Here is a 55,681-nt window from a genome sequence, read left to right as displayed (position 1 = left end):
TTTATAAGAGACTGGATATAGGGACACTCAACGTCCCTATATCCACACACCCCCGGTGGTAGCAAAGGTCCCTTGCTCCCCCACCGCCCGCGGTCCGGTCCGTGAGGGCCTCCTTACCTACCCTCAAGGTAGTGAAGGAGGCCCTCACGGACTCTGGGTCCCTCAAGGGGCCCTTCACGGACCACCGCAGCGCCAGCCGGCAGACCCAGCGGGCACGCACGACCAACGCAACCCAAGCCCTACTTGGCCCACTTAGGCCGAGGCGGAGGCACGTAGTCCGCGAAGCCGTCCAGAAGCACCGAAGCGTCCGAGTCGATCGAGAGCATGTCCCGGTACCCAGCCGACAGAAAGCCCTCCGACACCATGTGGTCGGCGAACTTCAGCAGCGGCGCGTAGTACCCGCCGACGTCGACGAGCCCGATCGGCTTCTCGTGCAGCCCGAGCTGCGCCCACGTCCACACCTCGAACAGCTCCTCCAGCGTCCCCGCGCCGCCGGGCAGCGCGAGGAAGCCGTCGGACAGCGCCGCCATCTTCGCCTTCCGCTGGTGCATGTCGGCGACGACGTGCAGTTCGGTCAGGCCGGCGTGCGCGATCTCGACGGAGCCCAGCGCCTCCGGGATCACGCCGATCACCTCGCCGCCCGCGGCCAGCGCCGCGTCCGCGACGACGCCCATGGTCCCGACCGAGGCCCCGCCGTAGACCAGCCCGATGCCCCGCGACGCCAGCAGCGTGCCCAGGGCACGAGCTTCCTCGGCGTACCGCGGGTCGAAGCCCATCGACGAGCCGCAGAACACGCAGATCCGGCGCGGCGCCGCCATCAGTGGGTGTCCTCCCATGCCTGGTACGACTCCTGCACGACGCGCACGGCGTCGTCGATGTCGTCGGTGACGTGCAGCAGGTCGAGGTCCTTCTCGCCGATCTTGCCCTCGGCGAGCAGCGTCTTGGCGATCCAGTCGTACAGGCCGCCCCAGTAGTCGCTGCCGAACAGCACGACCGGGAACTTCGTGACCTTCTTCGTCTGCACCAGGGTGAGCGCCTCGAACAGCTCGTCGAGCGTGCCGAAGCCGCCGGGCAGGCAGATGAACGCCTGCGAGTACTTGATGAACATGGTCTTGCGGGCGAAGAAGTACCGGAAGTTGACGCCCAGGTCGACCCACGGGTTCAGGCCCTGCTCGAACGGCAACTCGATGCCGAGGCCGACCGAGAACCCGCCCGCCTCGTTGGCGCCGCGGTTCACCGCCTCCATCGCGCCGGGGCCGCCGCCGGTCATCACCGCGAAGCCCGCGTTCGCGAGCGCGCCGCCGATCTTGCGCCCGAGTTCGTACTCCGGGTGGTCCCGCTTGGTCCGCGCCGAACCGAACACCGTCACCGCGCGCGGCACCTCGGCCAGCGCGCCGAAGCCCTCGACGAACTCCGCCTGGATCCGCAGCACGCGCCACGGGTCGGTGTGCACCCAGTCGCTCGGACCCCGCGAGTCCAGCAGGCGCTGGTCGGTGGTGCTGCCCTGGTCGCGGCGATCCCGCCGCAGCACGACCGGGCCCTTGTGGCGCTCGATCGGACGTTCCGGGTACTGGCCGTCGGGGAACTCGCTTGTCTCACTCACCCCGCCAAGACTACGACGTCGTCACCGTCCGGAGCGGCGGCATCGCCGCGAACAGGAGTTGTCGGGTACGCGAACGCGGGGCCCGCCGGGAAGCGGGCCCCGCGAACACGGGTCAGGAACGTCCGGTCAGCGCGAACGCGAGCATGGCCGTCGAGGTGAAGTCGATGGCGGGCTCGTTGCTCGGCCAGGACGCCAGGTCGTCGGCGTAGCGGGACTCGGGGGTGTCGAAGGCTTCGAAGGGCTTCTTGCACTCCTTCGACCCGGGCGGGAGCTCCATGTGCTCGAAGTTCTCCGCTCCGTTGGGCCCGTTCACGACGGCGCCGTAGAGCAGTTTCTCCTCTCCGGCGAGGTTCGCCGCCTGGTGGTGCGGACACCGCGGGTACGTGGTGCCGACCCCGACGACCAGCGAGATGCCCCAGGCGTTCGCGCCGAGGGTGAAGTTCCGCTGCTGCGCACCGAACGCCGCGTACCGACGGTCACCGGTCAGGTCCGCGTACAGCCGCTCGGTCGCGGCGAATCCGAAGCTCTTGCTTGCCGCGTCGAATTCCTTCACCGAGACGGCGGTCCGGAAAGGACTCTGAGCCGCGCTCGCGACACCCTCGTCGAGCTGACGCCGCAGATCGCCGATCAGCTCCTTCAGGCCCAGCGCCGTACCTGGGACACCGTGCCGCAGGAGCTTCGCCAGTTCGGCGTGCGCCAGCGCGCTGGTGTCGTACAGGTTGAGCGTGCTCTTCTCTTCGACGTCGATGTAGGCCTTCGCCCAGTGGGCCGCCTGCCGCGTCCACTCGGCCGACCGCGGGTCTCGCAGGGCCTTGGCGGCCAGTGCGAGCTGCGTCGCGCCGAGTTCCATGTCGTCCCGCCACGACGATTCCGGGTAGTACGCGTGCGGGAAGGCGGTGACCAGTTCACCGACGTTCTCGGTCTTGGCCTGCGCGAAAACCGAGGCGGCCTCGGCGAAGTACTTCCTTGCCAGCGAAGGGTTCCGCTTCGCCTCGACCTGCGCGCCGAGCGCGAACGCGGCGGCCACGCGGCCGGCGAGGTTCGGGCTGAGCGCGGAACCGCCGGGGTTCGCCGGGAAGACCGGCCGGTGCTTCACGAAGTACTTGGGGTCGCCGGGTTTCACGTCGAGCGGGTCGTCGTCGTGCGGGTTCCGCCAGACGTCGTGGTCGCCGAGGAAGCCGAACTTGTCGCTGCCCGTGCCGATACCGACCTGGGCGTAGAGCGTCTTGCCGTTCTGGTCCCACATCTTGTCGAGCCAGTCGAGGCCGAGCTTGACCTCCTTGGCCAGTGCCGGGTCATAGCCCTCGCGGAGCACGTAACCCATCTCCGCCAGCGAGTACGCCGTGTTCGACGTGAACTTGACGAAGTCGCCCGCGTCGACCCAGCCGCCCTCGACGTCGATCGGCCCGCCCGCCGGTTTCAGCGGTTCGGTGATCTCGTCGCCGAATTCGCCGCCGAACGCAGGCCATTCGTAGATCGTGGCCTGTTTGTCCGCGAGATGCGAGGGTTTGCGGTCGAGACGGCCGGGGATGATGTCGTCGCCGTCGCGCTGCGCCTGGAAGAACTCGTTGGTGGCGCGGACGAGCGGGCTGAAGAGCCGGTGCTTGGTGTCCACCCGGAACGTCGGCGACGTCGCCTTGGTCTCGCCGGTGACCTCGATCCGGTACTTGCCCGGCAGCCAGACCTTCGACAGGTCCAGCTGGTACACCGCCGGGTACTTCGCGTTCCACGCGCCGAGCGACTGCCCGGTCCGTCCACGATGGACGGTCCGGCCGCGTTCGTCGATCACCGAGAACGAACCCGGCGCGCTGGAGAGGAGATAGGCGTGCTTGGTCTCGGTGATGCCGTAGCCGACCTGATCGACCCGGACCTCACCTTGTACCGCCGCCGCGGCCGAAACCGCCGGAACCGTCAAACCCCCGAGGACCAGTGCCGAAACCGCGGCCACCGCCCGGGACCAGGAACTCACCATCATCGGCGCCCCGCTCGTGATTTAGTTAAGAAAGTTTCCTTTTTATTGCGCAAGACGCTAGCGCGCGGGACGCCACCAGTCAATATGTCCGTTTCGGTCGAAAGTCACCGGATCCAGGCGTTGCCGGCGGGAAATCGTCTACCGTGGTCGGGGTGCCGTCCAAGCCGAACGGGGCAGAACCACTCGGCGCGCGGATCCGGCGGTTGCGCCGGGCACGCGGGCTGACCCAGCGCGAACTGGCCGAGCCCCGCTACGACCGCGGCTTCCTCGCCAAGGTCGAGTCGGGCGGCCGCCTGCCCTCGGACGACGTGCTCTCCCATCTCGCGCGACGGCTCGGCCTCACTCCGGACGAACTCCGCTTCGACCGGCCGCCGGGAGCGGCCGAAGAACTCACCGACGCGCTCGAAACCGCGTACCGCGAGTTGCAGAAGGGCGGACTCGAAACCGCCGAGCACGAATTCGCCCGCGTGGAGCGGCGCGCGGCCGAGTACCGGCTGCCGGACGTCGAATGCCACGCCCGCTTCTATCTCGGTGAAGTCCAGTGGCAGCGCTACGACATCCCGTTGGCGGACAAGGGTTTCGCGCACGCCATGGAGCTCGCCGACGCCGCTTCGCCCCGGTTGCGCGCGATGATCGTCAACCGGCTGGCCGCCTGCCGCGCCCTCTCGGGCGATCTGGGCGCGTCGGTCGCGCTCGTCGAAACGGCGCTCGCCGAGCTTCGCTCCACCGGAGCCGGCGATCCGGATGCCGAACTGGCGTTGCTGACCGCGTTGATCCACCCGCTCATCGAAATGGGCGCGCTGCGCCGGGCGCGACGGGCCGCCGAAGAAGGCCGTCGCGTCCTTCCTTCCGCTCACCGCAAGGACATCTCCGCGCGCTACCACCGGCAGGCGGCGCAACTGTGGCAGGAGATCGGCCTGGTCGACCGCGCGGAAAAGGACCTTTCGCGGGCACTGAGGCTGTTCACCTCGATCGGCTACGACCGTGACGCCGCCCGGTGCCGCTGGGCCCGCGGTTTCCTGTGGCGACGGCTGGGGAAACTCGATGAGGCGCACGCCGAGCTACGGCTCGCCCGCGATCTTCTCGCCGAGGCAGGCTCACAGGAGGGTGTACTCGGCGCGACCATCGAACTCGCCGACGTCCGCCGTCGCCAAGGGGCGCTCGACGAGGCGGCCGAACTCGCCGAGGGGATCCGGCCGCTTCTGGATCGATCCCCCGATATCGAGGCGAGGGCCGAGGTTCTCCGGTTACTGGGACTCATCGCCCGCGCGCGTGGCGACCTGACCGAGGCGACCGCACTACTCGAAGAAGCCGCCACGGCACAGGAAAAGGCCGAACTGCGCGGCGCGCTCGTCGCCACCGCACTGCATTTGGGCGACACACTGCGCGCCCGCGGATTAATCGAAAAAGCGGCGGAGGCCTATCGGCGCGGCGTGCGCGCGGCCGCTATGTCCGATTCCGGGCCGGCGGACTGAAAACCATACGAAAGTCGCCATATATCGCATATGGCGGGAAAACTCTTACTACACAGGCATTTCATTCCTCGCATGTGGATCTTCACCAGGTCCGCTAGGCCATCCGGCCCATTGACGGCCTTGTGAGCGGCTCCTTTACTCGAACGTGTCCATCGGGATAACTCCAGTTATCCGAATGGGCACGCTCCCCGTCCCCCGCCGTGCACCCGCACCGGTCTGATTCCCCGCCGCGCCACTGGCCGTACGGGTACACGGTCCTGCCCATGGAAGGTTCACATGACCGTTCAGCGAGGGCTCAGAACAGGGTTGGCGGCCGTCGCCGGCCTTGCCCTGAGCATGACGTTCCCGGTGACCCCGGCGAACGCGACCACCGCCACCATCCAGCCCGCGAGCCCCGACGCCGTGGCCGCGAGCGCGGCCGACCGGGCCGCCGCGGCCGGGGTGGACCACTTGCGGAGGGGAGCCGATGAGGACTTCCGCCGCGTCGGGCTGACCCAGGGTGGCGGAGGACTCTTCTACGCCGCTTACGAACGAACCTACCGTGGCCTGCCGGTCGTCGGCGGGGACGCGGTGGTGGTGGCCGACGGCGCCGGGCGCGTCCGCGGCACCAGCGCCGCGGAGACCGCGGCGATCTCGGTCGGCACGAAGGCCAAGATCTCCGCGGCGAAGGCGACGGAGGTCGCGCGCGGCCAGCTGTCCAAAGTAGACAGTGTGGTCGCGCCGAAGCTCGTCGTGCTGGCGGGGAACTCCCCCAAGCTCGCCTACGAGGTCGTCGTCGCCGGCACCAAGGCGGCGAACCCGAGCAACCTGCACGTGTTCGTGGACGGCGTCACCGGCGCGGTGCTCGAAACCCGCGACGACGTCAAGATGTCCAACTTCCCCGCCGCCGCACCGAAGGCGACGTCGAACGAACTCGGCACGCTGGGCGCCGGGAACAGCTACTACGTCGGCAACGTCACCATCGACACGACGAACTCCGGCGGCACGTACACGATGCGCGACCCGCAGCGCAGCAACATCAGCTGTGCCCGCCAGAACGGCTCGCCCTACAGCGGACCGGACGACAACTGGGGCAACGGTTCCGGCACCGATCTGGAAACCGCCTGTGTCGACGCGCTCTTCGGCGTGCAGACCGAGTGGAAGATGCTGGGCGAATGGCTCGGCCGCAACGGCATCAACGGCAACGGCGGTGGCTTCCCCGCCTACGTCGGCCTCAACCAGGCCAACGCCTACTGGAACGGTTCCTCGACCACCTACGGCCGCTCGTCGGACAGCCAGCGCCAGGCCACCCCGATGGACGTCGTCGCGCACGAGTACGGCCACGCCATCTTCCAGACCACGCCGGGCGGCGCGGGCAGTGGCAACGAGAACGGCGGGCTCAACGAGTCCACCGGTGACATCTTCGGTGCCATCACCGAGCACTACGCCAACAACGCCAAGGACGTCCCCGACTACGACGTCGGCGAGGGCGTGAACCTGGTCGGCCGCGGGCCGATCCGCTACATGAATCAGCCGAGCCGGATCTCCGGCAACCCCGACTGCTACTCGTCGTCCATCCCGAACACCGAGGTGCACGCCGCCGCCGGCCCGCAGAACCACTGGTTCTACCTGCTGGCCGAGGGCACCGCGCCGGTCGGCAAGCCGGCCAGCCCGACCTGCAACAACACCTCGATCACCGGGATCGGCATCCAGAAGGCCGCGAAGATCTTCTACAACGGCCTGCTGAAGAAGACCTCCAGCTGGAACCACAAGGCCGCCCGCAAGGCGACCCTCGAAGCGGCGCTCGCGCTGTACCCGGGTTCCTGCACCGAGTTCAACACCACCAAGGCGGCGTGGAACGCCATCAGCGTCACCGCCGCGACCGGTGAACCGACCTCGTGCACCCCGCAGGGCAACGACTTCTCGGTCGGCGTCGACCCGGCGGCCGGTTCGGTCAAGCCGGGCGAGTCGGCCACCGTCACGGTGAACACCGCGACCACCAACGGTACGGCGCAGACGGTTTCGCTGACCGCGAGCGGCCTTCCCACCGGGGCGACCGCGACGTTCAACCCGGCCTCGGTGCAGTCGGGCGCCTCCTCGACGCTCACCATCGCGACGTCGGCGAGCACCCCTGACGGCACCAGCACCATCACGGTGACCGGCACGGCGGCCAGCGGCACGCACACCGCGCAGTACAAGCTGACCGTCGGCACCGGCGGTGACGTGCGGACGTACCGCAACGACACCGACTACGCGCTGAACGACTACGGCACGGTGAACAGCCCGATCACCTCCACCGCCACCGGTAACGCGGTGTCCCCGGTGAAGGTGACGGTCACCGGGACGCACACCTGCTCCGAGGACCTCCGCATCAGCCTGAAGGCCCCCGACGGCAGCACGTACTCGGTCAAGCCCACCGGCTCCCTGCCCTGCACCGACCTGGGCACGCGGAACTACTCGGTGAACGTGACCAACGAAGTCGCGGCGGGCACCTGGACCCTCGTGGTCTACGACGCCTACTCGCAGGACACCGGCACGCTCGACAGCTGGTCCATCACGGTCTAGCGCCTCCCGCGCGTGAAGGACTCCTTCCCTCGGCTCGGCCGGGGGAAGGAGTCCTTCACACACTCCTCTCGAAAGGAACCCGGCATGAAGTGGGGAAAGCGAATAGGAGCGGCCGTCGTCGGCATGGCCGCCGTACTGGGGGTCGTCACCGCGCCCGCGCAGGCGACCACGACCGCCGCACCGGACATCTCGCTCGCCAACGTCAAGGCGCATCTGAGCGCGTTGCAGACGATCGCCAACCAGAACGGCGGCAACCGCGCCTCCGGACGGCCGGGCTACCCGGCTTCGGTGTCCTATGTGGCACAGAAACTGCGCGACGCGGGCTACAACGTCACGTTGCAGACCTGCACGAGCTGCGCGGGATCGAACCAGAACGTCATCGCGGAATGGCCGCAGGGTGACGCGAGCCAGGTCATCATGCTCGGCGCGCACCTCGACAGCGTCAGCGCCGGCCCCGGTATCAACGACAACGGCTCGGGTTCGGCCTCGATCCTCGAAGTCGCGCTGACGCTGGCCCGCGAGAACCCGGCGATGGCCAAACGCGTCCGCTTCGGCTGGTGGGCCGACGAGGAGTCCGGTCTGCGCGGTTCCAGGTTCTACGTCAACAGCCTGCCGCAGACCGAGCGCACGAAGATCAAGACATACCTGAACTTCGACATGATCGGCTCCGACAACTGGGGCTACTTCGTCTACGACGACGTGGCTTCGGTCAAGGCGGTGTTCGACGAGTACTTCCGGACGATCGGCATCCAGACCGAGGGCGACACCGAAGGCGACGGCCGTTCGGACCACGCGTCGTTCAAGAGCGCGGGCATCCCGGTCGGCGGCCTCGCGACCGGCGCCGGCTACACGAAGAGTGCCGCACAGCAACAGAAATGGGGCGGCACCGCCGGGCGGCCGTTCGACAGCTGCTATCACCGCGCGTGCGACACGCTGTCGAACATCCCGGACACCCCGCTGGAGAAGAACAGCGACGCGATCGCGTACGCACTGTGGAAGCTCGCCGTCGGCACGTCGACGGGCCCCGACTTCTCGCTCGGGCTCTCGCCGTCGTCCGGCACCGTCCAAGCTGGACAGTCGACCACCGTCACGGTCAACACCGCGACGACTTCCGGTGCGGCACAAGCGGTCTCGTTGAGCGCCAGCGGCCTTCCCGCCGGGGCGACCGCGACGTTCAACCCCGCTTCGGTGCAGTCCGGCGGCTCCTCGACGCTCACCATCGCGACGTCGGCGAGCACTCCCAACGGCACCAGCACGATCACCGTGACCGGTGACGGGACCTCGGTGGACCGCACGGCGCAGTACACGCTCACCGTCGGCGACGTCAGCGTGCGCACGTTCACCAACGGCACCGACTTCACGCTGAACGACTACGCGACGGTCAACAGCCCGATCACGTCCACCGCGACGGGTGCGGCGACCTCGCCGGTGAAGGTGTCGGTCACCGGGACGCACACCTGCTCCGAGGACCTCCGCATCAGCCTGAAGGCCCCGGACGGCAGCACGTACTCGGTCAAGCCCACGGGCTCGCTTCCGTGCACCGATCTGGGCACGCGGAACTACTCGGTCCCGGTGACCAACGAGGCCGCTTCCGGCACTTGGACACTCGTGGTCTACGACGCGTACTCGCAGGACACCGGCACGCTCGACAGCTGGACCATCACCGTCTGACCATCCGAATGGCGAGGGCCATCTCACGAGGACACCCGGCCTCGTGGGATGGCCCTCGTGCGTGGGGGAGAATTTCGGACAACTCTTCGATATCTGGTCTAGACCACCCGATCGTCGGTAGCGTGGCCGGTGCGCCGCGACCTATGTTGAGCCGAACGGCCGCTTCCTGTTCGTTCAAACCGCTTTCGAGATGGGAGCTGGGTATGTTCGGTCGCGTCTCACGGCTGCTCGCAATCACCGGCGCGGCGGTACTCGCCGTCACCACACTCGTCGCCTTGGGCTCGGCGCACGCGTCTCCCGACGCCGAGGTCTGCGCGGTCAAATCGAAGCCCGCGGGCAAGGTCCTGCAGGGCTATTGGGAGAACTGGGACGGCGCTTCGAACGGCGTCCATCCGCCGATGGGCTGGATCCCGATCACCGACGCCCGGATCAAGGCCAATGGGTACAACGTGATCAACGCTGCCTTTCCGGTCATCCTGTCCGACGGAACGGCCAAATGGGAGGACGGGATGGACGCGACTGTGAAGGTCGCGACCCCGTCCGAAATGTGCGCCGCGAAGGACGCGGGCGCGACGATCCTGATGTCGATCGGTGGCGCCACCGCGGGAATCGATCTGAATTCGGCCACCGTGGCGGACAAATTCGTCGCCACCATCGTGCCGATCCTGAAGAAGTACAACTTCGACGGGATCGACATCGACATCGAGACCGGCCTCACCGGCAGCGGGAACATCAACACGCTTTCCGCGTCGCAGAAGAACCTCATCCGCATCATCGACGGCGTCCTCGCCGCGATGCCGCCGAACTTCGGGCTCACCATGGCGCCCGAGACCGCGTATGTCACCGGCGGCAGCGTCGTCTACGGCTCGATCTGGGGCGCGTACCTGCCGATCATCAAGAAGTACGCGGACAACGGCAGGCTGTGGTGGCTGAACATGCAGTACTACAACGGGAGCATGTACGGCTGTTCCGGCGATTCGTACCAGGCCGGGACGGTCCAGGGCTTCGTCGCGCAGACCAACTGCCTCGACAAGGGCCTGGTGATCCAGGGCCAGACGATCCGCGTCCCCTACGACAAGCAGGCCCCTGGCCTGCCGGCGCAGGCGGGCGCGGGCGGCGGCTACATGTCGCCGAGCCTGGTTTCCCAGGCGTACCGCAGCATCCCTTCGCTCAAGGGCCTGATGACCTGGTCGATCAACTGGGACGGTTCGCGGAACTGGACCTTCGGCCAGAACGTGAAATCCCTGCAGGGCCGCTGATCCGTCGTGTCGTCCGCCTGATCACGCGAGTTACGCCCCCAATCACGCGAGTTCGCCCTCCAATCACGCGAGTCCCGAGTTTCGTCACGCGGGCCTCACCGTGCGGAACCGCCGAACTCGCGTGATCAGAGGCGGAACTCGCGTGATTGAGGGCGGAACTCACGATTCGCCGCGCGGGATCGGGTCGTCATACTCCCCCGAAGGCCCGGAGTACTGCTTTCCGTCGGGGTAGGGCCACGGGTTCGGGGCGCAGCCGTGCAGGCCCAGCGTCTGCTGCTGCATCACCGGCGCGAGGGCGCCCGGCACCGGGCATCGCTCGTGCCCGCGGCCGAGCCGGTGCCCGACCTCGTGCGTGACCATGTACTGCCGATAGACCGCCAGCGGAGCGCCATAGCCGGGGACGCCGTGCGCCCAGCGCGCGACGTTGAGCACGACGCTGTTCCCGTTGCGGCACGAGGTGTAGCCGTCCGGCCTGCCGCACAGGACGTCGCGCGTCTTCGGCGTCGCGAGATAGATCGTGAAATCGACGGGACCGTCCGGCCCGGCGCGCTGCAGGCGCCACCGTCCGCCGCCGGTCCACCCGCGCGGGTCGGCCAAAGTGGACTCCACCGCCTTGACGAAACCGTCCGAGCTCACGCCGACGATGTCGGCTTCGACGGCGAGGCGATACCGCAGCAGTCTCCCGGCGGACCCGGCGATCTGACCTTCACCGGTCGGGAACACCCACTGGCCGGATCCCGCCTCCGGGAAGGTGATCTCGGCGGACGGTGGCGCCAGCACGGGCTTCGGCGTCGAGGGGACGGTGACCGGCACCGGCGTCTCCGGTGCCGCACTCGGAGGAGCGACCGAATGGTCTTCGCAACCGGCCAACGCCAAGACGCAGACGACGAGGGCCAGTGCCCGGCGCGCGGTCATCGATCCTCCCGGAGGTCTTCGGTCACATCCAGGGGTACGAGCAGGGGCAGGGAGAAGTTGTGGGATCGCGCGCGCAACCTTTCGGCGCGCTCGCCCGTATCGTTCTCGGTCATGGGCGAGGAGGTCGGCGGACGGCTGCGGCGGCTGCGCGCCGAACGCGGCCTCACCCAGCGCGAACTCGCCGAACCGCACTACACCGCCGCGTACGTCTCGTCCGTCGAGACAGGCGCGCGGACGCCGTCCGGCGACGCGCTGCGCCATTTCGCCGCCCGGCTCGGAGTGGACACCGGTGAACTGCTGGGCGTTTCCTCGCCGCGCGACGACGTCCGGCTCGACCTGGACATCGCGGCGGCCGCGGTGGATTTCCTGGCGGGGAACGGTTCGGCGCCGAAGATGCGGCGGCTGGCGCGGCGGGCCGAGAAGATCGGCCGCGACCGGCAGGCCGGGCTCGCCTGGCTGTGGCTCGCACGATTCGCGCGAGGCGACACTCTGCCGCGCCTGGTGGCCGCGGCCGAAACCGCGCTCGCCGCCGACACCCCGTCGTACCGGGGGTTGGCCGCCGCGCTGCGGGCGAACGTCTTGGTCGGCCGCGGCGAGCCGCATCACGCGATGCACCTGCTCCGGACTGCGCTCGACACGAGCCTCGACCGTCATCCGCATCCGGTGCTCCTGCTGACCCTGCACGCGTACCTCGCCGACGGGCAGCTTCGCCTCGGCGAGACCGCCCTGGCCGCGCATCACGCGGGAGAGGCACTGCGGCTGGCTCGCGGCGATGAGGAGCTCCTGGCCGAACTCGCCGAGAACCAGCGACGGCTGGCCGAGGCGTATCTCGGTGAAGGACGGGTGGCCGACGCCGTCGCCGCCGTCTCGGCGTTGCACGACCTGCTCCACGAACGCGCCCTGCGGCCGGTGCTGGCCCGTTGTCTGTTCGCGCGGGCGCTGGTCCGGCGTGCCGACGACCTCGAAGGCGCTCTCGCGGACCTTCGCGCGTCACGTGCGGCCGCGCCCGATCACGCCGTCACGCTGGAACTCGCCGACGTCTGCCGTGAATTCGGTCGTCTCGACGATGCCGCCGGTCTACTCTCCGAAGCGGCTGAAGCCATCCCCGCGGACTCGCCGCTCTCCGCGTCCCTCGTGTTCCAGCAGGGGTCGCTGGCGCTGGCTCGCGGAGACCTCGAAGCAGCCGAAGCAGGCTTCGCGCACGCCATCGATGTAGCGGCCCGTCGCGACGCTCGCGGCGTCTTGGCCGCTTCGATCGACAAGGCGGGAGAGCTGCTTCGCGATCAGGGGCGCTTCGAAGAGGCCGCGGACCTACTGCGGCGTGGACTGCTCCTTCTCGGAGCCGAGGAGGACGTTTCCCAGTGACCGAAGTGGACTTGGAAGACATCGGCGCCCGTTTGGCCGACCGCTTCGGCGCCGACGCCGAAGGGTGGCTCGCCGGCGTTCCCGCCCTCGCCCGGCGCCTGGCCTCCCGATGGGACTTCGAGCCCGGCGAGCTGTTCGAGAGCGGAGCCTCGTCCGTCGTCCTGCGCTGCCGGTGGTCCGACGGGACACCGGCGGTGCTCAAACTCAGCCCGGACGGGCCGCTGCTGACCAAACAGCTCGAAATGCTGCGGGTGTTCGCGCCATCGGGCCGGGTGCCCGCCGTCCTCGCCGCCGACGCGGACGCCGGCGCGATGGTGCTGGAGGAGATCCGGCCGGGCACCGAAGCCGGGCACCTGCCGCCGTCGACCCTGCCGGGACGCTGGGGAGAGCTGCTCGCCGCCCTGCACGCGGTCGCCCCGCCCGAAGGCTGGCCGTGGAGCCTGCGCGGGCGGTTCGAGGAGTCCTTCGACCGGATCGGCCGTCGCATCACCGAACCGGCCATCGCCGTCAGGGTCGGCCCGGCCACCTGGCGGCGGGCGATCGAGCGCTGCGAGAGGTTGCTGGCCACGCAGGCCGGCGTCGTGCTGCTCCACGGCGACCTGCATCCCGGCAACGTCCTGGACGGCGGCCCGCGCGGCCTGATCGCGATCGACCCGAAGGCGTGCGTGGGCGATCCTTGCTTCGACGCCGTCGACTACGTGGTGGGCGGCGCCGGACGCGAGGGAGTCGCAGCCCGGTGCCAGGTGGTGGCGACCGCGTGCGGGCTCGATGGCGACAGGCTGTACGCCTGGAGCCGCGTGATCGCCCCCATGTTCGCCATCTCGCACCTCACGTATGGCGGCCCGGAGCAGGCTCTCGACGAGTACCTCGCCCTGGCTAGCTGAGGAACGCGCGCAGCACCGAAGCGACCTGCCGGATCTCGCCCGCCCGCACGTTCTCCTGGCGGGTGTGCGCCAGCGTCGGGTCGCCGGGCCCGAAGTTCACCGCAGGGATCCCAAGGGCCGCGAAGCGCGCGACGTCGGTCCAGCCCAGCTTCGCGACCGCCTTGCCGCCGGCCGCGGCGACCAGCTCGGCCGCCGCGGGAGCGCTCAGCCCGGGCAACGCCCCTGGCGACAAGTCGACAACCTTGACGTCGTGGCCCTCGAAGACCTCGCGAAGGTGCGCCTCTGCTTCTTCCGGAGAGCGGTCGGGCGCGAAGCGGTGGTTGATCGTGAGCACGGCCTCGTCCGGCACGACGTTGCCCGCGACACCGCCGCCGATCTTCGTGGCCTGGAGTCCTTCGCGGTAGGTCAGGCCGTCGATGTCGACCACGCGCGGCGTGTACTCGGCCAGCCTGCGCAGCGGTTCGGCGAGACCGTGGATCGCGTTGACGCCCATCCAGCCGCGCGCGGTGTGCGCACGGGCGCCTTCGACGCGGATCTCGATCCGCATCGTGCCCTGGCAACCGCCCTCGATCCCGCCGTTCGACGGCTCACCGAGGATCGCGAGGTCGGCCCGCAGCCACTCGGGCAGCTCGCGCTCGATGCGGCCGAGACCGTTCTTCGTCGCTTCGATCTCTTCGCAGTCGTAGAACACGAAGGTGACGTCGTGCTTCGGCTCCCGGAGGGCGGCGGCGAGATGCAGGAAGACGGCGTCGCCGCTCTTCATGTCGACGGTGCCCAGTCCGTGCAGGATCTCGTCGTCACCGGTCCCCTCGCGGCGCACGGGCATGTTCTCGTTGACCGGAACCGTGTCGAGATGGCCGGCCAGCAGCACCCGCGACGGACGGCCGAGGTTCGTGCGGGCGAGGACCGCGTCACCGTTGCGGATCACCTCGAGATGCGGTGCCTGCGCCAGGAGCGCGGCCTGCACTGTGTCCGCGATGACCTTCTCCTCCTCGGAGACGCTGAAGATGTCCACCAGTGCGGCGGTGAGGTCGACGGGGTCGGTGTGCAGATCGAGCGAAGGCATGCCCGCACCGTACCGCCGAGGGCTCGGGGCTACCGTGAAGGAGTGCGCACCAAAGCGATCCTGCTCGCCCTTCTCCTGGTACTCAGCGGCTGTGGATCGAACGAGGTCCCCGTCACGGTGAAACCCACCCGCGGCGAGGGACCGGACGTGCTGCCGATCAAGCTCAAGGCGTTGAGCACCGACCAGTGCTATCTGGCGCCGGGGACCGAATCGCCCAAGGGCTGCCAGAAGTACGTGACCGAGCTCTTCAGCGCCGCGGGCACCATCCGCAAACGCCGCCCGGACCTGTCGCCGCACGCCGACGCGCTGGAGCGCCCGATCGCCGCCTTCCGCACCGCGAACTGCCAGGACCAGGCGGCTCCCGGCGACCCGTGCGGCCAGGCGCTCGGCGACATGGCGACGGCGCTGACCAGTGTGAAGAGCCTCGTCGGCGGCTGAGGAGGGTCACTGGGTTACCGTTCAGGACGTGAGCGAGCAGACCCCTGATCCCGAAACGACCGGCGCCACCGGCGTCGGACTGGCCACCGTCACGACCGACGGCACGGTGCTGGACACCTGGTTCCCGCTGCCCAAGCTGATCGACGGCGCCGAAGACAAGGCCGGCACGGTGCGGCTGACCGCCGAGGAGGCTTCCGAGGCCCTCGGCGAGGCCGCCGCCGCCCAGCTCGGCCCGGACACCGACCGCGGTGTCGAGGTCGTCGCGGTCCGCACGACCATCGCCCGCCTCGCCGACGCCCCCGGTGACACGCACGACGTCTACCTGCGCCTCCACCTGCTGTCGCACCGCCTGGTCCGGCCGCACGGCGCGAACCTCGACGGCATCTTCGGGCTGCTGGCGAACGTCGTGTGGACCAACCACGGGCCGTGCCCCGTCGAGGGCTTCGAGGCGACCCGGCTGCGGCTGCGGGCGCGCGGCAACGTCACCGTCTACGGCGTGGACAAGTTCCCGCGGATGGTGGACTACGTCGTGCCGACCGGCGTCCGCATCGCCGACGCCGACCGCGCCCGCCTCGGCGCGCACCTGGCCAACGGCACCACGGTCATGCACGAGGGCTTCATCAACTTCAACGCCGGTACGCTCGGCGCCTCGATGGTCGAAGGCCGGATCTCGGCGGGCGTCGTGGTCGGTGACGGCTCCGACGTCGGCGGCGGCGCGTCGATCATGGGCACGCTGTCCGGCGGCGGCAAGGAGACCATCTCGATCGGCGAGCGCTGCCTGATCGGCGCGAACGGTGGCGTCGGCATCTCGCTCGGCGACGACTCGGTCGTCGAGGCGGGCCTGTACGTCACGGCCGGCACGAAGGTGACCTTCGAGGGCAAGGTCGTGAAGGCGCTGGAGCTGTCCGGCATCTCGGGCGCGGTGTTCCGGCGGAACTCCGGGACCGGCGCCGTCGAGGTCGTCGCGCGCACCGGCGTCGGCATCGAGCTGAACGCGGCCCTGCACGCCAACTGACCTGCGAAAAAGGAGCAAGGGACCTTTGCTACCGCGGGGCGTGAGCGGCGGGTGTGTGGGAATAGAGACGTTGAGCGTCCCTATTTCCACACACCCTTCACCCCGCGTAGCGACGCTGACCGACCGTGTGGATTTTGGTGCGTTGGATGACCCGAAAGCCACACGGTCACCGTCGGCGGCCGCTTCGCGCGGGAGCAAGGGACCTTTGCTACCACCTGGGTAGCCCGGGATGTCGCGAAAGCCACTTTCGCGACGTCTGATGTCCCGAAAGTGGCTTTCGCGACATCCTCGGCCGGTCGCCCGAAGCCCTGAACGACAGCAAGGGACCTTTGCTACCACTCTCCCCCGGAGGGCGGTAGCAAAGGTCCCTTGCTTCTCTCACGGCCTGGACCACCTTGTCGGTTCACCTAGAATTCATCTTGTGACAGCCGAGACCCTGCCGCGCAAGAACGTCCCTTCGACCACTCCTGCCGCGCTCGGGCTCGGCGACCGTCCCGCGAAAGCGGGGCCGGGCGATCCGGCGGCCACCCATGTCCGGGTCAAACTCGACGTCGAGATCCGCGCCCTTCTGGCGCACGAACCGGGCACCAAATCCGGTGCCGACCCTGAAGACCTCCACCAGATGCGGGTCGCGCTGCGCCGCATGCGGAGTGTCCTCAAGCTCTCGGGCCGCCTTGTCGGCCCGGACGCCGAACCGGTGCGCGCCGAACTCGGCTGGCTCGGCCAGTCCCTCGGCGACGTCCGCGACTACGACGTCCTGATCGGGCACCTCCGCGAGGTCGTCGCCGAATTCGAGGTGCGCGACCAGCCTGCAGCGCGCCGTCTGGTCTCGAAGTTCGTCACCGAACGCGGTGTCGCGAAGCGTCGGCTCACCCGTGCGCTCGCCAGCCCCCGGTACGCCTCGATGCTGCAGGACATCGGCCGTCTCGCCCGGCAACCGGCCACCGGAGAAACCGCCGCCGAAAGTCCCCAGACCTCCGCCGATCTCGTCGCCGGTCTCGCGAAGCCGCATCGAAAGCTCGCGAAGGCCGTGAAGGCGCTTCCCGCCGATCCCCCGGACGACGACCTTCACGCGCTTCGCATCTACGGCAAGAAACTTCGCTACGCCGCCGAGATGGCCAAGCCCGCGGCGAAGAAGAAGCAGGCAGAACGGATCCAGCGGCTGATCAAGGCCACGAAGAACTTCCAGACCGTCCTCGGGGATCACCAGGACGCCTGTGTCGCCGCTGACCGGATGCGCGGCGTGGTCGCCTCCGTCGACTCCGAGGTCGCGTTCATCGCGGGCCGGGTCGCGGAGAAGGAACTGCAGCGCCGTGCCGAGGTCCGCGCCGTGTGGCGCGACGTCTGGGCGGAGGTCGACGCGGCCGCTCAGGCGGTGAGCTCGCGGATATAGCCGTCCGGACGGATCTCCACCTGCCGCCCGTTCTCGGCTTCGTACGCGGCGAAGGCATGCCCGCCGACGTCCTCGAAGTCCACATCGGACAGTGCGCTCCCCGCGGGCAGGATCCGCCGCGCGCCTTCGGGTGCCGGGCCGTCGCCGAACACCAGCAGCGTCGCCTGCGGGCCGCGCAGCAGCTCGAACAGCCGGACGGATTTGCCGTTCGCGTCCTTCAACGGTGCGTCCGGGGCGCGGTCGCCGGGCCTGATCCGGCCGGTCGCCGCGGGCGCGAGCGGGCCGCCGCGGTAGCCGATGTCGAGCTGACGCGTGTTCTCGCCGCGCTCGTGCGCGTCTTCCGCGCCTTCCTTGTACTTCTCGAGGATCTCGGTGCTGATCTTCAGCACCCGCGCGGCGACCCCGCGACGCTCGGGCTCGTAGCTGTCGAGCAGCTCCGGTGAGCCGTCGGCGAGTTTCCAGCCCAGGTTGTACGCGTCCTGGACGCCGGTGTTGAGCCCCTGCCCACCGGTCGGCGGGTGGACGTGCGCCGCGTCGCCGGCGAGGAACACCCGACCGTCACGGAACCGCTCGGCGAGCCGGATATTGGGCCGCCACACCGTCGACCAGGCGAGATCGTGCAGCCGGACCCCTCCGCCCGACAGCTCGTCGAGCCGGGACTGCAACGTGCCGAGCGACGCCTCGACCTCCTCCTCGCCCAGCGGCGCGGCGAACTGGAAGTGCGGCACCCCCGGCAGCGGCGTGAGCACGATCCCCGACATCGGATCCTCGGGCTTCGCGAACCAGTGCCCGTACGCGCGATCGAGCCCCTCGGCCTGGACGTCCCCCAGCAGCATGCGGACCGATTCGTCGGTGGTGCCCTCGAACGCGATCCCGAGCGCCTTGCGCACGAAGCTCTTCCCCCCGTCCGCGCCGACGAGATAGCCGACCCGGACGCGCTCGCCCGGCAGCTCGGCGGTCACCCCGCCGGCGTCCTGCTCGAAACCGAGCAGCGGGGTGCCGAGTTCGACCTGGACGCCGAATTCGGCGAGCCGCTCACGAAGGATCCCCTCGGTCCGTGACTGGCCGAGGAAGAAGCCGTTCGGATACGGCACGTCCGGGGTCGGCTCGGCGAGCTCGGCCATCATCCGCTCGCCAACGACCTCGCCGCCCAGATGGATCTTCATCGCCACGGGCGGCTGCCCGGCGGCCAGCACCGCGTCCAGTACGCCGAGGTCCTCGAAGACCTCCAGCGTGCGCGGCTGCAGGCCGTCGCCGCGCGAACCCTCGAAGAACGTCTCGGCCTTCTCCACGATCCGCACGCCGACGCCGCGGCGCGCGAGGTCGATGGCCAGCGTGAGCCCGGTCGGCCCGGCTCCCGCGATCAGCACCTCGGTCATCTCTCCTCCAGTGAATTTCAATTCAGTGAATCTGGATTCAGTTTGACCGTTGCTAGCCTTCCGTGTCAAGGAGGTGGCGATGAGCCGCAAGGAGAAGGCGGCGGAGACCGAGGCCGCGCTCAAAGAGGCGGCGAAGCGCGTTTTCGCGGCGAAGGGGTACCTGAACACCAAGATCACCGACATAACGGCGGAGGCCGGACGCGCGGCGGGATCGTTCTACAACCACTTCGCGAGCAAGGAAGAACTCCTCGAAGCGCTACTCGAAGACCTCGCGGCGGAGAGCGACGTCAACGCGACCTCACCGGAGCACATACCCGATTTCACCGACCCGCAAGCCGTGCGCTGGCATGTCTGCGAGTACTGGAACTTCCACCGCGACAACGCCCCGACGATGCTCGCGCTGCGCCAGGCCGCGATGGTCAGCGACGAGTTCGCCCGCACCTATGCGCGCTTCGGCGCCGCTCAAGCGGCGGACCTCCTCGACCACCTCGGGTACATCACCGCGGCGGGTATGGAACTCCCTGCGTCGGAGCAGGTCACGCTCGCCATGATGGCCGAACTGGTCAACGGTTTCGCGCACACGTGGCTGCTCGACCCGTCGGCGATCTCCGAAGAAGAAGCCGTCGAGGCGCTGACGCGATTCGTCTACCGGGGTTTCACCGGTCGCGACGTTCGCTGAATCAGGAAGCCAGCCGCTCCACGGCCGCGTCGATCCGCTCGTCCGTCGCCGTCAAGGCGATCCTGACGTGGTTCCCCCCGGCCGGCCCGTAGAACGTGCCCGGACCGGCGAGGATGCCGCGTTCGGCGAGCCAGTCGACCGTGTCGAGCGCGGGTTCACCGCGCGTGGACCAGAGATACAGCCCCGCCTCGGAATGCGAGATCTCGAAACCGCTGTCCAGCAACGCCTTCCGCAGCACCAGCCGACGGCGCGCGTAGCGTTCCCGTTGCACGGCAAGCGCTTCGTCGTCCTTCAGCGCGGCGACCATGGCCTCCTGCACCGGCCGCGGCACGATCAGCCCGGAATGCTTGCGGATCTCCAGCAGGCCGGCGACGAGCTTCGGGTCACCGGTGACGAATCCGGCGCGATAGCTCGCGAGGTTCGCGGACTTCGACAGCGAATGGACGGCCAGCAGACCGTCGAGGGAGCCGCCGTGCACGTCCGGGTGCAGGATCGACACGGGCTCGCTTTCCCAGCCCAGCGCCAGATAACACTCGTCGGAGACCACGACGACATCGCGTTCGCGCGCCCATTCGACGACCTTGCGCAGGTGGTCGACACCGAGCACCCGCCCGGTCGGATTGGACGGCGAGTTGATCCACAGCATCGAGGGCCGCTGCGGGCCGAGCGCGAACGTGCTGTCCGCGCGCAGCAGGGAAGCACCCGCCAGCAGCACGCCGACCTCGTAGGTCGGGTACGCCACCTCGGGGATGACGATGAGATCGCCGGGGCCGAACCCCAGCTGCCGCGGCAGCGAAGCGACCAGTTCCTTCGAACCGATCGTCGGCAGTACGGCGGTCTCGGGAACGCCCTCGATGCCGTGCCGCCGCGAAAGCGCGTCGATCGCGGCGGCCCTGAGCTCGGGGATCCCGTGCGTAGTCGGGTACCCCGGGATCTCCGACACGGACGCGAGCGCCGCGCGGATGCTCTCGGGGACCGGATCCACCGGCGTGCCGATCGACAGGTCGACGATGCCGCCGGGATGCGCCTGGGCCTTCGCCTTGACTTCGGCGAGGGAGTCCCAGGGAAAATCGGGAAGAGCGACCCGGCTCATTCGCCCTGCGGGGGAAGAGCCTTGATGAAGGCGGGGTCGTGGCTGGTCTTGCCGACCTTGGAGGCGCCACCGGGCGAGCCGAGCTCGTCGAAGAAGTCGACGTTGGCCTTGGTGTAGTCGTTCCACTCGTCGGGGACGTCGTCCTCGTAGTAGATCGCCTCGACGGGGCAGACCGGCTCGCAGGCACCGCAGTCGACGCATTCGTCCGGGTGGATGTACAGCATGCGGTCACCCTCGTAGATGCAGTCCACGGGGCACTCGTCGATACACGCCTTGTCGAGCACGTCGACGCAGGGCTCGGCGATCACGTAGGTCACTGCGCACTCCTGCTTTATCTCTGCTTCACCAGTCTGCAACGGACATTACGCGCCCACGGGCGCGACCGGCCCGCTTAGGCCACCCTTATCCATACCCCGGGTATGGGCTTTCAGCGGTCTTTCCGGCGCGGCGGCGGAGTGGCTCTGCTGTCCCCGGTGATGACGAACTTCGGCGCGGCGGGCTTCGCCGCCACTGTGTCCGTCTCGCCCTTCTCGACGGCCTTTTCCGCGCCCAACGCCCGGTTGAAGCCGTCAGAGATCTCGCGGACCAGGTCTTCGTTGTGCCTGTCGTCCTTGCGCGCGATGCTCATCGGGGTCCCTCCACTGCCTTCCTTGGCACAATCTAACCGTGAACAGTGCGGAAATGCTCGAGCTCACCTGTAGCCAGGCTTGGACTCCCCTGCTGGAGAGCCGGATCGGCGACTGGAGGCTCCGCTGGGCGGACGGGTTCACCGCACGGGCCAACAGTGCCCTGGCGATCGGTAACCCGGGAAAACCGCTGCCAGACGCCCTGCGGGCGGTCTGTGACTTCGCCCACGATCATGCCATCCCGGCGGTCGTTCAGGTGATCCAGAACACGTCTCTCGAAGACGAACTCGCCGCCTCCGGCTGGGTCCACTATGTGGAACACAAGCCCGCGCACGAGGTCCGCCTGCTCACCGGGCCGCTCTCGCGCGGGACCTCGGCGGGAGCGGTGATCCTCGACGAGCCGACGTCCGGATGGTGGGAGATGACGGCGGGCAGCGCGGACCCGCCGGAGGCACCGCGGCACGTCCTCGGCACCGGCAAGGTCGGCTTCGGGATCGTGGAGCTGGACGGCGTCACGGCAGGCGCGGTGCGCGGAGCGGTCGTCGGCGAGTGGCTGCACATCGCCCGTTTGGAGGTACGGCCGGAGTTCCGGCGGCGCGGGCTGGCCAGGGGGCTGATGAACGCCGTGGGCGCCTGGGGCGCCGATCAGGGCGCGACCGGGATGCTCCTGCAGGTCGCGATGGCGAACTCCGGCGCGCTGAAGCTGTACGAGAGCCTGGGCTGTACGGAGCACCACAGGTACCGCTACTGGGCCCCGGGACCCGGCGCGTGCGAGGATCGCCCGTCGTGAAGGTCGTCATTTTGGTCGGCGGAGTGGGCGGGGCCCGCTTCCTGCTGGGGGTCAAACAAGCACTGGGTCTGCCCGCGAGGGGTTCCGCGCCGGAGTCGCCGCACGAGGTGACCGCGCTGGTGAACACCGGGGACGACGTGTGGATGCACGGTCTGCGCATCTGCCCGGACCTGGACACCTGCATGTACACCCTCGGCGGGGGGATCGACACCGAGCGCGGCTGGGGTCACGCCGGCGAGACCTGGACGGTCAAGGAGGAGCTCGCCGCCTATGGCGCCGAGCCGACCTGGTTCGGCTTGGGCGACAAGGACATCGCGACGCATCTCATCCGTTCGCGGATGCTGCGCGCGGGCTATCCGCTGTCCCAGGTCACCGAGGCGTTGTGCGATCGCTGGCAGCCGGGCGTGCGCCTGCTGCCGATGTCGGACGACCGCGTCGAAACGCATGTCGTGATCGACGATCCGGAAGACCCGGACCAGCGCAAGGCGATCCACTTCCAGGAGTGGTGGGTGCGCTATCGCGCCGAGCCGAAGGCGCATTCGATCATCGCCGTCGGTGCCGACGAGGCGAAGCCGGCACCGGGCGTGCTCGACGCCATCTCGGCCGCCGACATCGTGCTGTTCGCGCCGTCGAATCCGGTGGTCTCGGTGGGCACGACGCTCGGCGTCCCGGGAATCCGTGACGCGCTGCGGAAGACGCGCGCCAAGGTCGTCGGGGTCTCGCCGATCATCGGCGGGAAGGCGTTGCGCGGTATGGCCGACGCGTGCCTGAGCGCGATCGGCGTGGAGACCTCCGCCGAGGCCGTGGGGCGGCATTACGGTTCCCGCAAGGAATCTCCGGAGGGTGTGCTCGACGGCTGGCTGGTCGCCGAGGGCGAAACCGTCGACGTGCCGGGTGTCGCGGTCCGCGACGTGCCCCTGCTGATGTCCGATGTGGACGCGACCGCGGCGATGGTGCGCGCGGCCTTCGATCTGGCGGGAGTTTCCGTTGACTGACCACGCTTCGGCGAAGATCGAGATCCTGCCGGTCGAAGGCCTGCCGGAGTTCCGGCGCGGCGACGATCTGACCGGCGCGATCGTCGAGGCGGCCCCGTGGCTTCGCTCGGGTGACGTCCTGGTCGTGACGAGCAAGATCGTCTCCAAGACCGAGGGCATGCTCATCCGCGTCCCGTCCGATCCTGAGGAGCGTGACGCCGCCCGGCGCAAGCTCGTCGAGGAGGAGTCCGTCCGCGTGATCGCACGGATCAACCGGACGGTGATCACCGAGAACAAACTCGGCATCGTGCAGGCGGCGTCCGGCGTGGACGCCTCGAACGTGGCCTCCGGTGAGGTCGCGCTGCTGCCGTCGGATCCGGACGCTTCCGCGCTCGCGCTGCGGAACGGGCTGCGCGAACGGCTCGGCGTCGAGGTCGCCGTCATCGTCACCGACACGATGGGCCGTGCGTGGCGGGTCGGGCAGACCGACGCCGCGATCGGCGCCTCCGGCCTGCGGGTGCTGCATTCGTACGCGGGCGAGGTCGACGGCCAGGGCAACGAACTCGCCGTCACCGAAGTGGCGATCGCCGACGAACTCGCCGCCGCCGCGGATCTGGTCAAGGGCAAGCTCGGCGGGACACCGGTCGCCGTCGTGCGCGGCCTCCAGCTCACCGACGACGGCTCGACGGCTCGCAAACTGCTCCGGCCGGTCGAGGAGGACCTGTTCCGCCTCGGCACCAACGAATCCATCGCGCAGGGCCGCCGGGAGGCCGTGCTGGCGCGGCGTTCGATCCGGTCGTTCACCGGCGAGCCGGTCGATCCCGAGGTGCTGCGCCGCGCGGTCGGGACCGCGCTGACGGCCCCCGCGCCGCATCACACGAAGCCGGTCCGGTTCGTGTGGCTGCGCGAGGAAGGCTTGCGCCGCAAGCTTCTCGACGCGATGAAGGCGTCGTGGCAGGCCGATCTCGAAGGCGACGACTTCACCGCCGAACAGGTCGCGAAACGGCTCAGCCGCGGCGACATCCTGTACAACGCGCCCGAGGTCGTGGTGCCGTTCCTCGTCGCCGAAGGCGCGCACACCTACCGCGACGACCGCCGGAACGCCTGTGAGCACACGATGTTCACCGTCGCGGGCGGAGCGGCCGTGCAAGGCCTGCTGGTCGCGCTCGCCGCCGAAGATCTCGGCTCGTGCTGGATCGGGTCGACGATCTTCGCCGCGGACATCGTGCGCGACGTCCTCGGCCTGGACGAGCGCTGGGAACCGCTCGGCGCGGTCGCGATCGGGCATCCCGCCGCGCTCCCGCCCGCTCGAGGCCCCGTCGAACCCGGTGAAGGACTTCTCGAACTGTGACCCTGCACGACGACGTCGTGTCCACATTGTCCGGTTGGCGACCGGCGGACGCGGCCCAGGAATCCTTGCGCCAGGCCTATCTCGGTTTCCTCGCCGCACGAGACGACGTCTGCCGCCGCGAATGCGCGGCCGGGCACATCACCGCGTCGGCCGTCCTTCTCGACGCCGACGCGGAGAACGTGCTCCTCACCCTGCATCCGCGGGTCGGCCGCTGGTTGCAGCTCGGCGGTCATTGCGAACCCGGCGACGCGACGCTCGCGGACGCCGCTCTTCGTGAGGCACGCGAAGAATCCGGCATCGACGACCTCGTGATCGACCCGGCTCCGGTACATCTCGACGTTCACCCGATCACGTGTTCGCTCGGCGTGCCGACCCGGCATTTCGACGTGCGATTCGTGGTGCGCGCACCACGCGGAGCGCAACCGGTCCAAAGCGACGAATCGGACGATCTTCGTTGGTGGCCGGTGGATTCCCTGCCGAACGGGTCGGAAGATCTCGCCGAACTGATGGAAGCCGCCGTGCCCGCGGCGTCCGGCCGTTAGGGTGTCGGCTGACGTTCTTAAGGGGGAATGATGCTGACGACGCTGACGCCATACCTGGACCGGGTCCGGGTCCACAGCAGCGGTGACGGTGACGGCTTCGGCTGGTTTCTGCTGATCTTGGCGATCATCGTCGTCATCATCGTGATCGTGGTGATCATCGTGAAGGTCAACCAGGCGAAGAAGCCACCGATGACCTTCCCGCAGAACCCGAACTTCGGCGGTGGCGGCCCGGCTCCGGGCTTCCCGCCGCCTCCGCCGCCCGCCGGTGGCCCCGCTCCGCAGGGCAACTGGCAGCAGCCTGGTTTCCCGCCGCCGCCTCAGCCCGGCTTCGGCCAGGCGCCCGGCTTCCCGCCGCCCCCGACCCCGGCCCCGGCGGGTTTCGCGCCGCCGCCCGGCGCTCCGGCACCCAGCCCGTTCGGCGCTCCCGGCATGCCTCAGCCCGGTTTCCCACCGCCTCCGCCGCAGGCCGGGCCGCCGATCGACGCGGACGCGGATCGAACGCAGGTCGTCTCCCCGCACCAACAGGCCGCCGCCGACCGCACGCAGGTGGTCTCCCCCGCGAACGCCGACCGCACGCAGGTCGTGTCGCCCGCGAACGCCGACCGGACCCAGGTCGTCTCCCCGGCGGGCGGCGACGCCACCCAGGTCGTCCCCGACAGCGACCGGACACAGGTAGTGCCGCCTCGTCAGTAGCCCTTGCGTTTGTATCAGTGATTGTGCCATCATGGCGATACGATCACTGATACAAGGGGGCGCTGTGGTGATTCTCAACGAATCCCAGCAGCTTCAGCTGACCAGGCTGAAGCTGCGGGGCAGGATCAAGAGACAGACGATCTGGGTGGCCGTGGCTCTGCTCGGAGCCACCTGGGGCGTTTGGTTCTTCCTGAGTCAGGAGTTCTTTCTCGGCACCTCGGGTGGAGCTCCCACGCTCATGTCACGCCACAAGGCGGACTGGCCGAGGATTTCCGAATCGGGCGCGCTCGTCGCGATCCTGATGACCTTCGTCGTCCTGGCCGGTCTCGTCTGGTGGACCACGCTCCGGATACGCAAAGCCGAACAGCGGCTGGCGCGGTCGGTGCCCCGCCGGATCGCGCACGGAAAGCGGCTCGGCGTATTCGAGGTGGCCGGCCCCGGGACGGTCACGCTGTGGCTGGTCAGCTCCGTCGGCGGCATCGGTCTCGGCCTTGCCGTCGGCTTCCTCGCCGAATCCACCGAGAAGCAGCTGATCGGCTTCACCTACGTGGCGGGAATCGCCGTCCTCGGCGCCTTGTCCTTCGCGCTGGCCCGGCAGGTGATCAAGCAGCCCAGCCTCGCCGACGACGAGATCTCCCTGCGCACGGACGACATGCTCCGCAAGAAGGACACGCAACTGACCCTCATGCCCGCCGGGGTCTACCTGGGTCTTCCCTTGACCTCCGCGATACCGGAGTTCGCCAAATGGCTGTGGGCCTACTTACTGGGAAGCGTCGCGATCAGCCTTCTGGCTACGCTCGTGGTCCGGCTTCGCAGGACATCGCTGAGCTCCTCTCCACCGGGGAAGGCGGTGTTCTGATCAAGTCTGCGAACCGAGAACCAGGAGCACCGAAGTGATCATCAGCGTCGACACCAACTCGCCGATCCCTCCCTACGAGCAGGTTCGTTCGGCGTTCGCCGCCCAGATCAAGGATCGGACGCTGCCGGTCGGCACGAAACTTCCGACGGTGCGCAAACTCGCCGAAGACCTCGGCATCGCCCCCAACACGGTCGCCAAGGCCTACCGCGAACTCGAGGAAGCGGGCCTGATCGAAACCCGCGGCCGGGCGGGCACCTTCGTCGGCGACTCCGGCGACCAGAACCGGAAACTGGCGCAGAAGGCCGCCGCCGAATACGCCGCGATCACCCGCAAACTCGGGCTGACCCAAGGGGAGGCGGTCGCCATCGTGAACGCCGCGTTGGCCGCGAACGTCACGGCTTACCGCACGCGGCTCCAGGAACGCCCCGCGCATTGAGTCCGGCCGGCCGGCATTACCCTCCGAACGAACAAGAGGGGGTGTGCCGTGGTCGGGATCTTTCAACTGGTGGTCATCGTCGCTGTGCTCGCGGGCGTGGGTGTCGGTGTCTTCTTCCTGATCAAGACGCTCAACAAGCCGAAACCGCCGCCCTATCCGCCCCAGCCGCCGTACCCGCCGCAGTACCCGCCGGGCGGCCCTCAAGGCCCGTACCCGCCGCAGCAGCACCCGGGCGGGCCCCCGCGGCAACGGCCGCCGGGCTGGTGACCGGACCGCGGGTTAGTCTCTCGGCATGGTCTTCCTCTTGGTGCTGGTGGTCGGCGTCCTGATCCTGGCCGGGGTCGGTGTCGGGATCTACTTCCTGGTTAAGTCGAACAGCAAACCGCAGCCGCCCGCTCTTCCGTACCACCAGTACCCGCAGCAGCAGCCGCAGTACCCGAGCCAGCAGCAGCCGTACCCGCCGCAGGGCTGGGGCAACTGAGTCACATCGCCCGGTAGTCGCGGAGTTCGATCTTCGGCCCGAACCTCGGCCGCCGGAATCCCGCCGTCGACAGGTAGCGCACCGCGCGCTGCCGCTGCGGCGAATACGGCGCCAGCACTTCGGACATCCCGACGTCGTCGAGTTTCGTGCCGACGAGCGCGTGCCCGACCATCGACGGGATGTTGTAGTCGCCGAAGCTCACCGCGTCCGGGTCGCCCCAGGCGCGCTGCGCGATCTCCGCCGCGGTCCACACGCCGATACCGGGCACCTTCCGCAGCCAGGCCCGGCCTTCGACACCCTTCAGTTCGACGGCCTTCTCCAGCCGCGGCGCGACGCGCGCCGCCGCGATCAGTGTCGTCCGCCGTTTCAGGTCCACCCCGGCGCGATGCCATTTCCAGTCCACAATGGATCGGATGGCGACGGGCGTCGGCGGCACGCGCAGCCGGGACGGCCCCGGACCCGGCGCCTGCTCGCCGAACCAGCGGCACAATTCGCCCCACGACCGCAGCGCCTCCGCACTGGTCACCTTCTGTTCCAGCACGGCGAGCACCAGCGCGTCCCACACCCGGCCGGTCGAGCCGAGGCGCAGTCCCGGGTTCCGCCGCCGGGCCGAGGCGACGACGTCGTGGTGCGCGACGAATCCGGAGTCGTCGTCGAATGCGCCGAGCATCGCCGGGACACCTTCGAGCAGCCTGTCCGAGCCCGGGCCCCAGGCCTCCGCCTCGATCTCGCCGTCCGCGCGGCGCAGCAGCGCGAGCGTCCCCGCGCCGTCCGCGGTGTTCGCGGCCAGCCAGGTGACCCCGCCCTCGGTCCGGACGACGTTGGGCGAACGCGACCCACGGCTCAGCGGGCCCAGAACGGTGTCCAGGTCCAGCTCGAAGGCAGGACGGAAGCGCACACACGGAAACTACCCGGCGCTCGGCTAGGGTGGGCGGGCCACCCGAAACCGTAAGCCTACGGAGGACACCGACGATGACCGAGCGACCGGCGAAGGCCTCGATCGTCAGCGGGTACTTCAACCCGCTCCACCAGGGCCATCTCGACCTGTTCGAAGCCGCTCAGGCACGGTCCGGCTACCTGATCGTCATCGTCAACAACGATCACCAGCAGGTCCTCAAGAAGGGCAGGGTGATCCAGGTCGAGGACGTCCGGGCCAGGATCGTCCGCGCGCTGCGCATCGTCGACGACGTGTACATCGCCGTCGAGCAGGGGCCGGGCATCAACGAGTCGTTCGACCTGATCCGTGCGGCGTACCCGGACACGGAGCTCGAGTTCTGCAATGGCGGGGACCGGCGCAACGTCGACGAGCTCCCCGCCGACGAGGTCGAGGCTGGGGCCCGCAACAACATCTCGATGATCTACGGCATCGGCGGCACGGACAAGGCCGATTCCAGCACCCGGATCCTTTCGGACATGGAAGCCTGACACCGACATTTGTCGGAAGACGTTTGCGGGTCTGCTGACGGCAGCCGCCCCTAGGGCCTACCCTAGACAACACACAGTCGGCCCTGAACCCAGAGGGCCCCAGGTCAGTCGGGAGGCCTAGGGGAATGGACCCCCGTGCTCGGGCGGACGCCTTGCTCGCACGCGCAAGCGCGCGTGGAGCCTTCGTCGTGACACCGGACAACGCGACGTCTCCGATGGACTCCGCGAACACTCAGCAGATCCCCCGGTCGGTGGTCGCCGAGATCGACCGTTCGTCGGACCCGGACACGACCACTCAGCTACCGGCTTCGCTGATCGCGGAGAACGACCACCCGCTCGCGGGGCCCGAACCGACGACGCGGCTGGACCTGCCGGCGGTGCGGGGCGAAGGCTCGACCCAGCCGCAGCCGTACCCGCGGCGTCCCGGCACCCCTCAGCAGACCAGACCGCTGCCGCAGGCGACGACCCCGCTCACCCGGCGGCCGCCCGCCGCGCCGGTGCAGAGCCCGCTGATCGAGCAGCCGGAGCCGGAGACCGTCGAGAACGAGGTCGGCGGCTTGGTGCCGACGGTGAAGCAGAACCCTTCAGGACGTTCGAACCTCTCGCGCCGTCTGGACGGCATCTAGCCCCTCACGTGCCATGAAAGGTCCTCTACTCGCGAAATTTGCGAGTAGAGGACCTTTCATGGCATCACGGGATGGCATCTCAGGCGGTTTGGATCACCCGATCGATCTCCTTGATCGCCGCACCCCCGCCGTACGTGGCGTTGGACAGCATCACGACGTCCAGCCCTTCGGCCGGATAGTGCCGCATGAGCGAGCAGACTCCGACGTTCCCGCCGTCCTTGTAGTAGTGCCGCACCGAACCGTCCGGCGCCAGCACGAATTCGAGGCCGAAGCCGTACCAAACGCCGCTGCTGTGGAGCACCTGCGGCGTGAGGAACTCCTTCGTGCGCTCAGGGCTCAAGAGCCGTTCTTCGCGGATCGCCCGCAGAAGCCGCACGAGGTCGCCGACGGTGCAGTACGCGCCTCCGTCGGGTGAACCGATCGGCGGGTAGCTGAAGATGTTCTGCTTCCAGCCGGTGATCCGCTCGCCGTCGAGGATCGGGTCCCAGCCTTCGGCGACCCTGGGCTGCGGATCACTCCGGTCGAAGAACCCCGAATCGGTCATTCCCGCGCGGTCGAGCACGGTCTCCCGGACGTGGTCGCGATACGCGCTTCCGGTGATCTCCTCGATCACCAGCCCGGCGAGGACGTATCCCGAATTGCAGTACCGGCAGCCCTCGCCCGGCGCGAAATTCGGTGCCCGGTAAGCGAAATTGGGCAGATGATCCCGCGTCTCGACCACCGAGTACACCGGCTTGTCGACCCACAACGCCTCGTAACTCTCGCCAGCCTCCTCGTCGGCGTCGTCGGCGATCCCGGACGTGTGCGTGAGCAGGTGCCGCGTCGTCGCCCCGGCCGCGATCACCGTGCCTTCGAGGTCGATGATCTCGCCGATCGGGCGGTCGAGGTCCAACCGGCCCTCGTCGGCCAGCCGCAGCGCGGCGATCGCGGTGACGACCTTGGTGATCGACGCGGTGTCGTACCGCACGTCCGGCGCGTTCGGCACCGACCAGCGGCGGCTGGCCAGGCCGTAGCCGCTTTCTAACAGCGTCTCGTCACCCCGCCGGATGAGCACGACCCCGGAGAAGCGGTCCTCCCCGGCTCGTTCCGTCAGCCAGGTGTCCAGTGCGGCGAAGTCCATGCACCGACGGTAACGACGACGAAGAGCCCGGTCGCGTGAATTCCGGTGGCCGGAACGGCTACTTCCGGCGCGTTTCGAGCTTGAGGCGCAGCGCGAGACCGGCCTTCACCGCGAGCATGACCGGCTTCCACAGGAGACCGCGGTGACGGTCCGCGAGGTAGCGATACGCACTGTCGTGATGCGCGCGCAGCATTTTCGCCGAAGCCTGCGAAGTCGAGTGTCCGCCGATGTGCATGACACTGGCCGAAGGCGCGTACACGTTCAGCCAGCCGGCGCGGGCCAGCCGGTCGCCGAGGTCGACGTCCTCGAAGTACATGAAGTAGCGCGTGTCGAACCCGTCGACCGAGTCGAAGGCCTCGCGACGGAACAGCTGGCAGGACCCGGAAAGCCAGCCCGCCGTGCGCTCGACCGGGGTGCCGGTCTCCTGCCGGTACTGCCGCGTCCACGGATTGCCCGGCCAGATCTTGCCGAACGCCGCGTGCCCGATCCCGCGGCCGAACGACGGCAGCAGCCGGGCCGACGGATACACCGTGCCGTCGAGATCGTGGATGAGCGGGCCGAACGCGCCACCGCGAGGCCAGCGCTCGGCCACCTCGAGCAACGCGTCGAGCGAGCCGGGCTCCCATTCGAGGTCCGGGTTCACCACGACGACCCAGCCGTAGCTGTCGTCGAGTTCCGCGACACCCCGGTTGGCCGCGGTGCCGTAACCGACGTTCTCGCCGATGCTGAGCAGCTTGACGTTGTCCCGGCGGGCGGCCTTCTCCGGCGCGCCGTCCGTGGAGGCGTTGTCGGCGACGACGACCTGGACGTCCCGGTCGGTCGCCTTCTCGAGGGTGTCGAGGAACTTCTCGAGAGTCTCGCCGGGGAAGTACGTCACGGTCACGACGGCGATCCCGTCGCCGTAGCTGGGGTGCTCAGTCACGCGGCCATTGTCCACCCGTCACCGAACGCGCCTGGCGCCCCACCCACCTCGTGAGTGTTGAGGACGGTTCTAACCGTCCTCAACACTCACGAGGTGGGTCAGCCCGCCCGCCGCTGCGCATGCCGGTACCAAGCCTTCGCGTAAGCCTCACGGTGCCGCTCCGCGGTCGTCGCCCACGAGAACTCCTTCGCCCGCCGAAGCGCGGCTTCGGCCAGCTCGGCCCTGCGAGCCGGGGCGTCGAGCAGCTCCGAGATGGCCGCGGCGACGTCACCGGCGCCGACACCGCAGTAGGCGACCGCGTCCCCGCCGACCTCGGGCAGCGAAAGCCGTCGCGTCGTGAGCACGCTCGCGCCGCACGCCATCGCCTCCAGCACCGGCAGTCCGAATCCCTCGCCGAGGCTCGGATAGGCGACCAGTTCGGAGCCGCCGAGGAAACCGGCGAGCGTGTCGAACGGCAGGTATCCGGCCCGGATCACCCGCAGCCGGTGCGGAACGGCGTCCAGGGCGCGCTCGACCTGCGAATCCCAGCCCGGCTGCCCGGCCAGCACCAGGGCGGGCGGGTTCGGCCTGCCGATCACGGCGTGCGCGAAGCCGCGGATCAGCGCGGGCACGTTCTTGCGCGGTTCCAGCGCGCCGAGGAAGGCGACGTACGGCGTCTTCCCGAGTCCGACGGCCTTGCGCGCGGCCTCGATCTCCGCCGGCGAGGGCGGATGGAACCGATCCGGTTCGACGCCGTGGTGGATGATCTCCAGCTCTGCCGTGCGCACCTGGCCGACGCGTTCCAGCTCGGCCGCCGTGGCGATGCTCGGTACGACGCACAGTGTCGCGCGGCGAAGCGCAGTCGCGGTCCAGGCGCGGAAGAAGCGCGCCTTCACCGAAGAGTGCAGGACCGCGTCGGTGAAGAAGGTCGCGTCGTGCAACGTCACCACCGAAGCGGCCGGGCTCGCCAGCGGCATCGTGTAGTGCGGCGAGTGGACGACGTCGGCGGCGAGCCGCCGCACCAGCCGCGGCAGGGTCGCCTGCTCCCAGGTCAGCCTGGCCGTCCTGGTCGACGTCGACGGTGAGGTGGGCACGATCCGCGCGCCGGGCGCGAGCCGGTCGTACAGCACCGCGTCCCGCGGCTGGCAGACGACGGTGATCCGCGCGCCGTCCTCGTCCAGCGCCGCGACCAGCGAATCCACGTAACGACCGACGCCACCCCGGTCCGCGGGGACGGCGGTCGCGTCGATCAGCACGCGAGGGTCATCGGTCACCCTAGGAGGGTACGGCGATGCACCAGGCCCGCGGTGAGGAACCGACAAACTGCTAGCGCAGGTGGAGGCCCCAAACGGCGGAAGCGGCTCGTTGCCACGTGAACTCACTCGAACGGCTGAGACCACTGTCACGCAGCGCCGCCGCACGCTCCGGATGGTCGAGGACGTCGCGAAGGGCGTCCGCAAGCGCTTGCGCATCCCCGACAGGGACGGTGACGCCCGCTCCCCCGGCCACCTCGACGAGGGCGGGAGCGGCCGAATGCACCACCGGCACCCCGGCCGCCATCGCCTCGATCAGCGGCAGCCCGAATCCCTCCGCCCGGCTCGGCATCGCCAGCACCGACGCGCCCCGCAACGTGAACGCCAGCTCCGCGTCGCTCACCTTCCCCAGCAGCCGGACGTCGGCGCCGTGCTCGCGCGCCAGCGCCCGCGGGTCGATACCGCCCCAGCCCGGCTGGCCGGCCAGCACCAGCGGCACCCCGATCCGGCCGACGGCGTCGATCAGCACGTCGATGCCCTTGCGCGGTTCGATCGTCCCGATCGCGAGCACGTACCGCTCCGGCAGCGCGACCTCGACGAATCCGGCGGGCGGCCGCACCCCGTGCGGGATCACGCGCACCGGCACCGAAACCGGCACGAGCCCGGCGAGCTCGTCCGCAATCGCTTGCGTGGGCACGGTCAGCGCGGTCGCCCGCGACGCGGCCCGCGCGATCACCGCCTTGTGCCACGCGACGCCGCGCGGGGTCAGCGTCTCGGGATGCGTCCACGGCACGGTGTCGTGCACCGCGACCGACAGCGTCCGTCCCTTCGGCACCCGTGCGGGCGCGAGCGGTGTCGGCGCGTGGACCGCGTCGCCGCCCGGCCACCACGGCAGGCCCAGCTGCCAAGCGGCGATCAGCGCCCGGGGCGGGACCGGCAGCACGCGCGGCCCCGCGACCCCTTCGACGACCGCGGCCTCGATGTCGGCGTGCCGCGCGACCACGCTCGACACGGTCCAGCCCGGCGGCGCCGTCTCGGCGAGGGCGCGCAGCAGCTCACCGGTGTAGCGGCCGGTCCCGCCGGGGACCGGCGCCAGCAGCTGCTCGGCGAGCACGACCAGTTCGGGCATGGTCTCTATTCTCTCCACCATGACCAGCACCACCGTCGTCGTGGTCACCTGGCGCGGCGCCGCGCATATCACCGCCTGCCTCGACGCCCTCGCCGCGCAGTCCCGCGCGCATCGGACCCTGGTCGTCGACAACGCCTCCGACGACGGAACTGCCGCCCTGCTCGCCGCCCATCCGTCGAAGCCCGAAGTGCTCCGGCTGCGGCGCAACACCGGCTACGCGGGCGCCATGGCCGCCGCACTGGACAAAGTGGACACTCCGCTGATGGCCTGGCTGAACGACGACGCCGCTCCGACGCCCGAGTGGCTCGCGACCTGCGAGGACACACTCGCGAAGGCGCCGCTCGCCGCCGCCGTGAGCGCCCGGCTGACGCTGGCCGACGGGACCGTCCAGTCCACCGGCGTCCGCCTGACCGCCGACGGCCACGGCGCCGACCTGCCGGAACCCGCCGAAGAGATCTTCGGCTTTTGCGGGGGCGCGGCCGTGCTCGACGTCGAGGCGCTCCGTTCCGTCGGCGGCGTCCCGGCCTCCTATTTCTGCTACTACGAGGACACCGACACCGCGTGGCGGCTGCGGCTGGCGGGCTGGGACGTCGTCCACGCCGAAGCCGACGTCACCCACCAGCATGGCGCGAGCACGCGGCCGGGTTCGGTCCAGTTCCATCTGTGGAATGAACGCAACCGCCTCCTCACCCTCCTGCGGTGCGCTCCGCGCGCGGTGGCGATCCGCCAGCTGGTGAAGTTCGCGATCCTCACCGCGGTGCTCCCCCTTCGAGGGAAACCGGCGGCACCGAACTTCCGTCCGATCCTCCGATGCCGCGTCCTGGGCGCCGTCGCCGCCCGCCTGCCGCGCACGCTGGTCGAGCGGCGGGCCGTCGGGCGACGGGCGACACTGGGCCGAGGCGCGGTCTGGGACGCGTGGGCGGGCAATTAAGCTTGCCCCAATCGAGAGCAGGGAGTACGGCTTTGGCGCAGGGGGAAACGCAACCGGTCGTCTCGGTGATCGTCGTGAACTACCGGGGGGCCGCCGACACCGTCACCTGCCTGCGCGCACTCGCTGAACACGATTACCCGAACCTCGAGGTCATCTGCGTCGACAACGCCTCCGGCGGCACCGACGTCGCCGAGATCAAGGCCGCCGCGCCGGGCGTCAAGCTCGTCGAATCCCCGGTGAACTCCGGTTTCGCGGGCGGCTGCAACCTCGGCGCGAAGCACGCCACCGGTACCGTCCTTGCCTTCCTCAACAACGACGCCCGCCCGGCTCCCGGCTGGGTCGGCGCGGCCGTCGCCGAGCTGCGCGCGCAGCCGACGGTCGCCGCGGTGGCCAGCAAGGTCCTCGACTGGGACGGCACCGGCACCGACTTCGTCGACGCGGGCCTCACCTGGTTCGGCATGGGCTACAAACGCCATGCCGGCAGCCCGCTGGCCGACGTCCCCGCCGCCGAACACGAGATCGCCAAGGACGTCCTGTTCGCGACCGGTTCGGCGATGTTCGTCCGCGCCGGCGTGTTCGCCGAGCTCGGCGGCTTCGACGAGCGGTTCTTCATGTTCTACGAGGACGTCGACCTCGGCTGGCGGCTGAACCTGCGCGGCTGGCGAGTGCGCTACGTGCCGGAGTCGCTGACCTACCACAAGCACCACGCCACCATGTCCACAGTGGACGCCCCGGACTCCGGGCGCGAGACGTTCTTGCTGGAGCGCAACGCCTTGGCGGCGCTGTACAAGAACCTCTCCGACGAGACTCTCTCGCGTGCACTGCCCGCCGCGCTGGCGCTGGCCGTCCGCCGGGCGACCGCGCGAGGCGATCTCGACGCCACCCGGTTCGATCTCGCCCAGGGCACCGGCCCGGCCGAAACCGGTCCGGTCGAGGTACCGAGGACGACATTGGCCGGCGTACTGGCGATCGACCAGTTCGTCGAACTGCTGCCGTCGCTCGCCGAGTCGCGCGCCGCCGAACAGGCCGCCCGCGTCCGCACCGACGCCGACCTGCTTCCCTTGCTGCGCAAGGCTTTGGAGCCCGCGTATCCGCTGCCGCGCTATCTCGCCGCGCACGACGTCCTGGTCGAGACGTTCGGTATCGACGCGCTCTTCGGGCAGCGCCGCAAGGTGCTGGTGATCACCGGTGACGCGATCACCGAGCGGATGGCGGGCCCGGCGATCCGCGCCTGGAACATGGCCGCCACGCTGGCCACCGAGCACGACGTCCACCTGGTGACGATCAACCCGCTCGCCGACCCGCCGCCCGCGCCGTTCCGGGTCAGCGCGGCCACCCGGCGCGATCTGGAGACACCGATCGCCTGGGCCGACATCATCATCCTGCAGGGTCACGTGCTGGAGCTCGCGCCCTCGCTCAAGAAGCAGTACGCGCACAAGATCGTGGTCGCGGACCTGTACGACCCGATGCACCTGGAGCTGCTCGAACAGGGCAAGGGCGTGCCCGACGACAAACGGGCACTGGATCTCATCGGGGTCACCAAGGTCCTCGACGCGCAGCTGGAGCGCGGAGACTTCTTCCTGTGCGCTTCGGAGCGTCAGCGCCACTTCTGGCTGGGCCACCTCGCCGCGATGGGCAGGCTCTCGCCGCGCCTGTACGACGCCGACCCGACCACCCAGTCGCTGCTGTCGATCGTCCCGTTCGGCCTGTCACCGCAGGCACCCGTGCGCACCGGCCCCGGCCTCCGGTCCACTTTGGACGGCATCGGCGAGACCGATCACGTCGTGCTGTGGGCGGGCGGGGTCTACAGCTGGTTCGACCCGCTGACCCTGGTCCGGGCGATCGAACTGCTGCGGCAGCGCCGCGGCGACGTCCGCCTGGTGTTCCTCGGGATGAAGCATCCGAACCCCGAGGTCACCGAGATGGACATCGGCGCGCGCACGATGCTGCTTTCGGACACGCTCGGGCTCACCGGCAAACACGTGTTCTTCAACCAGCAGTGGGTGCCGTACGAGGAGCGCCAGAACTGGCTGCTGGACGCGAACTGCGGTGTCACCACACATTACGAGCATGTCGAGACGACGTTCGCGTTCCGCACGCGGGTGCTGGACTACCTGTGGGCCGGGCTGCCGATCGTCACCACCGACGGCGACTCGTTCGCCGACCTGGTCCGCGAGGAGCGCCTCGGCGTCGTCGTCCCCGCCGAGGACGTGGACGCGCTGGCCGACGCGCTGGAAAAGGCGTTGTACGACGAGGAGTTCGCCGCGGGCTGCGTCGAGCGGATGGCCGCCGTCGCCCAGCGCTACGCCTGGCCTGAAGCGCTGAAGCCGCTGGTGGAGTTCTGCCGGAACCCGCGACCCGCCGCGGACCGGCTGCCCGGCTCGGAAGACCTCGTGGTCACCGCGCCGGTGCGGGGCAAGGAAATGCTGCGCCGCGACGTCGACCTGATCCGCGAGTATCTCGCCGACGGCGGGCCGAAGGAGCTGGCGCGGCGCGTCGGCGGCCGCGTGGTCAAGGTCGCCAAGCAGAGGCTCGGCCGTGGCTGACCGCCCCTTGCGCGTCCTGCTCGACGGGACCCCGCTTCTCGGTGCCAGGACGGGTATCGGCCGGTACACCGTCGCACTGTCCGAAGAGCTCGCCTCGATGTCCGAAGTGGACACTCGCGCCGTCGCGTTCACGCTGCGCGGCTGGCGACGGCTGCGGCACGTGCTCCCGCACGGCGTCCGCGCCCGTGGCATGCCGGTGGCGGCGCGGTTGCTGCGGAAGGCGTGGCTGCGTTCGCAGCTGCCACCGGTGGAACTGTTCGCCGGGCCGACGGACGTCGTGCACGGCACCAACTTCGTGCTGCCCGGCCGGTTCCGCGCGGCGGGTGTGGTGACCATCCACGATCTGGCCTTTTTGGACGCTCCCGAAGAGCTCGCGCCGAGCGATCACGAGCTGCCGCGGCTGGTCCGGCGCGGCGCCAAGCTCGCCGACGCGATCTGCACGCCCACCAACGCCGTCGCCGATCAGGTCGCCGAACGGCTCGACGTGGACCGCGGCAAGATCATCGTCACCCCGCTCGGCGTGAACCCGGCGTGGTTCACCGCGCGCCCGCCGGATCCGGAGCGCCGCAAGGAACTCGGCCTTCCCGACAAGTACCTGCTCTTCGCGGGCGCGCCCGGGCCGCGGAAGGGACTGCACTGGCTCCAGCAGGCCCACGAGGCCGCGCCGGATCTGCCGGATCTGGTGTTCGTCGGCCCCGGTTCGTTCTCGGTGGGCTCGCGTTCGCGGCACGTCGGCTACCTGTCGGACGTGAACCTCCGGCGCGTCGTCGCCGGGGCCAGCGCACTGGTGCTGCCGTCGCGCGACGAAGGCTTCGGGCTCCCGGTGCTGGAAGCGCTGGCGTCGGACGTTCCCGTGGTGTGCACGGACATCCCGGCGCTGCGCGAGGTCGCGGGGAACTGCGCGAGCCTGGTGCCCTACGAGGACGTCGACGGGCTCGTGGAGGCGCTGCGGATCGCCGTCAGCGACCCGCACGCCGTCGCCACCTCGGCCGCGCGCCGCGCCCACGTCGCGAACTTCACCTGGCGTGCGTGCGCAGAACTCACCGTCGCCGCGTACCGCCAGGCGAGCACGAAGCACTGACCTCCCGCATTTCGTCCTCTGAATGCTGTAGTTGCACACGCAAGTACCGCATTCAGAGGACGAAATGCGGGAGACCTCAGGAAGCGAAGTAGGCCTTCAGCGCGTCGGACCAGTCCCGAAGCGGCGTGAGACCAGCCTCGCGCCAAGAGGCGTTCGACAGCACCCCGTACGCCGGACGCGCCGCCGGGCGGGGGAATTCCGCCGTCGTACACGGCTTCACCCGAGCCGGATCCGCGCCGAGTTCGGTGAAGATCGCCTTCGCGAACCCGCACCACGTCGTCGATCCGCCGCCCGTGCAGTGCAGCACTCGCTGCGAAGGCCCTTCGCCCGCTGCGACCCGGCCCGCCAGCTCCAGCAGCCCGGCGGCGAGGTCGCGCGACCAGGTCGGCGAACCGGTCTGATCGTCCACTACGGACAGTTCCTCGCGCTCCTTTTCCAGGCGCGCCATGGTCTTCACGAAGTTCGACCCGGTCTTGCCGTACACCCAGGACGTCCGCACGATCCAAGACCGGGCTCCGGACCCGAGCAGCGCGTCCTCACCGGCCGCCTTCGTCCGTCCGTAGGCGTTCAGCGGGCCCAGCAGGTCGCCGGTCTCGTACGGCGAAGTCGCGTCACCGGCGAACACGTAGTCCGTCGACACGTGGATGAGCGGCACCCCGCGCGACGAGCACGCCGCGGCGAGCACCCGGGGGCCGTCCGCGTTCACCGCGAACGCCCGCTCCTCATCGGTTTCCGCCGCGTCCACCGCGGTGTAGGCCGCCGCGTTGATCACCACCGGCGACGTCCCCGCCGCCCGTGCCCGGTCCGCCAGTTCGGTGACCGCGGCGACGACCTGGCCGGTGTCGCGCACGTTCAGTTCCGACGACGACGGGGCAGCGGCGTCCGGCGCCAGCGCCGCGAGATCCTGCCCCAGCTGCCCGGATCCGCCCGGTACGAGAATGCTCAGCACTTGTTCACGCCCCCGCACGGTTCTTCAGCGGCTCCCACCATGCTCGGTTTCCGCTGTACCAGGCGACGGTTTCGGCCAGACCGTCCTCAAAGGACTGACGAGGCGCGTATCCGAGCTCTTCCGAGATCTTGGTGATGTCGACCGAGTACCGCCGGTCGTGCCCCTTGCGGTCCTCGACCGGTTCGACGCTCTCCCAGTCCGCGCCGACGGCGGTCAGCAGCCGCTCGGTCAGCTCGCGGTTGGTCAGTTCCGTGCCACCGCCGATGTTGTAGACCTCGCCCGGCCTGCCGCCGTCGGCGACGAGCTGGATGCCGTGACAGTGATCGTCCACGTGCAGCCAGTCACGCACGTTGAGCCCGTCGCCGTAGAGCGGGACCTTCTTGCCGTCGAGCAGATTGGTCACGAACAGCGGGATGACCTTCTCCGGGAATTGGTACGGACCGTAGTTGTTCGAGCACCTCGTGACACAGACGGGCAGGCCGTGCGTGCGGAAGAACGAACGGGCCAACAGATCCGAGGACGCCTTCGACGCGGAGTACGGCGAATTCGGCTCCAGAGCGTGGTCTTCGGCCCAGGATCCCTCCTCGATCGAGCCGTAGACCTCGTCGGTGGACACGTGGACGAACTTCCCGACCTCGGCCTCGAGCGCGGCCTGCAACAGGGTCTGCGTGCCGAGCACGTTGGTCAGCACGAAGTCGGCGGCGCCGGCGATCGAACGGTCCACATGGGACTCGGCGGCGAAGTGCACGACCAGGTCGACGCCCCGCATGAGCTCGCTGACCAGGGCGCCGTCACAGATGTCGCCCTTCTCGAACCGGTAACGCGGATTCTTGCGAACCGGCTCCAAGTTCGCCTCGTTGCCCGCGTAGGTCAGCTTGTCGAGCACGATCAGCTCGGCGTCGGCCAAGCTCGGGTACGCGCCCGTCAGTACCTGCCGGACGTAATGCGAACCGATGAATCCGGCACCCCCGGTGACCAGCACTCGCATCCCGCGATCCTCCCTCGACGACTTCACCGACCGGCCGAGTGTGTCACGACCGGGGCAACCTTTCACCAGCCTACGGACGTCTAACACGAGACTCAGTAGAGTCATGGACGAGGCACGCGTGTGCCCTGGGGAGATTCGTGGAGGACCGCACGTGACCGAGTGGCCCGGGCCACCCATTCCGGCGCGCCGTGGCGGCGGCGTCGTGGTGTTCGCCCGTCGCGGCGTGAAGGTCGTGTTCAGCCTGGTCTCGATCACGATCCTGGCGCTGACCTGGTGGGGCTGGCAGTTCATCGGTGACCCGTCGCAGGGCTTCGCGACCACGAACATCTTCGAGGACAACGGCCACCCGCCGGCGAAACCGCTGGACGGCGCGATCGACATCCTGCTCGTCGGCCAGGACAGCCGCACCGACGCGCAGGGCAACCCGCTGCCGCGCGAGGTCCTCGACATGCTGCACGCCGGTGTTTCCGACGGCGAGCGCCAGACCGACACGATGATCCTGGTGCACATCCCCCAGGACGGTAAGAAGGCGGTCGCGATCTCCTTCCCCCGCGACTCGTGGGTCGAGATCACCGGCGGCTTCGGCAAGCACAAGCTCAACAGCGCGTACGTGTACGCCTACAACGACACGTCGAAGACGCTGCAGCAGCAGGGCAACGCCGATCTCAAGGACGTCGACGCCAAGGCCAAGGACGCCGGCCGCAAGAACCTGATCGCGACGCTGGAGAAGTTCATCGGCAAGCCGAAGATGATCGACCGGTACGCCGAGGTGAACCTGTCGAGCTTCTACGAGATCACCAAGGCGATCGGCGGCGTCGAGGTCTGCCTCAACAACGCGGTCAAGGAGAAGAAGTCCGGCGTGGACCTGCCCGCGGGCAAATCGACCGTCGAGGGCGTGCAGGCGCTCGCGTTCGTCCGTCAGCGCTACGACCTGCAGAACGGCGACCTCGACCGGATCGCGCGGCAGCAGGCCTTCCTGTCGGGGCTGGCGAACAAGGTGCTCTCCTCCGACGTCCTGATGAACCCGGCGAAGATCTCCGACCTGATCGAGGCGGTAAAGAAGTCGGTCGTGCTGTCGGCGGGCTGGGATCTGCCCGAGTTCGCCGCCCAGATGCGCGGGCTGACCAGCGGAAACGTCGAGTTCCACACCATCCCGACCCAGGGCGACGCGAACATCGGCGGCGCCGCCGTGCTCCGGGTGGACCCGGCGCAGGTGCAGGCCGAGGTCGCCCGCCTGACCGCCGACGGCGAGAAGGCGCCTGCCGAGACCCCGGCCACCTTGCCGGGCGCGGAGGCGGTGACCGTCGAACTCTTCGACGGATCCGGCTCCCCCACGGCGGCCACCGAGACCCGGAACCTCTTGCAGGGCAAGGGTTTCAAACTCGCGGCCGACACCAAGCTCAGCACCCGTAACTCGACAGTCGTCCGGTACGCGCCGGGCGACGACGACGCGCTGGCCCTGATCAAGCAGGTCTTCGGCACCACGGTGCAGGCCGAGGCGGATCGTGACGTCGCCCCCGGCAAGGTGCGGGTGCTGCTCGGCAAGGACTTCAAGGGCGCGACCGCGACCACGGCGCCGTCGAAGACTTCGACGCCCTCGAAGCCCGCTCAGCCGCCCTCCAGTGCTCCGGCGGCGCCCAGCACGACGCCGATCGTCGCGGGCAATGTGCCCTGCGTCAATTAATCCCGGGTACTCAGCGTGGCCGACCTCACGGTGGCCTAGCCTTCTCCTACGATCGGACAACGGCAGCGCCAGGGGAGGTGATCGGGGATGAGCGACGAGGACAAGGGCGTCAACGAACGTTCTGAGCAGTTGGACGACGAGGAGCCGAAGTCCGAAGAGGACACCAAATCGGACACCGAGAGTGACGAAAAGCCTCGGTTCGTCCCGACGCCGTACCCGCGGAATCGGCCGCTCCCCCAGCCGTCGGCCCCGGCCGAAGACGAAGCGGTCTCGGGCACGCTCGCCGTTCCCGAGCGCCCGCTGCGCCGTGCCGGCCGGATCACCCGCCGGATCGCGGTCGGCCTCGTGTCCCTGCTCGCCCTCGGCACGACGGGCTACGCGTACGTCACCAAGGACCAGCTGCAGAACAACGTCCCCACGACGAACGCGCTGAGCAAACCCGACGATCCCGCGGCCCCGCCCGCTGACGACGGCGCGAACGACATCCTCCTGGTCGGCAGCGACGCGCGCACCGACGCGCAGGGCAATCCGCTGCCGCTCCGGGTGCTCAAGGAACTGCGCACCGAGGAGAAGCCGGGCGTCAACACCGACACCATCATCATCCTGCGGATCCCGAAGAACGGTGGGAAACCGTCCGGTGTCTCGATCCCGCGTGACACCTGGACCGAAATCCCCGGCCGCGGCCCCAACAAGATCAACTCGGCTTACGGCGTCGCGAAGACCAACTACGCGAACGCACACCGCGGCGAATCCGATCAGGCGAAACTCGAACGCGATTCCGATCAGGAAGGCCGCAAGGCACTGGTCCAGACCGTTCAGGATCTGACGAAGATCCGCATCGACCACTACGCCGAGGTCAACCTGCTCGGGTTCTATCTGCTGACCGAGGCATTGGGCGGCGTCAAGGTCTGCCTGAATCACTCGACCGAGGACAAGGACTCCGGCGCGAACTTCCGGCGCGGCGAACAGACCGTGTCGGGCGGTGAGGCGCTTTCGTTCGTCCGGCAGCGCAAGAACCTGCCGCGCGGCGACCTCGATCGCATCGTGCGGCAGCAGACGTTCCTGTCGTCGGCGCTGAACCAGGTGCTCTCGGCGGGGACGCTGACCAGCCCGTCGACGATGGCGGGCCTGATGGACGTCGTGCGCCGGTCGATCGTCCTCGACGAAGGGCTGGACCTGCTGGAGTTCGCGCAGCAGGCGAAGGGGATCGCGTCGGGCGACCTGACCTTCACGACGATTCCGGTGGTGAACATCAACGGCCGCAGCGCCGACGGCCAGAGCATCGTCGAGATCGACCCCGCCGCCGTGCGGTCGTTCGTCTCCGGTCTGGTGGGCCGGGGCGGTGGCGGCGGGGCGGCCGGGGCGGCTCCGCTGCTCGCCGCGTCGAGCGTTCCCTGCGTGAACTAGCGTTGGGGGCGTGAGCCTCACCGAACTGCTGCTGCGGCCCGTACTCGGGTCGCCCGCGAAACCGCTGATCACGCACTACGACGACAAGCAGGGCAGCCGGGTCGAACTGTCCGTGGCGACCACGGTGAACTGGGCGGCCAAAACGGCGAACTGGCTGGTCGACGAGTTCGACGTCGAACCGGGCGACGAGGTCGCCGTGGTGCTGCCGTCGCATTGGCAGACCGCCGGCGTGCTGCTGGGCGCGTGGTGGTGCGGCGCCAGGGTGGTGACCGAGACCGCGGGCGCCCGGGTGGCGTTCGTCGCGCCGGGCGGCGTTTCCGACGCGGCCGCGACCGCCGTCGTCTCGCTGCACCCCATGGGCCTCGGGCTGCCCGCCGGCTCCGTACCCGACGGGGCGATGGACTACCTGACCGAAGCCAGGCTTTCGGGTGACCAGTTCAGTCCGTTGTTCCCCATTCCCGGCGACACTCCGGCGCTGGGTTCGTCCACTGTGGAGGAAGTGCTCGCCGAAGCCCGCTGCCGCGCCTCCGGCCTGGGACTGTCCGCTGAGGACCGGGTCCTGTCCACTGTGGAATGGACTGGCGCGGAAGGGATCCTTTCGGGATTTCTGACGCCGTTGGCGGCAGGCGCACATCTGGTCCAGGTCACCGACGCGGATCCGGCCAAACTCGCTTCCCGGCGCGAAGCGGAGCGGACTACCGCGGATCTCCCCTCCTGAAGCGCTGCGAACGGGGCTTCCATCCGCCGATGAAAGCCCCGTTCGTCGCAGTGGATCAGGCGTCCTGGAGCTGCTTCGCCTCACGCTTGCGTCCGAAGAGCGCGTGGTCGAGCGACAGCTTGCCGGCGTTGAAACCGAGCGCGAGCCCGGCGACCGCCAGGACGAGGACGAGTTCGTAACCGCCCTGGCCGGTGAGGCCGTTGTCGAGGTGCACCGAAAGCAGAGCGCCGACGGAGACCACGACGAAGCCGAGGCCCACCAGCGGCGTCAGGAAACCGACGATGAACAAGATGGCTCCCACGATCTCCACCGCGATCGCGAAGATCGCCGCGAGCGTCGGGAGCGGGATTCCGGTCTGCTCGAAGAACTTCGCGGTGCCGTCGATCCCGTTTTCCCACTTCTGCAGGCCGTGTGCGAGGAAGACCACACCGACCCCGATCCGGCCCAGCAGGAGGGCGACATCCTTGAAACGAGCGAACATCGGGTATCAGCTTTCTGGTCGGTGAATATTCAACTTACCCGGATCACGGTAGGGCACCGGGCGCCTCCGACGGCACCTCCGGAGCGTGATCGACAGGTACCCGACAGGAACTCCCGTACGGCAGAATCCCCTTCGTGACGGACGAACGGCTGACCGGCCTCTGGTCGGACGAGATCGTGTATCCGGGCAGCGTCGAGTCCGTCGACCTGGCGTTCCGCGGTGACGGTTCCGGATGGCTCCATTGGTCGAGCTGGAGCACCGAATTCGCGGTTTCCCGCTTCACCTGGGCGACTCCGGGCAAACTGGTCTTGAAGTTCTATCGCGCCCTCGGCGGCACGTGGTCGATCGAAGACGGTGTCACCCGTCACGAAGTCGAGTCCGACGAGAAAGAAGAGTCCGTCATCCGGCTCGGCTATGAAATCGCGCCCGGCGAGGACCCGTTCGGCAATCCGGTGACCCTGCTCTCCCTCGACCGCCCGTTGGACCAACACCTCGCGGGATCGCGGTTCGCCTGGGTCGAGAACCCGGCGTCGCTCAGCGACCCGTCCGCCGATGCTCCGCGGCCAGACCCGTCCAGCCGCCGCTGACGGCCAGCACCTCGAGCACCCGCTCGGCCTGCTCGGCGAACCCGGCCAGATCCGCGTGCAGCAACGCTATCCGCTCGGCGTCGAGCGGGACCTCGTCGTCGGCCCACAGCTCGATCACCGTGCTGACGGTCCACACGAGGAACTGGATGATCCGGATGAACTCCTCGGACGGCTCGTCGACGGCGCCGCGGTATCCCGTCTCGATCTCGTCGCAGGCCGCGACCAGCTCCCGCAACGGCCTGACGACGTCGGCCGCCGTCCCGTCCCACGCGGCCGACGGCCACGTGCGATCCCCGAGTTCGAGCCACAACCGCCAGCCGGCGATCAGCTCGGCCTCGTCGTGCGGTGTCCACGACACCGGAGCGAACCAGAACATCCTTCGAGAGTGACACCGGCGGTCCATGATCGCCGTACTTCCGTGAAGCATCTCACCGAGGGTTAAACCGATCGCCTGCGCGTACGGGCGCCTCTAACCTCACACCATGCCCGACACGAATCAGCCCTGGTCGGGCGACGACGAACAGTTCAACCGCGCCTGCCATGCGCGCTGGCGCGAACGATTCAACCGCCTCGGCGACCGACAGGGTGAGCAATGCGGCGGATGCGTCTTTTGGGTCGCCCTGCACGGCCGGCTCGGCGACGACTACGGCGCCTGCACCAACGCGCGTTCGTTCTTCGACGGAATGGTCCGCTTCGAACACGACGGTTGCACCGCTTTCACGGAACGCGGCGACGGATCTTTCGGCTGATGCATCCGGAGTACATGAAGGCCCCCTTCCTTACGCCTATCGCAAGGAAGGGGGCCTTCATGTACTTACGGCGGAAATCAGCCCTTGAGCAGGGCGCGTGCCATGACCATGCGCTGGATCTGGTTGGTGCCTTCGTAGATCTGGGTGATCTTCGCGTCGCGCATCATGCGCTCCACCGGGAAGTCGCGCGTGTAGCCCGCGCCACCGAAGAGCTGGACGGCGTCGGTGGTCACCTGCATCGCGATGTCCGACGCGTACGCCTTCGCGGCCGCGGCCATGTAGCCGCCGCGCTTGTCGCCGCGCTCGGTCGCCGCGGCGGAGGCGTAGACGAGGTTCCGGGCGGCTTCGATCTTGATGCCCATGTCGGCCAGCATGAACTGGACGCCCTGGAACTCCGAGATCGACTTGCCGAACTGCTTGCGCTCCTTGACGTACGCGATGGAGGCGTCGAGCGCGCCCTGCGCGATGCCCAGCGCCTGCGCGCCGATGGTCGGGCGGGTGTGGTCGAGGGTGCGCAGCGCGGTCTTCAGGCCGGTGCCGGGCTCGCCGATGATGCGGTCGGCCGGGATGGTGCAGTTCTCGAAGTGGATCTCGCGGGTCGGCGAGCCCTTGATGCCGAGCTTCCGTTCCTTCGAGCCGACGGTGAAGCCGGGGTCGTCCTTGTGCACGACGAACGCGGAGATGCCGTTGGCCTTCTTCTCGGCCTCGGGGTCGGTCACCGCCATCACGGTGTACCAGGACGATTCACCCGCGTTGGTGATCCAGCACTTGGTGCCGTTCAGCACCCAGTGGTCGCCGTCGAGCTTCGCGCGGGTGCGCATCGAGGCGGTGTCCGAGCCGGCTTCGCGCTCCGAAAGCGCGTAGGACGCCGAGGCCTCACCGGAGGCGATCGAAGGCAGTACGAGCTTCTTCAGGTCTTCCGACGCCGAAAGGATGATCGGCACGGTGCCCAGCTTGTTGACCGCCGGGATGAGCGACGCCGACGCGTCGACACGCGCGACCTCTTCGATGACGATGCAGGCGGCGATGGCGTCCGCGCCCTGGCCGTCGTAGGCCTCGTCGATGTGCACGGCGTTGAAACCCGACTTGACCAGCGCGTTGTACGCCTCGATCGGGTAGCGCTCGTTCTCGTCGACCTCGGCCGCGTACGGCTCGATCTCCTTCTCCGCGAGGGCACGCACCGCGGCCCGCAGCTCCTCGTGCTCTTCGGCAAGCTGGTACAGACCCGGGCCGTCAGACACCTTCGTCACCTCTTCTAACCGCGTTTGGGAGTTTGACCGATGTTAGCGCTCGTTCACATGGTGCGACATCGCGAGCGCTTGTGTCTTTGACCGCAAAGTCCGTACGTTCGAGTGATGGAGCTCACCCCGTTCCCCCGGTCGCTCGATTATCCCGAGGTCCCGGTCGGCTCGGTGCTCGCCGGCGCCGCCGCCCGCTGGGGCTCCCGCACGGCCTTCGCCCACGGAGACCAGAGCCTCACCTTCACCGAGACATACAGCGCGGCCTGCCGGTTCGCGAACGCCCTGCGCGCCGAGGGCATCGGGCGTGGCGACGTCGTCGCGCTCCACCTGCCGAACTGCCTGGCGTACCCGGTCGCGTACTACGGAACGCTGCTCGCCGGGGCGACCTTCAGCCCCGCGAACCCCCTGCTCCCGCCCGAGGACCTCGCCGCCCAGCTGGCCGACGCCGGGGCGGTCGCCGCCGTCACCGTCGGTCCGGTCGCGCGCGTGCTCGCTTCGGTTCGTGATCGGACGTCGGTCCGGCTGACCATCGTCGTTCACCCGCCGGAGGCACTCGGACAGGGAGAGGTCGAGTTCACGGAATTCCACTCCGGTCACTCCGACGAGCGGCCGGACGTCGAGATCGACATCTACCGCGACCTCGCCCATCTGGCGTACACCGGCGGCACCACCGGACGCTCGAAAGGGGTCCGCCTGCCGCATCGGAACGTCGTGGTCAACAGCCTGCAAAGCTCTTGCTGGCGGCTGGGCGCGGTCCCCGCCGTCGACAGTTCAGGCGAAGTGATCGTCGAGCAGCTCGGCGGCCCGGACGAGTGGCCATCGCGGATCGGCACCGGGATCGCCCTCAACCTGACGCCGTGGTTCCACGCCATGGGCACGATCGCCGCACTCAACGTCCCCCTGCTCGACGGCGGCACCATCGTCCTGCACGACCGCTTCGACCCGGCCGCGTACGTGGCCGACGCCGAACTGCTGCGGGTCACCACGATCGGCGGCGCGCCCGCGCTGTTCGCCGCGTTGCTCGCCTGTCCCGAATTTCACACGGCCGACCTGTCTTCGGTGCTGACCATCGGCTCCGGCGCGGCGCCGATGAACCACGAGATGATCCGCGCCCTGCAGAAACGCTTCCCCGGCGTGCTCATCATCGAGGGCTACGGCCTCACCGAGGTCACCATGGGAGCCGTCATCGCGCCCGCCTACCGCTCCGCCGTCCGGAAGGTGGGCTCGGTCGGCCTTCCGCTCCCCGACACCGAGGTCAAGATCGTCCCGGCCGAAGGCGGCGAAGATCCGTTACCCGCCGGGGAAAGCGGCGAGGTATGCCTGCGTGGCCCACAGGTGATGATCGGCTATCGCGACCGCCCCGAGGAGACCTCGGCCGCGCTCGTCGACGGCTGGCTGCACACCGGCGACATCGGCATCCTCGACGAGGACGGCTATCTGTCCATTGTGGACCGAAAGAAGGACATGCTGCTGTACAAGGGATACAACGTCTTCCCGCGCGAACTCGAAGAGCTGCTGATCACTCTGCCCGGCGTCGCGGCCGCGGCCGTCGTCGGCAAACCGGACACCGAGGTCGGCGAACTGCCGGTCGCGTTCGTGGTGCGCAGCGACGAGAACGTCACCGCCGAACAACTCCTGGAAGCGGTCGGCGCCCGCGTCCTGCCGTACAAACGGCTGCGGGCGATCCACTTCGTCGACCAGATCCCGGTCTCGGCGGCCGGGAAGGTGCTCAAACGGGAGCTGCGGAAGCAACTCGCCGACTGAACACCCCGCGTTTCGCCCTCTGAATGCGGTGGTTCGATGGTGAGCTACCGCATTCAGAGGACGAAATGCGAGATCAGCCTTCGACGCGTTTGCGCAGCGCGGCGTCCTTGTCGAGCACCAGCTGCTCCAGATCCGCCTGGAACCGCGCCATCTTCGCCTGCAGTCCCTCGTCGGAAGCGGCGAGGATGCGCACCGCGAGCAGCCCCGCGTTGCGCGCCCCGCCGACGGAAACGGTCGCGACCGGGACACCGGCGGGCATCTGCACGATCGAGAGCAGCGAGTCCATGCCGTCGAGGTACTTCAGCGGAACCGGCACCCCGATCACCGGAAGCACCGTCGCCGAAGCGACCATGCCCGGCAGGTGCGCGGCACCGCCGGCGCCCGCGATGATCACGCGCACACCGCGCGAAGCGGCCGACGTCGCGTAGTCGAGCATCCGCTGCGGAGTGCGGTGCGCCGAGTAGACGCCGACTTCGTATTCGATGCCGAACTCGGCCAGCGCCTGCCCGGCCGCTTCCATCGTCGGCCAGTCCGAATCGCTGCCCATGATCAGGCCAACCTGCGGCGCCATTTCCTACTCCTAGTGGATCTCGTAGCCGTCGAGCCAGACGGCGTGGGAAAGCCAGTGCGCGGCGAGCAGCGCGCGGTCGCGCAGCTCCTCCATGCGGTCGCCGACGAGGTTGACGTGGCCGAGTTTGCGGCCGGGACGCTCTCCCTTGCCGTACAGGTGAACGCGAATGTCCGGGTACCGCGCGAACAGGTGGTGCAGCCGTTCGTCCGGGCCCATCTCCGGCGCCTCGGGCGCGCCGAGGACGTTCGCCATCACGCAGGCGGGGGCGATCAGGTCGGTCACCCCGAGCGGGTAGTCGAGCACGGCCCGCAGATGCTGCTCGAACTGCGAGGTCTTCGAACCGTCCTGGGTCCAGTGGCCCGAGTTGTGCGGGCGCATGGCGAGTTCGTTGACCAGCAGGCCTTCGTCGGTCTCGAACAGCTCGACGGCGAGCAGGCCGGTCACGTTCAGCGTCGCGGCGATCCGCAGCGCCAGGTCCTGCGCCTCCTGCGTGCGCTCGCGGCTCAGCCCCGGCGCCGGGGCGAGCACCTCGGTGTTGATCCCGCCGGATTGCACGGTCTCCACCACCGGCCACGCCGCGCCCTGCCCGAACGGGGACCGGGCCACGAGCGCGGACAGTTCGCGCCGCATGACGACCTTTTCCTCGACCAGCAACGGGGTTCCCGCGTCGAGCAGTTCGGGGACGGTCTCGCGGGCGTGCTGCGCGGTGTCGAGCATCCAGACACCGCGGCCGTCGTAGCCGCCCTGCGCCGCCTTGAGCACCACCGGCCACGAGTGCTTGTCCCCGAAGGTGATCACATCGTCCACAGAGGACACTTCGGCGAAGGCTGGGCCGGGGATCTCGAGCCCGGCCATCATCTCGCGCATGACGAGCTTGTTCTGCGCCATCGACAACGCGGCCGGATCGGGCCGGATGGTGACGCCTTCCATCGCGAGCGTCAGCAGGTGTTCGCCGGGAACGTGTTCGTGGTCGAACGTCAGCACGTCGACCCCGGCCGCGAACGAGCGCAACGCTTCGAGGTCGGTGTGGTGCCCGTGCACGACTTCGCCCGCGACGAGGCCGGCGGATTCGTTCTCCCCGGCGGCCAGCACGCGCAGGGACTGGCCGAGGGAGATCGCCGCCTGGTGGGTCATCCTGGCCAGCTGTCCGCCGCCAACCATGCCCACGATCGGAAGACCGGTTCGTTTGTCCATAACAGCGAGCAGATTACTTGGCCGCCACCGCCACGACCTGGGCGGACCCGCGTCGCAGCTCCCGCACCGCCAGGCCTGTGATGGCGATCGCAGCGGTGAGGACGTAGACGTTGCCGAGCAGCGACCAGCCCAGCCCCCAGCCGAACTCGGTGTCCCCGCCGTTGGGCACGAACATGATCAAGCCGCTCGCGAACAGCACCGCGACACCCGCGGCAGGCACCCACGATCGGCGGACGACCAGCAGGACGAGCAGCGGCACCGTCCACACCCAGTGGTGTGACCACGACACCGGCGAGAGCAGCAGCCCGTAGAAGGCGGTCACCAGCAGTGCGCCGACCGGATCGCCGCGGCGGTGCAGGCGCACGACCAGCCAGACGGCGGGGACGGCCAGGACGGCGGCGACGGCGATCGCCACCGCCAGTGACCACGACGCGAGCTCCGAAGCACGGTTCACCAGACCGTTGAGCGACTGGTTGAAGATCCAGTGCACGGAGCCGACCCGGCTGGGGTCGGTCGCCGATTCGGTCCAGAACCGGACGGCGTCGCCGGGGATCACCGCGAACATCACCGCTTCGAGCGCGACGAACGTGCCGAGCGCCCGCAGCGCGTCCTTCCAGCGGCCGGTGAACAGCAGATGCGGCACGAAGATCAGTGGCGTCAGCTTGATCGCTGCCGAAATCCCGATCAGCACCCCGGCCCAGCGCGAACCGCGCGCCGAAAGCACCAGGACGTCGAGGACGATCAACGCCATCAGGACGAGGTTGATCTGGCCGAGGAAGATCGTCTTCCAGACCGGCTCCAGCGCCAGCGCGCCCGCCGTGGCCAGCGGCAACACCCACCATCGGGTGAGCGGTGCACCGCACGCGCGGGCGACCACGGAGATCACGACGCTGAGGCAGACCAGCGAGAGAGCGCCGACGACGCCCCAGGTCAGCCCGGCGGGGACGATCGCGAGCGGCAGGAACAGCGGTGCCGCGGCCGGGGTGTAGGTGAACGGCAGCAGCACCCACGGCGGCAGGGTCGTCAGCGCCTCGCGGGTGTAGAGCGGTTCGCCCTTCAGCAGCGTGAGAGCGCCGGCCCGGTAGACGGCGCTGTCCGCGCCGAGGTGCCATTCGCCGAGCCACGCGACGACACCCAGCGCGAGCATCGCCAGCGCGAGCACACCCGCCAGCGTGATCCCGACGAGCCGGGCGTCAGCCGCCGGACGTGACTTCAGCATGCTTTTCGGTGTCCCCCGAGCCCTGCTTCCGGCGCAGGTACCACCAACGTCCGGCCAGCGCGAGCGCCAGCACCAGCGGCATGAAGATGTACGCGCTGCCGAGGATGTTCTGCCACACCTTCCAGTGCAGCTCGACGTTGCGGCCGTTCGGCAGGATCAGCAGCACACAGCTGATGAAGACGAAGAACACCGCGAAGGTGCCGAGCCAGCGTTTCCACGCGGTGGCGGGCGTGGTCTTCGGCAGGCGCGAGACCAGCAGGACGACCAGCGGCGCCACCCAAACCCAGTGGTGGGTCCAGGAGATCGGCGAGATCAGCAGGATCCAGAACGCCGTCACCAGCATCGCCGCGAGCGCCTGGCCCTTGCGATGGAAGCGCAGCACCAGCCAGATCGCCGGGATCGCGAGCAGCGCGCCGATCCCCATCGCCGCCTTCGACGCCCAAGGCGCGAGCTCGGTGAAGCGGTTCATGAGCGCGTTCAGCGACTGGTTGCCCGCCCAGTGCACCGGGCCGATCCGGCCGGTGTCGGGCAGCGTGTAGGTCCAGTACCGGGCCGCGTCGTGCGGGATGATCAGGAACATCAGGCCCTGCATCACGACGAACGTGACGAGCCCGCGCACGGCGTCCATCCGGCGGCCGGTGATGAACAGATGCCCCAGGAACACGATGGGGGTGAGCTTGACCGCGGCCGCGACGCCGACGAGCACGCCGCCCCAGCGGCTGCCCCTGGCCCCGATGACCAGGATGTCGAGCATCACCAACGCCATCAGGATGATGTTGATCTGGCCGAGGAAGATCGTGCGCCACACCGGCTCGAGGCCGAGGAAGACCAGGAAGAACGCGATCGTCGACCGGGCGGGCGAGGCCCACCAGCGGGGACCGTCGGACGAGGGTTTCGGCAGCGCGCCGATGGCGATCCGGACGCACAGCGCCAGCGCGAGCAGCGAGACCGCGGTCAGGAGCCCCCAGGCGACCTGCGTCGGGACCATCGCGAGCGGAATGAACAGCAGCGCGGCGGTCGGCGGGTAGGTGAACGGCAACAGCGCCCACCACGGCTCCACCGGAAGGGTGTTCGCGTCGTACAGCGGGTCGCCGTTCAGCAGTGTCTCGGCACCGGCGCGGTACACCGCGCTGTCCACGCCCAGCACCCATTCGTGCTGCCATCCCCAGATGCCGAAACCGATCGCGACCAGCGGGATCACCGACAGGATCAGGATCGACCTCGGCCGGACGGACAAGCGGGCGAGCGACCTCCGCAGCGAGAGACGATGCTGCGGTCGGCTCGCCGAAACGTCGCCGTTGGCGTCGGCGGGAACAGTCCGGGTCACGCAAACAGGAAATCATGAACCGGGTCGTCGCTGGTCGACAGGGTCGCCCGTGACCTGGAGAACCTCTTACGCTAACCCAGCGTCAGGAGCGCGCGAGACTGCCGAGCAGATCGCACGCCTGGTCGTAGGTCGCCGGGAGCCGGACCGCCGAAATCTGCGGGCGGCCGGTGTCACGCAACTGCGCGTCCACCGAAAGCCGCTCGTTGAGCGCCCTTCGCAGCGCGACGCCGGACGAGGCGAGCCTCACATCCTTCGGCACGAGGGCCCCGGCGACGGACGGCCCGATCGAGGCGACGCTCTCCCCGCCGTCGAACACCTGCTTCAACGCGTCCGCGACCAGGATCATCCCGGTCAGCCGGGGCCAGCCCGCGACCGAACTGAAGTCCATCGACACCACGAGCAGCGTGTGCGCCTCCGCGACCGGCCGCTCGTCACGGCGGGCCTGGCGGTACAGCTCACTCAACCGGGTCCTCAGATACGCGGCGGTGGGCAGGCCGGTGAGCGGTTCGGTGACCTCGGTGTTCACCAGCTGATCGGTCGCGACGTCCGCCCACGCCAGCGCCGTCACCCGGAGTAGCCGGGAGGGCGTGGAGTCGACATCCGGAGCGAGGAAACCGTCCACCGCGTCTGGCTCGGCGAGCACGGCGTGCAACGCCGCGAGGTCCGCGAGCGTCTCGGCCAGTCCCGCGCCCGCGGCGGCCCGTGCCCGGCCCAGCCCCGCGAGGGCGGTCTCCGCCACTTCCGCGGGAGCGATCCGGCCGTTCTTGATCACCGCCGCGCAGACGGCATCGACCTCGGGCAGGCCCCAGTCGCTGGGGAAACGCCAGCCCGCGGCCAGGCTGGCCGTCCGCCAGCGGGCCCGCAGTGCGCGGAGCGTGCGATCTCGTTCGAACCGGTTCCAGGCGGCTTGCCCGTCGGATCCCCCGGACGGCGCACCGGTGGCCGGTACGTCCACTGCCCACCGCCCCTTTCCGTTCCGATCTTTTCGATCTTGCGATCGCTTCACGGTGGGGACGCCCGTCCACGCCGCGCGTGACGGCGTTTTTCAAGGATCTTTCCGAACTCTTCGGTAACCCAGAGCGGGTGAAGGTGTTGCGCTCTCCGGGTCATCGACGGGACCGCGAGGTGACGTGCGTCGCCCGGTCCGTCACACTGAGCGGGTTCGGGCGTTTAAGACAGTAGACCCGCCGAACCAGCAGATGAAGGAGCCCCGTGTCCACCGTTCCCGCCGATCTCTCCGGTAAGAGTGACGCCGAGCTGATCGCCGAGGTGCGTGACGGGAAGATCGCGTCTTACGGAACCCTTTACGAGCGCCACGCCGGCGCGGCGCACAATCTCGCCCGCCAGCTCGCCCGCTCGAGTTCCGAAGCCGACGACCTCGTTTCGGAAGCCTTCGCGAAGGTGCTGGACACGCTGCGCGGCGGCAAAGGCCCCGACGCCGCGTTCCGCGCTTACCTGCTGACCGCGCTCCGGCACACCGCCTACGACAAGACGCGCAAAGACAAGCGCGTCGACCTGAACGAGGACATGTCCGACGTCGGCGGTGCCGTCGGCGAAGCGCTGACCGTCCCCTTCTCCGACACCGCCGTCGCCGGGCTCGAGCGCACGCTCGCCGCGAAGGCGTTCGCCCGGCTGCCCGAGCGGTGGCAGGCGGTGCTGTGGCACACCGAGATCGAAGGGCAGACGCCCGCCGAGGTCGCGCCGCTGCTGGGGCTGACCGCGAACGGTGTCTCCGCGCTCGCCTACCGGGCCCGTGAAGGCCTGCGGCAGGCCTATCTGCAGGTCCACCTGGCCGAGAACTCCGCCGAACGCTGCCGCGCGAGCGCGGACAAGCTCGGTGCGTGGACCCGAGACGGGTTGTCCAAACGCGAACGCGCCCAGGTGGAGAACCACCTGGACGAATGCGAGAAATGCCGCGCGCTGGCCGCGGAACTGGCCGACGTCAACACCGGTCTGCGCGGGATCATCGCGCCGATCGTGCTCGGTGGCGCGGCTCTCGGCTACCTGGCGACGACCGGGGCCGGCAAGGCGGGCGCGGTCACCGCGGCCGCGACGGCCGCCGCCGCGGGTTCGACTTCGGGCGGCGCCGCCGGTGCCGCCGCGGCCGGACCGCGCCAATTCGCTGGCGTGGCCGGATCGAGCGCGGCCATCGTCGCCGCTGTCGCGGTGGCGCTCGCCGCCGGTGGCGGCACCCAGGAGATCCCGGCCGCCGCCGCGGTCCCTCCGCCCGCCGTCGCGCCCCCGGCTCCGCCTGCCGCCCCGCCGCCCGCCGCCCCGCCGCCCGCGG

General features: G+C 69.3%; 55 protein-coding genes. 31 read left to right on the top strand and 24 right to left on the bottom strand.

All coding sequences use genetic code 11. The features are described 5' to 3' along the window. Positions 1–239: 239 nt before the first annotated feature. The 3 genes from ACFWIW_RS28985 to ACFWIW_RS28975 form a co-directional block, all read right to left on the bottom strand. Positions 240–818, bottom strand: a complete 579-nt coding sequence (locus ACFWIW_RS28985) for a TIGR00730 family Rossman fold protein (RefSeq protein ID WP_192746931.1) — start codon at positions 816–818, stop codon at positions 240–242. Beyond that, the gene (locus tag ACFWIW_RS28980) at positions 818–1,603 is read right to left on the bottom strand and encodes a TIGR00730 family Rossman fold protein (protein ID WP_126736377.1); all 786 of its coding nucleotides are present in this window, start codon (positions 1,601–1,603) and stop codon (positions 818–820) included. The genes ACFWIW_RS28985 and ACFWIW_RS28980 overlap by 1 nt, the downstream gene beginning before the upstream one ends. Positions 1,604–1,715: 112 nt before the next feature. After that, the gene (locus ACFWIW_RS28975) at positions 1,716–3,578 is read right to left on the bottom strand and encodes a glycoside hydrolase family 9 protein (protein ID WP_378371394.1); all 1,863 of its coding nucleotides are present in this window, start codon (positions 3,576–3,578) and stop codon (positions 1,716–1,718) included. Between the two features lie 149 nt (positions 3,579–3,727). Here ACFWIW_RS28975 and ACFWIW_RS28970 point away from each other — a divergent pair, with 149 nt between their 5' ends. The 4 genes from ACFWIW_RS28970 to ACFWIW_RS28955 all read left to right on the top strand — a co-directional run bounded on the left by ACFWIW_RS28970 (position 3,728) and on the right by ACFWIW_RS28955 (position 10,524). Continuing rightward, complete coding sequence (locus ACFWIW_RS28970) at positions 3,728–5,050, top strand: helix-turn-helix domain-containing protein (protein ID WP_378371393.1); 1,323 nt, start codon at positions 3,728–3,730, stop codon at positions 5,048–5,050. 276 nt (positions 5,051–5,326) lie between these two features. Beyond that, positions 5,327–7,594 (top strand): M4 family metallopeptidase, encoded by a 2,268-nt coding sequence (locus ACFWIW_RS28965; protein ID WP_378371392.1) that lies wholly within the window; start codon positions 5,327–5,329, stop codon positions 7,592–7,594. 84 nt (positions 7,595–7,678) lie between these two features. Further along, positions 7,679–9,265, top strand: a complete 1,587-nt coding sequence (locus ACFWIW_RS28960) for a M28 family peptidase (RefSeq protein ID WP_378371391.1) — start codon at positions 7,679–7,681, stop codon at positions 9,263–9,265. Positions 9,266–9,468: 203 nt separating this feature from the next. Beyond that, positions 9,469–10,524, top strand: coding sequence for a chitinase (locus ACFWIW_RS28955; protein ID WP_378371390.1), 1,056 nt, complete (start codon positions 9,469–9,471; stop codon positions 10,522–10,524). Between the two features lie 159 nt (positions 10,525–10,683). Here ACFWIW_RS28955 and ACFWIW_RS28950 read toward each other — a convergent pair whose 3' ends face one another. Beyond that, the gene (locus tag ACFWIW_RS28950; RefSeq protein WP_378371389.1) at positions 10,684–11,439 is read right to left on the bottom strand and encodes a DUF3152 domain-containing protein; all 756 of its coding nucleotides are present in this window, start codon (positions 11,437–11,439) and stop codon (positions 10,684–10,686) included. 111 nt (positions 11,440–11,550) lie between these two features. On the opposite strand from ACFWIW_RS28950, the gene ACFWIW_RS28945 reads away from it, so the two are divergent. Then, on the top strand, positions 11,551–12,804 hold the full coding sequence (locus tag ACFWIW_RS28945) for a helix-turn-helix domain-containing protein (protein WP_378371388.1): 1,254 nt from the start codon (positions 11,551–11,553) through the stop codon (positions 12,802–12,804). Next, positions 12,801–13,688 (top strand): aminoglycoside phosphotransferase family protein, encoded by an 888-nt coding sequence (locus ACFWIW_RS28940; RefSeq protein ID WP_378371387.1) that lies wholly within the window; start codon positions 12,801–12,803, stop codon positions 13,686–13,688. Before ACFWIW_RS28945 ends, ACFWIW_RS28940 begins: the two co-directional genes overlap by 4 nt. Here the strand turns inward: ACFWIW_RS28940 and dapE are convergent. Beyond that, positions 13,681–14,754 carry a succinyl-diaminopimelate desuccinylase gene (dapE, locus tag ACFWIW_RS28935; RefSeq protein ID WP_378371386.1) on the bottom strand — a complete coding sequence of 358 codons (1,074 nt, stop codon included), beginning with the start codon at positions 14,752–14,754 and terminating at the stop codon, positions 13,681–13,683. The two genes, ACFWIW_RS28940 and dapE, sit on opposite strands and share 8 nt — an antisense overlap. Positions 14,755–14,796: 42 nt before the next feature. Here dapE and ACFWIW_RS28930 point away from each other — a divergent pair, with 42 nt between their 5' ends. The 3 genes from ACFWIW_RS28930 to ACFWIW_RS28920 all read left to right on the top strand — a co-directional run bounded on the left by ACFWIW_RS28930 (position 14,797) and on the right by ACFWIW_RS28920 (position 17,600). Then, the gene (locus ACFWIW_RS28930) at positions 14,797–15,192 is read left to right on the top strand and encodes a hypothetical protein (RefSeq protein ID WP_378371385.1); all 396 of its coding nucleotides are present in this window, start codon (positions 14,797–14,799) and stop codon (positions 15,190–15,192) included. A gap of 28 nt (positions 15,193–15,220) precedes the next feature. Continuing rightward, positions 15,221–16,207: a 2,3,4,5-tetrahydropyridine-2,6-dicarboxylate N-succinyltransferase gene (gene dapD / locus ACFWIW_RS28925; RefSeq protein WP_378371384.1), complete on the top strand. Its 987-nt coding sequence runs from the start codon at positions 15,221–15,223 to the stop codon at positions 16,205–16,207. Positions 16,208–16,628: 421 nt separating this feature from the next. Further along, positions 16,629–17,600: a CHAD domain-containing protein gene (locus ACFWIW_RS28920; RefSeq protein WP_378371383.1), complete on the top strand. Its 972-nt coding sequence runs from the start codon at positions 16,629–16,631 to the stop codon at positions 17,598–17,600. Here the strand turns inward: ACFWIW_RS28920 and ACFWIW_RS28915 are convergent. Beyond that, positions 17,576–18,979, bottom strand: a complete 1,404-nt coding sequence (locus ACFWIW_RS28915; protein WP_378371382.1) for an FAD-dependent monooxygenase — start codon at positions 18,977–18,979, stop codon at positions 17,576–17,578. The two genes, ACFWIW_RS28920 and ACFWIW_RS28915, sit on opposite strands and share 25 nt — an antisense overlap. A 79-nt stretch (positions 18,980–19,058) precedes the next feature. On the opposite strand from ACFWIW_RS28915, the gene ACFWIW_RS28910 reads away from it, so the two are divergent. Next, positions 19,059–19,658 carry a TetR/AcrR family transcriptional regulator gene (locus ACFWIW_RS28910; RefSeq protein ID WP_378371381.1) on the top strand — a complete coding sequence of 200 codons (600 nt, stop codon included), beginning with the start codon at positions 19,059–19,061 and terminating at the stop codon, positions 19,656–19,658. A 1-nt stretch (position 19,659) separates the two neighbouring features. Here the strand turns inward: ACFWIW_RS28910 and dapC are convergent, their stop codons facing one another. The 3 genes from dapC to ACFWIW_RS28895 form a co-directional block, all read right to left on the bottom strand. After that, positions 19,660–20,751, bottom strand: a complete 1,092-nt coding sequence (gene dapC / locus ACFWIW_RS28905) for a succinyldiaminopimelate transaminase (protein WP_378371380.1) — start codon at positions 20,749–20,751, stop codon at positions 19,660–19,662. After that, positions 20,748–21,068, bottom strand: coding sequence for a ferredoxin (gene fdxA / locus ACFWIW_RS28900; RefSeq protein ID WP_016331413.1), 321 nt, complete (start codon positions 21,066–21,068; stop codon positions 20,748–20,750). Before fdxA ends, dapC begins: the two co-directional genes overlap by 4 nt. A gap of 110 nt (positions 21,069–21,178) precedes the next feature. Beyond that, complete coding sequence (locus ACFWIW_RS28895; protein ID WP_034304919.1) at positions 21,179–21,379, bottom strand: hypothetical protein; 201 nt, start codon at positions 21,377–21,379, stop codon at positions 21,179–21,181. A 53-nt stretch (positions 21,380–21,432) separates the two neighbouring features. Between ACFWIW_RS28895 and ACFWIW_RS28890 the strand changes: the two genes are divergently transcribed. The 9 genes from ACFWIW_RS28890 (at position 21,433) to ACFWIW_RS28850 (ending at position 27,503) form a co-directional block, all read left to right on the top strand. Continuing rightward, positions 21,433–22,167: a GNAT family N-acetyltransferase gene (locus ACFWIW_RS28890; RefSeq protein ID WP_378371422.1), complete on the top strand. Its 735-nt coding sequence runs from the start codon at positions 21,433–21,435 to the stop codon at positions 22,165–22,167. Next, the gene (gene cofD, locus ACFWIW_RS28885; RefSeq protein WP_378371379.1) at positions 22,164–23,162 is read left to right on the top strand and encodes a 2-phospho-L-lactate transferase; all 999 of its coding nucleotides are present in this window, start codon (positions 22,164–22,166) and stop codon (positions 23,160–23,162) included. The genes ACFWIW_RS28890 and cofD overlap by 4 nt, the downstream gene beginning before the upstream one ends. Next, positions 23,155–24,492 (top strand): coenzyme F420-0:L-glutamate ligase, encoded by a 1,338-nt coding sequence (locus ACFWIW_RS28880; RefSeq protein ID WP_378371378.1) that lies wholly within the window; start codon positions 23,155–23,157, stop codon positions 24,490–24,492. Before cofD ends, ACFWIW_RS28880 begins: the two co-directional genes overlap by 8 nt. Further along, positions 24,489–25,034 carry an NUDIX hydrolase gene (locus ACFWIW_RS28875; protein WP_378371377.1) on the top strand — a complete coding sequence of 182 codons (546 nt, stop codon included), beginning with the start codon at positions 24,489–24,491 and terminating at the stop codon, positions 25,032–25,034. The genes ACFWIW_RS28880 and ACFWIW_RS28875 overlap by 4 nt, the downstream gene beginning before the upstream one ends. A gap of 30 nt (positions 25,035–25,064) precedes the next feature. Then, positions 25,065–25,727 (top strand): hypothetical protein, encoded by a 663-nt coding sequence (locus tag ACFWIW_RS28870; protein ID WP_378371376.1) that lies wholly within the window; start codon positions 25,065–25,067, stop codon positions 25,725–25,727. Between the two features lie 64 nt (positions 25,728–25,791). Further along, a complete protein-coding gene (locus ACFWIW_RS28865) occupies positions 25,792–26,586 on the top strand; it encodes a hypothetical protein (protein ID WP_378371375.1) in 795 nt (264 codons plus the stop codon). A 34-nt stretch (positions 26,587–26,620) separates the two neighbouring features. Next, positions 26,621–27,022, top strand: coding sequence for a GntR family transcriptional regulator (locus ACFWIW_RS28860; protein WP_378371374.1), 402 nt, complete (start codon positions 26,621–26,623; stop codon positions 27,020–27,022). 69 nt (positions 27,023–27,091) lie between these two features. After that, a complete protein-coding gene (locus tag ACFWIW_RS28855; protein WP_378371373.1) occupies positions 27,092–27,289 on the top strand; it encodes a hypothetical protein in 198 nt (65 codons plus the stop codon). 25 nt (positions 27,290–27,314) lie between these two features. Continuing rightward, positions 27,315–27,503 carry a hypothetical protein gene (locus ACFWIW_RS28850; RefSeq protein WP_240595576.1) on the top strand — a complete coding sequence of 63 codons (189 nt, stop codon included), beginning with the start codon at positions 27,315–27,317 and terminating at the stop codon, positions 27,501–27,503. A gap of 1 nt (position 27,504) precedes the next feature. Here the strand turns inward: ACFWIW_RS28850 and ACFWIW_RS28845 are convergent, their stop codons facing one another. Continuing rightward, entirely contained in the window at positions 27,505–28,401 is an 897-nt protein-coding gene (locus tag ACFWIW_RS28845) for a DNA-3-methyladenine glycosylase family protein (RefSeq protein WP_378371372.1), read from the bottom strand. Between the two features lie 74 nt (positions 28,402–28,475). Here ACFWIW_RS28845 and ACFWIW_RS28840 point away from each other — a divergent pair, with 74 nt between their 5' ends. Further along, positions 28,476–28,928: an HldE family cytidylyltransferase gene (locus tag ACFWIW_RS28840; RefSeq protein ID WP_016331402.1), complete on the top strand. Its 453-nt coding sequence runs from the start codon at positions 28,476–28,478 to the stop codon at positions 28,926–28,928. 188 nt (positions 28,929–29,116) lie between these two features. Continuing rightward, positions 29,117–29,554 carry a hypothetical protein gene (locus ACFWIW_RS28835; RefSeq protein ID WP_378371371.1) on the top strand — a complete coding sequence of 146 codons (438 nt, stop codon included), beginning with the start codon at positions 29,117–29,119 and terminating at the stop codon, positions 29,552–29,554. 79 nt (positions 29,555–29,633) lie between these two features. On the opposite strand, the gene ACFWIW_RS28830 is transcribed toward ACFWIW_RS28835, so the two are convergent. The 4 genes from ACFWIW_RS28830 to ACFWIW_RS28815 all read right to left on the bottom strand — a co-directional run bounded on the left by ACFWIW_RS28830 (position 29,634) and on the right by ACFWIW_RS28815 (position 33,957). After that, positions 29,634–30,674, bottom strand: a complete 1,041-nt coding sequence (locus ACFWIW_RS28830) for a serine hydrolase domain-containing protein (RefSeq protein WP_378371370.1) — start codon at positions 30,672–30,674, stop codon at positions 29,634–29,636. A gap of 58 nt (positions 30,675–30,732) precedes the next feature. Beyond that, the gene (locus ACFWIW_RS28825) at positions 30,733–31,596 is read right to left on the bottom strand and encodes a glycosyltransferase family 2 protein (protein WP_378371369.1); all 864 of its coding nucleotides are present in this window, start codon (positions 31,594–31,596) and stop codon (positions 30,733–30,735) included. Between the two features lie 98 nt (positions 31,597–31,694). Continuing rightward, positions 31,695–32,831, bottom strand: a complete 1,137-nt coding sequence (locus ACFWIW_RS28820; RefSeq protein WP_378371421.1) for a glycosyltransferase family 4 protein — start codon at positions 32,829–32,831, stop codon at positions 31,695–31,697. 70 nt (positions 32,832–32,901) lie between these two features. Next, positions 32,902–33,957 (bottom strand): glycosyltransferase family 4 protein, encoded by a 1,056-nt coding sequence (locus tag ACFWIW_RS28815; RefSeq protein ID WP_378371420.1) that lies wholly within the window; start codon positions 33,955–33,957, stop codon positions 32,902–32,904. A 19-nt stretch (positions 33,958–33,976) separates the two neighbouring features. On the opposite strand from ACFWIW_RS28815, the gene ACFWIW_RS28810 reads away from it, so the two are divergent. From ACFWIW_RS28810 to ACFWIW_RS28800, 3 genes are read left to right on the top strand one after another with little or no spacing between them, the layout of a single operon-like run. Continuing rightward, entirely contained in the window at positions 33,977–34,888 is a 912-nt protein-coding gene (locus ACFWIW_RS28810; protein WP_378371368.1) for a glycosyltransferase family 2 protein, read from the top strand. 32 nt (positions 34,889–34,920) lie between these two features. Further along, positions 34,921–37,434: a glycosyltransferase gene (locus tag ACFWIW_RS28805; protein ID WP_378371367.1), complete on the top strand. Its 2,514-nt coding sequence runs from the start codon at positions 34,921–34,923 to the stop codon at positions 37,432–37,434. Further along, on the top strand, positions 37,427–38,515 hold the full coding sequence (locus ACFWIW_RS28800; protein ID WP_378371366.1) for a glycosyltransferase family 4 protein: 1,089 nt from the start codon (positions 37,427–37,429) through the stop codon (positions 38,513–38,515). Before ACFWIW_RS28805 ends, ACFWIW_RS28800 begins: the two co-directional genes overlap by 8 nt. A 76-nt stretch (positions 38,516–38,591) precedes the next feature. Here ACFWIW_RS28800 and rfbD read toward each other — a convergent pair whose 3' ends face one another. Both rfbD and rfbB read right to left on the bottom strand, forming a co-directional pair. Beyond that, complete coding sequence (gene rfbD / locus ACFWIW_RS28795) at positions 38,592–39,464, bottom strand: dTDP-4-dehydrorhamnose reductase (protein ID WP_378371365.1); 873 nt, start codon at positions 39,462–39,464, stop codon at positions 38,592–38,594. 4 nt (positions 39,465–39,468) lie between these two features. After that, a complete protein-coding gene (gene rfbB, locus ACFWIW_RS28790) occupies positions 39,469–40,452 on the bottom strand; it encodes a dTDP-glucose 4,6-dehydratase (protein ID WP_378371364.1) in 984 nt (327 codons plus the stop codon). 151 nt (positions 40,453–40,603) lie between these two features. Between rfbB and ACFWIW_RS28785 the strand changes: the two genes are divergently transcribed. The 3 genes from ACFWIW_RS28785 to ACFWIW_RS28775 all read left to right on the top strand — a co-directional run bounded on the left by ACFWIW_RS28785 (position 40,604) and on the right by ACFWIW_RS28775 (position 44,261). Beyond that, the gene (locus tag ACFWIW_RS28785; RefSeq protein ID WP_378371363.1) at positions 40,604–42,136 is read left to right on the top strand and encodes an LCP family protein; all 1,533 of its coding nucleotides are present in this window, start codon (positions 40,604–40,606) and stop codon (positions 42,134–42,136) included. An 87-nt stretch (positions 42,137–42,223) separates the two neighbouring features. Then, a complete protein-coding gene (locus ACFWIW_RS28780; RefSeq protein WP_378371362.1) occupies positions 42,224–43,543 on the top strand; it encodes an LCP family protein in 1,320 nt (439 codons plus the stop codon). A gap of 10 nt (positions 43,544–43,553) precedes the next feature. Beyond that, a complete protein-coding gene (locus ACFWIW_RS28775) occupies positions 43,554–44,261 on the top strand; it encodes a TIGR03089 family protein (RefSeq protein ID WP_378371361.1) in 708 nt (235 codons plus the stop codon). Positions 44,262–44,316: 55 nt separating this feature from the next. Here ACFWIW_RS28775 and ACFWIW_RS28770 read toward each other — a convergent pair whose 3' ends face one another. Continuing rightward, positions 44,317–44,742, bottom strand: coding sequence for a DoxX family protein (locus ACFWIW_RS28770; RefSeq protein ID WP_007031884.1), 426 nt, complete (start codon positions 44,740–44,742; stop codon positions 44,317–44,319). A 134-nt stretch (positions 44,743–44,876) separates the two neighbouring features. Between ACFWIW_RS28770 and ACFWIW_RS28765 the strand changes: the two genes are divergently transcribed. Further along, a complete protein-coding gene (locus ACFWIW_RS28765) occupies positions 44,877–45,329 on the top strand; it encodes a hypothetical protein (protein WP_378371360.1) in 453 nt (150 codons plus the stop codon). Here the strand turns inward: ACFWIW_RS28765 and ACFWIW_RS28760 are convergent. Further along, a complete protein-coding gene (locus tag ACFWIW_RS28760) occupies positions 45,277–45,705 on the bottom strand; it encodes a hypothetical protein (RefSeq protein ID WP_378371359.1) in 429 nt (142 codons plus the stop codon). The two genes, ACFWIW_RS28765 and ACFWIW_RS28760, sit on opposite strands and share 53 nt — an antisense overlap. Before the next feature lie 106 nt (positions 45,706–45,811). Between ACFWIW_RS28760 and ACFWIW_RS28755 the strand changes: the two genes are divergently transcribed. Then, on the top strand, positions 45,812–46,078 hold the full coding sequence (locus ACFWIW_RS28755; RefSeq protein WP_378371358.1) for a DUF3027 domain-containing protein: 267 nt from the start codon (positions 45,812–45,814) through the stop codon (positions 46,076–46,078). Between the two features lie 77 nt (positions 46,079–46,155). Here the strand turns inward: ACFWIW_RS28755 and ACFWIW_RS28750 are convergent, their stop codons facing one another. Beyond that, a complete protein-coding gene (locus ACFWIW_RS28750) occupies positions 46,156–47,328 on the bottom strand; it encodes an acyl-CoA dehydrogenase family protein (protein WP_378371357.1) in 1,173 nt (390 codons plus the stop codon). Between the two features lie 105 nt (positions 47,329–47,433). Here ACFWIW_RS28750 and ACFWIW_RS28745 point away from each other — a divergent pair, with 105 nt between their 5' ends. Further along, positions 47,434–49,083 (top strand): class I adenylate-forming enzyme family protein, encoded by a 1,650-nt coding sequence (locus tag ACFWIW_RS28745; RefSeq protein ID WP_378371356.1) that lies wholly within the window; start codon positions 47,434–47,436, stop codon positions 49,081–49,083. A 73-nt stretch (positions 49,084–49,156) separates the two neighbouring features. On the opposite strand, the gene purE is transcribed toward ACFWIW_RS28745, so the two are convergent. From purE to ACFWIW_RS28720, 5 genes are all read right to left on the bottom strand, one after another. Further along, complete coding sequence (gene purE, locus ACFWIW_RS28740) at positions 49,157–49,654, bottom strand: 5-(carboxyamino)imidazole ribonucleotide mutase (RefSeq protein WP_378371355.1); 498 nt, start codon at positions 49,652–49,654, stop codon at positions 49,157–49,159. Positions 49,655–49,663: 9 nt separating this feature from the next. Further along, a complete protein-coding gene (locus ACFWIW_RS28735; RefSeq protein ID WP_378371354.1) occupies positions 49,664–50,848 on the bottom strand; it encodes a 5-(carboxyamino)imidazole ribonucleotide synthase in 1,185 nt (394 codons plus the stop codon). A gap of 13 nt (positions 50,849–50,861) precedes the next feature. Further along, positions 50,862–52,067 (bottom strand): glycosyltransferase 87 family protein, encoded by a 1,206-nt coding sequence (locus tag ACFWIW_RS28730; protein ID WP_378371353.1) that lies wholly within the window; start codon positions 52,065–52,067, stop codon positions 50,862–50,864. After that, positions 52,042–53,394, bottom strand: coding sequence for a glycosyltransferase 87 family protein (locus ACFWIW_RS28725; protein ID WP_378371352.1), 1,353 nt, complete (start codon positions 53,392–53,394; stop codon positions 52,042–52,044). The genes ACFWIW_RS28730 and ACFWIW_RS28725 overlap by 26 nt, the downstream gene beginning before the upstream one ends. An 82-nt stretch (positions 53,395–53,476) precedes the next feature. Continuing rightward, positions 53,477–54,349, bottom strand: a complete 873-nt coding sequence (locus tag ACFWIW_RS28720) for a GGDEF domain-containing protein (RefSeq protein WP_378371351.1) — start codon at positions 54,347–54,349, stop codon at positions 53,477–53,479. A gap of 257 nt (positions 54,350–54,606) precedes the next feature. On the opposite strand from ACFWIW_RS28720, the gene ACFWIW_RS28715 reads away from it, so the two are divergent. Continuing rightward, positions 54,607–55,681: sigma-70 family RNA polymerase sigma factor (locus ACFWIW_RS28715; RefSeq protein WP_378371350.1), on the top strand; the 1,075-nt coding region annotated here is incomplete at its 3' end.

This window comes from Amycolatopsis sp. NPDC058340 (assembly GCF_042723975.1).
Taxonomy (GTDB): domain Bacteria; phylum Actinomycetota; class Actinomycetes; order Mycobacteriales; family Pseudonocardiaceae; genus Amycolatopsis.
The sequence above is the reverse complement of the archived record's forward strand: the minus strand, read 5'-3'. Positions and strand labels throughout refer to the sequence as shown.

Excerpts from the sequence above, each read along its gene's own strand:
- ACFWIW_RS28830 (WP_378371370.1), bottom strand. The coding sequence starts at position 30,674 with ATGGACTTCGCCGCACTGGACACCTGGCTGACGGAACGAGCCGGGGAG.
- ACFWIW_RS28780 (WP_378371362.1), top strand. The coding sequence starts at position 42,224 with ATGAGCGACGAGGACAAGGGCGTCAACGAACGTTCTGAGCAGTTGGAC.
- ACFWIW_RS28985 (WP_192746931.1), bottom strand. The coding sequence starts at position 818 with ATGGCGGCGCCGCGCCGGATCTGCGTGTTCTGCGGCTCGTCGATGGGC.
- ACFWIW_RS28890 (WP_378371422.1), top strand. The coding sequence starts at position 21,433 with ATGCTCGAGCTCACCTGTAGCCAGGCTTGGACTCCCCTGCTGGAGAGC.
- ACFWIW_RS28975 (WP_378371394.1), bottom strand. The coding sequence starts at position 3,578 with ATGATGGTGAGTTCCTGGTCCCGGGCGGTGGCCGCGGTTTCGGCACTG.
- ACFWIW_RS28960 (WP_378371391.1), top strand. The coding sequence starts at position 7,679 with ATGAAGTGGGGAAAGCGAATAGGAGCGGCCGTCGTCGGCATGGCCGCC.
- ACFWIW_RS28760 (WP_378371359.1), bottom strand. The coding sequence starts at position 45,705 with ATGTTCTGGTTCGCTCCGGTGTCGTGGACACCGCACGACGAGGCCGAG.
- ACFWIW_RS28850 (WP_240595576.1), top strand. The coding sequence starts at position 27,315 with ATGGTCTTCCTCTTGGTGCTGGTGGTCGGCGTCCTGATCCTGGCCGGG.
- ACFWIW_RS28755 (WP_378371358.1), top strand. The coding sequence starts at position 45,812 with ATGCCCGACACGAATCAGCCCTGGTCGGGCGACGACGAACAGTTCAAC.
- ACFWIW_RS28745 (WP_378371356.1), top strand. The coding sequence starts at position 47,434 with ATGGAGCTCACCCCGTTCCCCCGGTCGCTCGATTATCCCGAGGTCCCG.
- ACFWIW_RS28945 (WP_378371388.1), top strand. The coding sequence starts at position 11,551 with ATGGGCGAGGAGGTCGGCGGACGGCTGCGGCGGCTGCGCGCCGAACGC.
- ACFWIW_RS28895 (WP_034304919.1), bottom strand. The coding sequence starts at position 21,379 with ATGAGCATCGCGCGCAAGGACGACAGGCACAACGAAGACCTGGTCCGC.
- ACFWIW_RS28910 (WP_378371381.1), top strand. The coding sequence starts at position 19,059 with ATGAGCCGCAAGGAGAAGGCGGCGGAGACCGAGGCCGCGCTCAAAGAG.
- ACFWIW_RS28770 (WP_007031884.1), bottom strand. The coding sequence starts at position 44,742 with ATGTTCGCTCGTTTCAAGGATGTCGCCCTCCTGCTGGGCCGGATCGGG.
- ACFWIW_RS28730 (WP_378371353.1), bottom strand. The coding sequence starts at position 52,067 with ATGCTGAAGTCACGTCCGGCGGCTGACGCCCGGCTCGTCGGGATCACG.
- dapE (WP_378371386.1), bottom strand. The coding sequence starts at position 14,754 with ATGCCTTCGCTCGATCTGCACACCGACCCCGTCGACCTCACCGCCGCA.
- ACFWIW_RS28915 (WP_378371382.1), bottom strand. The coding sequence starts at position 18,979 with ATGACCGAGGTGCTGATCGCGGGAGCCGGGCCGACCGGGCTCACGCTG.
- ACFWIW_RS28965 (WP_378371392.1), top strand. The coding sequence starts at position 5,327 with ATGACCGTTCAGCGAGGGCTCAGAACAGGGTTGGCGGCCGTCGCCGGC.
- dapC (WP_378371380.1), bottom strand. The coding sequence starts at position 20,751 with ATGAGCCGGGTCGCTCTTCCCGATTTTCCCTGGGACTCCCTCGCCGAA.
- ACFWIW_RS28955 (WP_378371390.1), top strand. The coding sequence starts at position 9,469 with ATGTTCGGTCGCGTCTCACGGCTGCTCGCAATCACCGGCGCGGCGGTA.
- ACFWIW_RS28815 (WP_378371420.1), bottom strand. The coding sequence starts at position 33,957 with ATGCCCGAACTGGTCGTGCTCGCCGAGCAGCTGCTGGCGCCGGTCCCC.
- ACFWIW_RS28810 (WP_378371368.1), top strand. The coding sequence starts at position 33,977 with ATGACCAGCACCACCGTCGTCGTGGTCACCTGGCGCGGCGCCGCGCAT.
- ACFWIW_RS28735 (WP_378371354.1), bottom strand. The coding sequence starts at position 50,848 with ATGGACAAACGAACCGGTCTTCCGATCGTGGGCATGGTTGGCGGCGGA.
- ACFWIW_RS28870 (WP_378371376.1), top strand. The coding sequence starts at position 25,065 with ATGCTGACGACGCTGACGCCATACCTGGACCGGGTCCGGGTCCACAGC.
- rfbB (WP_378371364.1), bottom strand. The coding sequence starts at position 40,452 with ATGCGAGTGCTGGTCACCGGGGGTGCCGGATTCATCGGTTCGCATTAC.
- ACFWIW_RS28840 (WP_016331402.1), top strand. The coding sequence starts at position 28,476 with ATGACCGAGCGACCGGCGAAGGCCTCGATCGTCAGCGGGTACTTCAAC.
- purE (WP_378371355.1), bottom strand. The coding sequence starts at position 49,654 with ATGGCGCCGCAGGTTGGCCTGATCATGGGCAGCGATTCGGACTGGCCG.
- ACFWIW_RS28950 (WP_378371389.1), bottom strand. The coding sequence starts at position 11,439 with ATGACCGCGCGCCGGGCACTGGCCCTCGTCGTCTGCGTCTTGGCGTTG.